This window comes from Dyella lipolytica, from assembly GCF_030160075.1.
Lineage (GTDB): Bacteria > Pseudomonadota > Gammaproteobacteria > Xanthomonadales > Rhodanobacteraceae > Dyella_B > Dyella_B lipolytica.
The window spans coordinates 1-57378 of sequence record NZ_BSNQ01000001.1 but is presented as its reverse complement, the minus strand read 5'-3'; the positions used below and the strand labels follow the sequence as shown (position 1 = coordinate 57378).

Sequence of the window (57378 nt, the reverse complement as noted above, 5' to 3'; positions counted from 1 at the left end):
GAACCACGTGCCCGCACCGAGATCGGCCAGCGCATGCTGCATGGGTTCCACCTTGGCGATCCGGTTGTAGTGATCGAGTCCTTCGCGACCCTGCTTCCACAATTCGCCGTGACGCGCTTCCAGCCAAGCCGGCGACAACGTCGGGCGAACGATATGCAGGTTGAGCGAGAGGCGCGCGGTCAGTTCGTCGATAAATCGATACGTCTCCGCAAACAGATAGCCGGTGTCCACCACCACCACGGGAATCGCCGGAACCCGCTGCGTCAGCAAGTGCAGGGATACCGCCGACTGCGCACCGAAGCTGGAGGACAGCACATAAGTGCCGGGAAGGTGCGTTAGCACCCAATCAACGCGCTCTTCGGCACTGAGTGCGAGCAGCCATGCATCGAGCTTGGCGAGAGCGAGCCGATCATGGGCTGCCGTTTCGGGCGTCGGCAGGTTCACGCGAAAACCTCCACGTCGATGGCATGGCGCGCCGTCGGCAAGACACCGCTGCGTACGAGAAAATCGCCGAAGCGTTCCTGCTCGGTGCGCTCCGCCGCATAGCGGTCGAATAGCGCATCCAACTCACGCAAAATTTCCGTCTCGTCGATGTTTTCCCGCAGCGAGCGGTTAAGCCGTTGCCCGGCGAAGTCAGCGCCTACCCGTAGGTCGTAGCGCCCGATAGCGCGGCCGACTAGGGCAATCTCACCGAGATACGGACGCGAGCATCCGTTGGGGCATCCGGACAGACGCAGCACGATGGGTTCGTCGCGCAATCCGTGACGATCGAGCAAGGCTTCCAACTTCGGCAATAGTTGCGGCAGGTAGCGTTCGCTTTCCGCCATCGCCAGCCCACAGGTGGGCAAGGCAACGCAGGCGATCGCATGCTTGCGGATGCCGCTGAGCCGGCGGTAACCATCGAGCTTGTATTCGGCCACCAACGCATCGATACGCGAGCGCTGTGCGGCTGGAACGTTGGCGATGATCAGGTTCTGGTTGCACGTCAGGCGAAAATCGCCCTGATGCTCTTCGGCGATCGCACGCAGGCCGCTCAGATGCGGCTGCTCCGGCAAGTCGGCGAGGCGCCCCGATTCGATCTGCAAGGTGAGGTGCCAGCGTCCATCATCACCCTCCGTCCAGCCGTAGCGGTCGCCGTTGTGATCGAAGCGATAAGCTCGCGATGGCTGTAGCACGAAGCCGATGCGACGCTCCAGCTCGGCCTTGAACGCCTGCAAGCCCATGCGATCGATGGTGTATTTCAATCGCGCATGCTTGCGCTCCTTGCGGTCGCCGTGATCGCGCTGTACTTCGATCACGCCTTCGGCGGTGCGCAGCAGTTGTTCGGGAACCACAAAGCCGATCACGCTGCCCAGTCGGGGATAGGTGCTTGGGTCGCCGTGACTCGCACCCATGCCGCCGCCGATAGCCACGTTAAAGCCGAGCAGTTCGCCATGTTCGATGATCGCAATCAGGCCGAGGTCATGCGCGAACACGTCCACATCGTTGGTCGGAGGAACGGCTACACCGATCTTGAATTTGCGCGGCAGATACGTGGGGCCATAGAGCGGCTCGCTCTCTTCCTCGCCGCCGGCCACGCGTTTTTCGTCAAGCCAGATCTCGTGGTACGCACGTGTCTTAGGCTTGAGATGCTCAGAAAGGCGTTCCGCCCAGCGGAAAGCCAGACGGTGCGCCGGCGTGGCAACCGGGTTGGCGCTGGCGACGACGTTACGATTCACATCGCCGCACGCCGCGATAGTGCTGACCAACGCGTCATTCATCGCGGCGATCGAGCGTTTCAGATCGCGCTTGAACACGCCGTGCAATTGAAACGTCTGCCGCGTGGTGATGCGCAGCGTGCCATTGGCCCAAGTGCGTGCGATATGGTCGAACGACAACCACTGGGAGGGACTCAGCACGCCACCGGCCAGGCGCGCGCGCACCATGAACTGATAGGCTGGTTCCAGTTTTTGCTTGCGACGCTCATCGCGCAGATCGCGATCGTCCTGCTGGTAGCTGCCGTGAAACTTCAGCAGCTTGTTGTCGTCATCGCTGATCGCCCCGGTGACGGGGTCGGCCAGGGTCTCGGCCAGCGTGCCGCGCAGAAAACGGCTGTTCGCCTTGATGCGCTCGAGTTCGGAAACGGTGGTGTCGCTCATCGCAGGTCTCAATACACGTCGCGGGCGTAGCGGCCCTGCTGGATCAACTGGTTCAACCAGGCCTCGGCATCTTCTGTTGTGCGATTGCCGTGTTCGGTGACGATCGCGATCAACGTTTTGTGCACATCTCTTGCCATGCGACTGGCGTCGCCGCAGACGTAAAGGTGTGCACCGCCTTCGAGCCAGTCGTAGACGCGCCTGCCTTGTTCGCGCAGACGATGCTGCACATAGATTTTGTCGGCTTGATCGCGCGAAAACGCGAGATCGAGACGGTGCAGTTGACCGCTCTTCAAAGCCTGCTGCCATTCGGCCTGGTACAGGAAGTCGGAATAGAAATGCGGATTGCCGAATAAGAGCCAATTGCGCCCGCTTGCACCGCGCTCTGCGCGTTCCTGCACAAAAGCGCGAAACGGTGCTACACCGGTACCTGGACCGATCATGATGATGTCGCGGTCGTTGTCGCTGGGCAGATGGAAGCGTTCGTTGGCTTCGATGAAAACGGATGCCGATTCACCTTCTGCACGCGCGGCAAGATAGCGACTGGCGGCGCCCCAGCGTGCTTCGCCGTCGAGCGAATAATCGACGTGGCTGACGGTGAGATGCACTTCCTCGCCGACTACGGATTGACTGGATGCAATCGAGTACAGGCGCGGTGCCAGCGGGCGCAAGGCGGCAACCAGGGAATCCGCGGTCCATGAAGCAGGGTGCCGTTGCAGGAGATCCAGCACCTGCCAGCGTGAAAACAGATGGGAAAGCGCGTCGCGTGAAGCGGGCGACAATAGTTCGCGCAAATGATCGTCGCCGCTGCGCTCGGCATGTGCTGCGAAGAATGGACGCGTTAGCTGCGTCAATTCGCGACGTTCGGATAGCCACATGCGTAGCGAGTGTTCTTCGCCATTCGCTTGCACTGGCGCATCGCCCTCGAGCTGCAGCGCTTTCAGCACTGCATCCACCAACGGGGGCGACTGCGTCGGCCAGATGCCGAGCGCATCGCCTGGCGCATAACGCAGGCCCGAACCTTCCAGGGACAGCTCCAGATGGCGTACGTCACGATCGCTGCCGCGACCGGTGATGCGCTGGTTGAGCAGCAGCGGCGCCGCAAACGGTTGCTCGCGATGCCAGATCGGACTGCTGCGTGCGGTGCGCAACGGTGTCACCTTCGCCGAAGGAGCCGATGTTTTCAGCTGTTCGCGCGCCTGTTGCAACGCGTGCTCCAGCCACGGTTGCGCCACCGTTTCGAGATCGACGTCCGCCTCGCCCGTCGCGAACAGGCGATGTGCACCGAGCGACGTCAGGCGTTCGTCGAGTTGGCGGCCGATGGCGCAGAACTGGGGATAGCTGGAATCGCCCAGGCCTAGCACGGCGTAACGCAGATCTTCCAGTTTTGGTGCGCGAGCACTGCCGAGGAATTCGACCAAGGCGCGAGCATCATCCGGGGGCTCCGCGTCACCCTGGGTGCTGATGACCACATACAGGAGGCGCTCTTGCTTCAGCTCGCGCACCGGATAGGCATCCGCACGCACGACGCGTACGGCAAGACCGGCTGCGGTGACGCGACGCCCAAGATCTTCGGCCAGGCGCTTGGCATTGCCGGTCTGGCTTCCGTAGACCACGGTGAGCCGCGCTTGGACTTCCGCCGCGGGCGCAATGGGCTCGACGGCCGCGCCTTTCACGCTTGTCTGGCGTTGGGCTGCCATGCCGGCGACATATCCGGAAAGCCAATGCAGGGCATCCACGTCCAACCCTTCGACCAGTCGTGCGACCAGGGGTTGCTTGTCTTCAGGCAGGGGCGATAGGGTGGCGGCCGTCATGGTTCTTCATCCTGGACGTATAGACGTCCATCTATTCGGAGATGTTAGAACTTCGTTTTTTTGCGAAGAAATGATGGCGCGGCATATCCCCATGCCATTCCCTCCTTTCCCCTGATCAAAAGCGACCGGGCAGCATGGATTCAGGAGCGTTATCCCCCACAGGCGTTCCACAGGGACTCTCCAATCAGCCAACGGGCACCGCGTCGCGCGGCGCCGGAGGAATCTATGCCGCGAAGATCGAAACCCGTGAAAACCCTGTCGGCGCTGGCCGCTTCCATCGCCCTTGCCACGCTCGTACCTGCCACCGCCAAGGCCGGCGACTACGATTGGCTCAATAACTGGCCGACCCACACGCAGCTCAGCGATGGCACCGACATCGGCCTGGTGTTGCGCTATCAGTACGACGTGAACGATTTTTCGCACGACGACGGGAAATTCACCGACGCGCATACCAATCGCCGCAAATACCTCGGTTTTTACGTTAAAAGGCCAGGTGTCTACGACGCCACGCTGTACTACGACTTTCAGTCCAAACAATGGCAGGACGCCTTTCTTCGCTTGCAGTCCAAAGCCGTGTTCGGCGATGACTACGGGGCGATCCGCTTTGGACAAAGCAAGACGCCGGTGAGCTTCGAGGGCGTTACCACGTCTACGCAGACCACGTTTATCGAGCTGGCCTTGCCCTCGCAGGCTGTGTACGAAAACCGTCGCATCGGCGTCGACTGGGCGATCCAGCGAACGCATTGGCTGGCTAGCCTCGGCTACTACGGGCAGAACATGCAGGGTAAATTTCCCGGACACACGTTGGCGGCACGCGCGGCGTGGGTGCCGATCCATCAATCGGACAACGTGCTGCATCTAGGCGTGGCGGCTTCGCAGGAGCGCCCGGAAGGCTTGGTGAATGCACTCGGTGTCGAACAGCCAGCGACGGCAAGTTTCAAGACGCCGCCGGAAGCCGGTCTCACCACGGTGACCCTGGTCAGTTCCGGCACGCTCACCGGTGTGGACCATATCAATCGACTCGGGCTGGAAGGCGTATGGATCGATGGCCCATGGTCGGTGCAGAGCGAATACCTGCAAGCGCAGACCACGTTCGCCAGCGCCAAGCCGAACTACGACCTCAACGGTTACTACGCCTTCGGAAGCTGGGTTGTCACCGGCGAGTCGCGCCAGTATCACGACGGCAATGTGAGCAATGTCATTCCCTCGCATCCCTGGGGTGCCGTGGAGCTTGCCCTCCGCTACAGCGAGCTGGATCTCAACGACGGAAAGGTGCTGGGCGGCAAGGAGCACGATTGGACGGCGGGTGCGAACTGGTACCTCGGAACCCATCTAAGGTTGCAGGCGAACTACATCCACGCTTTCAGCGACCGGCGCGGGCTGGTCATCAACCCGCATGTCTTCGAGCTGCGCGCCGAGATTTTCATATAGCCCGCATCGGGCATATGCATAGAACGATCCGCGCTTACGGGCGTATAGCCATCCAAATCTATAGTTGACGATGGGCGTTTTCGACTCGCCCAAAGGAGATTGTTCCGCATGAAACGGTCATTGCTCGTGTTTGCCGCTGTCATTACGCTGGGTGTTGGCCATGCCGCGGCCACCGATGCGCAGCTGCTGAACGTCTCCTACGACCCCACGCGTGAATACTTCCAGGAAGTGGATGCCACCTTCAAAGCGCAGTGGGCCAAGCAGACCGGCCAGAATCTAACGGTCACCACGTCCAACGGCGGCTCCGGCAAGCAGGCGCGGGCTGTGCTCGATGGCTTGCAGGCCGATGTGGTCACGCTGGCGTTGGCGTACGACATTGACGTGCTAGCCGATAAGGGCCTGTTGGCGAAGAACTGGCAATCGCGATTGCCGGATAACAGTTCGCCGTATACCTCCACCGTCGTGTTCCTGGTGCGCAAAGGCAACCCGAAAAAGATTCACGACTGGCCGGATCTGATCCGCTCCGACGTGCAGGTGATCACGCCCAATCCGAAAACCTCCGGCGGCGCACGCTGGAACTTCCTCGCGGCCTGGGGTTGGGCCGTGCGTCAGCCGGGTAGCAACGCGGACAAGGCGCGCGCATATGTCACGGCTTTGTACAAGAACGTGCCGGTGTTGGATACGGGGTCGCGCGGCGCAACCAACACCTTCGTCCAGCGCAGCATCGGCGATGTGCTCATTGCCTGGGAAAGCGAGGCGCTGCTGACGCAGCAGGAGTTCGGCAAGGACAACTACCAGATCGTCGTACCGTCAACGACGATTCTAGCCGAGCCACCCGTGGCGGTGGTCGACTCGGTGGTGGCCGCGCACGGCACTCAGAAAGAAGCACAAGCTTATCTGCAGTTTTTATACAGCCCGGAAGGGCAGGCCATCGCTGCGAAACATTTCTTCCGGCCGCGCTTGGCGTCGGTGGCAGCGAGCTATGCCACGCAGTTCCCCGCTGTGAAAACGTTCACGATCGCCGAGCAGTTCGGCGACTGGCGCAAGGTGCAGGCAACTTATTTTGCCGATGGCGGTGTGTTCGATCAGATGACCGAAGGGGAGCATTGAATACGTGACGCGTCATGTGCTCCCAGGCTTTCGTCTCAGCGCCGGCTACACGCTTGCCGTGCTCGGCAGCTGCGTGCTTCTGCCACTGGCGGCATTGTTGTGGACGGCCTGCGAACTGGGGCCGGCAGGATGGTGGGCACAGGTGGGTACGCGACGGGTGCTGGCGTCCTTGCGCTTGAGTTTTGGTGCGGCATTGCTAGCGGCAACCATCGATGTGCTGCTTGGTCTGCTGGTCGCGTGGGTACTCGTGCGCTACCGCTTCGCGTTTCGCCGGGTGTGCGATGCACTGGTCGATCTGCCGTTTGCACTGCCGACTGCGGTGGCCGGCATTGCATTGACGGCGCTGTATGCGCCGAACGGCTGGCTCGGCAGTCGTCTGGCGCCGTTGGGCATTGACGTGGCTTACACGCGACTGGGCGTGCTGCTGGCGATGGTGTTCGTCGGCCTGCCGTTTGTGGTGCGTACGCTGCAACCGGTACTGGAAAGCATGGAAAGCGATCTGGAAGAAGCGGCCTATACGCTAGGCGCTTCGCCCTTGCAGCGATTTTTCCGGGTAGTGCTGCCGCCGCTGTTGCCGACATTGCTTACCGGTTATGCATTGGCGCTGGCCAGAGCGATCGGCGAGTACGGATCGGTGGTCTTCATTTCCGGCAATCGTCTGTTTCGGACAGAAATCGCGCCGTACCTGATCGTGCAGAAGATCGATTCGCAATACGACTATCGCGGCGCCGCTGCGCTAGGCGCGGTCATGCTTGCGGCGTCCCTGATGTTGCTCGTCGCCATGGCATGGCTGCAACGCTGGACCCGTCGTTGGGCCGTGTTGCGATGATGTCCGCCGTCGCTGCCACGGTGTCCATCGGCGGACGGCCTTCGTGGTCGACCCGAGTGGCGCGCACCAGTTTGGTATTCGCCGCTCTGATGGTACTGGTGTGGTTGCTGGTGTTGCCATTGATCGCGATTTTCGCCGAGGCCTTTCGCCAAGGTGCCGCATTTTTTTGGGCGGCGATCCGTCAGCCCGACAGCATCGCAGCAGTGCGTCTGACGCTCACGGTGGCGGCGATCGCGGTCCCTTTGAATTTAGTGTTCGGCCTCGCCGCGGCCTGGGTGATGACGCATTTCGCCTTCCGCGGCAAAGCCTTGCTTGGCGCCCTGATCGATCTGCCGTTCTCGGTGTCGCCTGTGGTAGCGGGCATGATGTTGATCCTGGTCTATGGCAAGTACGGCTGGCTGGGCGCGTGGCTGGAGGCGCACGGAATGCAGGTGATTTTCGCGCTGCCGGGACTGGTGCTGGCTACCGTATTCGTCACGCTGCCGTTTGTGGCGCGCGAACTGATTCCGCTGATGCAGTCACAAGGCTCGGAACAGGAAGAGGCCGCGCTCACGCTCGGTGCGGGCGGTTGGCAGATCTTCTTTCGCGTCACCTTGCCACGTGTACGTTGGGCGTTGCTGTACGGCGTCCTGCTTTGCAATGCGCGTGCAATGGGCGAATTCGGTGCGGTCTATGTGGTGTCTGGTCATCTGCGCGGCTTGACCAATACCTTACCGTTACAGGTCGACCAGCTCTATGACGAAAATTTTTCCGCTGCCTTTGCGGTGGCTTCACTCCTTGCTCTGCTAACCGTGCTCACGCTCGGCATCAAGCGCTTGCTGGAATGGCGGCACGGCGGGGAGCTGCGTAGACAGTATTGAGGAACACGGCATCATGGGTATCGAGATCTCCCGCCTGCGTCGCCAATTCGGCCAGTTCGCCGCGTTGGATGACGTGAGTCTGAGCATCGCCGACGGTGAATTCGTCGCGGTGCTCGGCCCGTCGGGTTCGGGCAAAACCAGTTTGCTTCGCATTCTCGCGGGGCTGGACCAACCCGACGCGGGCAGCGTGCATCGCGATGGCGAAGATTTGCTGACGCTGGATGCGCGACGTCGCGGCGTGGGCTTGGTGTTTCAGCACTACGCATTGTTTCCGCATATGACCGTGGCGCAGAACGTGGCATTCGGGTTGCAAGTCCGCCCGTGGCGCTTGCGGCCGCGTGCGTCGGCCATCAAAGCCAGCGTGGACGAATTGCTGCGGCGGGTTGAGCTAGAAAGCTTCGCCGCGCGCTATCCCGCACAACTCTCCGGCGGACAACGCCAGCGCGTGGCCCTCGCGCGCGCGCTGGCCATTCAGCCGCGTCTGCTGTTGCTGGACGAACCGTTCGGTGCGCTCGATGCCCAGGTGCGTGTCAACTTGCGTCGTTGGCTGCGCGAATTCCACCGTTCACTCGGCATCACGACCTTGTTCGTGACGCACGATCAGGACGAAGCGCTGGAGATGGCCGATCGCGTGGTCGTGATGAATCGCGGCCGCATCGAGCAGATCGGCACGCCCGAACAGATCTATCGTCATCCCGCCACGCCCTTCGCTTCGCGCTTTATCGCGCGCGGTCAGCCACTGCCAGGAAACGTGGAGGGCGCGACTTTGCGCGTACTTGGTCAGGTATGGCGGCTTGACGGATTCGCGATGGACAACGTGCATGCGGTGGCGGTGCACGTGCGGCCGGAAGACATCGTTCCGGCGTTGCGGCAGGGCGAAGGTCTCTGCGCACGTCTGCTAAGCCTTCGACATGTCGCCGGCAGCGTGCGCGCCGGTCTGCAGGTGGATGGCGTGGAAGAACCGCTCGAGGCCGAGTGGAGCGAACGCGATTGGGGACGTCATGGTGCAGCGGTCGGCGATAGCATCGATATCCATTTCCAGGCGCTGACCATCTTCGGCACCGACAGGGAAGGTCGTGTGCATGCGCGTAGTGAATGTCATCCGCCACATGCAGCGTCGCCGGTGGCCGTGGGACCGTGGCGACGCCTGAGCGCCGAATGATCCGCTTCCGTCGGAAATAAATCACCGTCGGCGCGTATTCGAACAATGCGGTCATAATGGGCGCATGACCGTTACATCAGCTTCCATCGAATCGGCCTCGTTGCGCGCCCTGATCGACGATCGTTACGCGCAGCTGGTTGCCCGCTGCCGCGCGGCCGGCGTACCCCTGCACGACGATGCAGGCGTGGCGGAACGCATTCGCCGCACCTTGTTGGCCAGTGACTTCGCGTTCGAGACGTGGCGTAGCCAACCGCAACTGCTGTCGCCGCAGGGCTTGGAGCGTCTGCGCTCGGGCAGCGACGCGGCAGCGCGCATCGATGCGCTGAAGCTCGATACGGACGAAGCGGCCTGCATGACGTCGCTGCGTCGTTTCCGACACGCGGAAGCCTTGCGTCTGGTGTTCCGCGACGTCAACGGTCTGGACGATTTGCCGGAGATTCTCTCCGCGACCAGTGTGCTGTACGAAGCCTTGCTCGGCAGTGCGATGGAGTGGTCGGAACGCATGCTTGCCGGTCGCTACGGTCATGCACGTAGCAGCGATGGCGAGCTGCAGCGAATGCTGGTGATCGGTTTCGGCAAGCTCGGCGGTAGCGAGCTGAATTTCTCTTCTGACATCGACCTGGTGTTGGCATACCCGCATGGCGGTGAAAGCGACGGCGCTCGTACGCTGGATAACAGCGAGTATTTCGTGCGCTTGGCGCGCCAGCTGGTGCGTCTGCTCAATGAGCCCACCACGGAGGGCATTTGCGCGCGCGTGGACTTGCGCCTGCGTCCGTTCGGCAATGCCGGCCGGCTCGCGCTGCCGTTCAGTGCGATGGAGCAGTATTACCAGCGCGAAGGGCGCGACTGGGAGCGCTACGCCTGGATCAAGGCACGCACCGTGGCGGGCGATCGCAGTGCGGGCAAGCAATTGCAGGAGATGTTGCGGCCGTTCGTATATCGCAAATATCTCGATTACACCGCTTTTGCCGGATTGCGCGAGATGAAAGCGTTGATCGATGCCGAAGTGGCGCGCAAGGACCTGGCCGACAATCTCAAACTGGGACCAGGCGGCATCCGCGAAATCGAGTTCATCGTGCAGCTGGTGCAACTGATACGCGGCGGGCGCGAGCCAAGTCTGCGTGTACGTGGCCTGTTGCCTGCACTTACCGCATGCGAAGCGCGTGGACATATCCCGGCCACCCGTGCGCGTGCTTTGCGCGAAGCGTATGTGTTCCTGCGCCGTCTGGAAAATCGCGTGCAGATGCTGCGCGATGCGCAAACACACGACTTGCCAGAGGACGCGCTGACCCGCACACGTCTTGCGCTCGGCCTGGACTATCCCGCGTGGGAGCCGCTGGCCGACGAGTTGGCGAAACACCGCGAGATAGTCGCGACCGAGTTTGCCGCCGTGTTGATGCCCGAAGGCGGACCGAAAGCCAGCGTGCCGGCCGCCGATGCGATCCTGTGGCGGCGCGCCTGCGACGAATCGCTGAATGCAGGCGTTCTTGAAGCATCCGGCTTCGCGCCTGGCGCGGAGGCGGCCGAAGCGTTGCTCAAACTGCCGCAGGCCGCGCAGCTGCGTGCGATGTCGGCGCGCGCGCGCGAACAGCTCGATCATCTGATGCCGCAGTTGCTCGCCGCTGCGCGCGATACCGCAGCGCCGGTGCCCTGCCTGCTGCGCTTGTGCCGATTGGTGCAGACGGTGGCGCGGCGTCCTTCCTATCTGGCCTTGCTTGAAGAGCAGCCCGCCGCACGACGGCGTCTGGCGCAGCTGTTTGCGGACAGCGCCTTTCTCGCCGAGCGGGTGATCGCGCAGCCCCTCTTGCTCGATGATGTGCTCGATCCGCGCATCGATCATCTGCCGCTCAAGCGCGCCGATATCAGTGCGGAGATTGCGCACGTGCTCACCACGCTGGATGAGCGCGAAGCGGAAGCGGAACTGGAACGCATCAACGAATTCAAGGCGAGCATTGCGTTCCGGCTAGGGCTCGCTTTCAACGATGGTCGTGCCGATGCGGTCGCGACGGCGCGCCGGCTCTCCGCGCTGGCCGAGTCGGTGGTGAATGCCGTCGCCGCGCTGGCCGAACGTGAAGTGATTGCCCAGCATGGAAAGCTGCCCGGTGCGGGCTCGGGTTTTTCGATACTCGGCTACGGCAGTCTCGGCGGCGAGGAATTGGGTTTTGCGTCCGACCTGGATCTGGTCTTCGTTTTCGATGGCCAGCGCGCGCAGGCGATGAGCGACGGACCGCGTCCGCTGGATGGTTCGCGCTGGTATCAGCGATTGACGCAGCGTGTGATGAACTGGCTGACCGTGCTGACGCGCGCGGGTCGTCTCTATGAAGTGGATACGCGACTGCGGCCGGATGGTTCCAAAGGTTTGCTGGTCGGCAGTCTGGAAGCGTTCGTGGCGTATCAGGAAAGCCGTGCCTGGACCTGGGAGCATCAGGCGTTGCTGCGCGCCAGGCCGGTGGCCGGCGATGCGGCATTGAATGCCGAGTTGGTCGAGGTACGGCGTCGTACGCTCGGCGTATCGCGTGAGCGCAGTGCCGTGCTCAGGGAAGTCAGCAGCATGCGTCAGCGCTGGCGTGCCGAGCGCGATCGTTCGGATGTTGCACAGATCGATCTCAAGCAAGGGCATGGCGCCTTGCTCGATATCGAGTTCGCCTTGCAGGGGTTGGTGCTGGCCCATGCTGCAAGCTGGCCGGCGCTGTTGGGCGTGACAGCGAACGCGGGACTGATCGAAGCTTGCCGCGACGCCGGCTTGCTGGATACGGCGCAGGCGAATTGCTTCACCCGCGCTCATGCGGAGCTGTTGCGTCGCGCGCTGTTATGCACGCTCGATTTACGTTCGCGCATCGCGCCGCGCGATGCGGAGCTCGAAACCCTATGCAACGATGTAAGCGTCGTAACGCATGCGTTGGGTTTCGAATTCTGAGTGAGCTACACGGCTGCGATGCGTCGGCGCAAAGTCTCAGCAATGGCTTCGGTTTCACGTAACGGCGGCTGGCGCAATATCGACGCGTCGTCCAGATCGTGCAGCAAGTTGGCGTCGCGAAGATTTTGATGGAAGTGCGCGATTTTGGATGGCAAGGGCGCAGGCGCCCAGGTCTGCACGGCGCAACCCACCGCGCAGGCTTCGCTGAGCATGTTGACCGAATCGGGCGTGACCACCAGACGATCCGCCCAGCCAAGCACACCAGGATAAGGATTGCCGCCGTCGTCCGGGCCGGCCCAGATCAGGCCGGGGATGCCGCGCAAGCGGGGACGCATGATGTCCATGACAGCAGCCGGCGTGCGACGCGACGCCAGCACCAGCAAGCTTCCGCCCTCGGTACGCTGGCGGGCCAGCAACAGGTCGATCAGCTGCTGCGCATAGTTCGGGTCAATGCGAATGCCGGTGCGCGGACCACCCAGCAGCACGCCCACGCGCGGACTCGGCAGGTGACCCAGCGTAGGGGACGCTTCGCGAGCATCTTCCAGCCAGGCGTCGTCGATGGGGTTCAGTGAGCCTAGCGGCTGCAGCACGTTAGCGCCGGCGAGCCTATCGTGGCGAGGCGCAATGACCGTATCCCAGTGTGCCGGATCGATGCGCGGATCAAGAATCTGCACCGTGTAGCAGCGACCTTTCGCATAGTCGTGGAGCATCCGGGTGAAAAGCGCCGCACTCCGGCCGCATCCGACGGCGACGGCAGGCCACGGCGGCGCGAACGCCGCACGTTGCGAACCCGGCAGGGCGAGGCGGCCGCCGAGGACGACCCGCGGCGACAGCCACGACCACGGCGCGCGCGGCGACAGCACCAAATGGCGAACCGGCATCCCCAGTCGCTCGGCCAGGGCCAGCGCCTGGCGCTGGTTGCCGGCGGCATCGTCGGTGATCGCCCAGCATTCGCCCGGCAATGTGACGTGACTCATGGGATTGTCGTCGGATTCTGCACAGTACGTTTCGCCTTGTTCACTCCTGAAGAATCCGGCTTGCCCTTACACTCTGGTAGCTTGCGCCACCGACGGCGCGTCGTCATGCAGAGGATACCGATGAGCGAGAAGCTTGCCGAGGCGGCACTGGACCAACTGTTCCGTAGTGCCCGTACCTATAACGCCTTTCTCCCCAAGGATGTGAGCGACGAGCAATTGCACGCGCTCTACGAACTGGCCAAGTTCGGCCCGACCAGCGCCAATTGCTCACCGATGCGGTTGGTGTTCGTGAAGTCCCAGGCTGGCAAGGAAAAGCTCAAGCCGTTCCTCTCCGAGGGCAATCGCGCCAAGACGCTTGCGGCACCGGTGACGGCGATCGTGGCCAACGACTATGAGTTTTACGAGAAGCTGCCGCAGCTGTTCCCACACGCCGATGCCCGCAGCTGGTTCGTCGGCAACCAGGAATTGATCGACCGCACCGCCTTCCGCAACGCGACCCTGCAAGGCGCCTACGTGATCATGGCGGCGCGTGCGTTGGGGCTGGATTGCGGGCCGATGTCGGGCTTCGACAATGCCGGAGTGGACGGTGCGTTCTTTGCCGGCACCCCGGTCAAGTCGAACTTCCTGATCAATATCGGCTACGGCGATGCCAGCCGCGATTTGTTCCCACGTAGCCCGCGTTTGTCGTTCGGCGAAACGTGCCGCGTAGAGTAAGAAACCCCGCTACAACAACTTATTGAGGCAGGAGATTTTCGATGCGTACCCTTCGTTACGTGATGTTGGCCGGTTTGCTTGGCGCCGCGATGTCGGCCCAGGCCGCCCCGGTGACCTACAAGCTCGATCCCGGACACACCATGGTGCTGTTCAGCTGGAGCCACTTCGGCTTCTCCAACCCCACCGCTAACCTCGGTATCTCCGACGGTACGCTGGTGTTCGATGAGCAGAATCCGTCCAAGTCCTCGGTGGATGTGACCATGCCGCTGAGCAATCTCGACACGCACGTGCCGGCGCTCGACAAGCATCTGAAAGAGGCTGATTTCTTCGATGCCGACAAATATCCGACCGTGACCTTCAAGAGCACGGGCGTGCAATCGCTGGGCGGCAATCAGTACAAGATCACCGGCGACCTGACCGTGCACGGCGTCACCAAGCCGGTAGTGCTGGACGCCACGCTCAACAACGTCGGCAAGCATCCGATGACCGGCCAGCAGGCGATCGGCTTCAATGCGACCGGTACGCTCAAGCGTTCGGACTTCGGCCTCGGTGCATATACGCCGAAGGTGAGTGACGATATCAAGCTGGATATCACCACCGAAGGCGCTGTGCCGAAGGCTGGCGCGGCGCAGTAAGCACTACCTCTCCCTCTCCCCTCCGGGGAGAGGGTCGGGGTGAGGGGCGAATCTCGCGAAAATGTTGATTTGAAGCGTGCCCCAATGGGGTCAATCGCAAGATTGGCCCCTCATCCCAGCCTTCTCCTCGCTCCTCAAAGCCGAGCACATCCATGTGCTCTCCCCGCGTACCCCGGAGGGGAGAAGGAGCAGGGGCAAAAGAGCCAAGCTCATGCGGGCCTGCTAACATCCGCAGTCCCACGTCCCACCCGGAGCAACACCCCATGTCGGGTTCCCCTGCCGCGGCCGCGCCGATCCTGGCGAATGCCGAAAATCGTTACGAAGTGACGCGTTCGGACCTCCCCTTGTCCTGTCCGATGCCCGGCATGGCAGTGTGGAACTCTCATCCGAAGGTCTATCTGCCGGTCGTCGAAGACGGCGGCGAGTCCATTTGTCCTTACTGCGGCGCGCATTACGTGCTGCGCGACTGAACGCCAGCCATCGTGAAGCCTTGAACGGCACGATTGGTGCTTATTTTTTTGGATGAGAGTCGCGAGTGAGGGAACCATGTCTGTCGCCGCCACGCCGGCCAGGGTGCTGACTGTTGTGCAGCTGATCCCTGCGCTGCGGTCGGGCGGCGCGGAGCGTTCGGTGCTGGAGATGGGGCAGGCATTGGTGCAGGCCGGCCATCGCTCGGTGGTGATTTCGGCCGGCGGCCGCATGACTGCGCAGCTGCAGGCCGAAGGCAGCGAACACATCACGCTGGACATCGGCCGCAAGTCGCTGGGTACCCTGGCTCGCCTGGGTCGGTTGCGACGCATCCTGCGCGAGCTGAAGCCGGACGTCGTCCATGTCCGCTCGCGGCTGCCCGCCTGGATGGGCTGGTGGGCGCTGAAAGGCATGTCGCCCAAACCCCATTTCATCACCACCGTGCACGGGCTCAATTCGCCTGGGCACTACAGCGCCATCATGCTGCGTGGCGAGCGTGTCGTGGTCGTGTCGCAGACCGTGCGCGATTATCTGATCAGCCACTACCGCGACTTGGATACGGCACGCATCCGGATCATTCCGCGCGGAATCGACCCGGACGCCTTCCCTTATGGCCATCGGCCCGATGAGGCGTGGCAGAGGGCCTTTTTCGCTGAATTCCCCAGTCTGGCCGGTGCGCCGCTGCTCACCTTGCCCGGGCGCGGTACCCGCCTGAAGGGGCATCGCGATGCGATCGAACTGGTGGCCGAACTCAAGAAGCGCGGCATCGAAACGCGCCTGCTGCTGCTGGGTGTGATCGAACCCGGTCGCGAGGCCTATGCGCGCGAGTTGCAGGATCTGATCAACACCCGCGATCTCGCCTCGCAAGTGGTGATGACGCCGCCGCGCGAGGACGTGCGCGACATCTACGCCATGTCGTCGCTGATCCTGCAGCTGTCGAACAAGCCCGAAGCCTTTGGCCGCACGGTGGTGGAAGCGCTCGCGCTCTGCCGTCCCGTGCTTGGTTATGCGCACGGCGGTGTCGGCGAGCTGCTTGCCGAACTCTATCCGGCGGGAAGGGTGCCTCCGGGCGACCAGGAGCGTCTGATCGAACGCGCTGCCGAACTGCTGCGTGTGGCGCCGCCGATTTCGCCGTTGCAACGCTATCGCCTCGTCGACATGCAGCGCGCTGCGCTGGCCCTTTACGAGGAAGTGGCCGTCTAGGGAGCGGGACGAGGTAGGCAGCGACAGCTCGCCTACAATGCGAGGATCGTCGTTCCGGATCCGGCATGAACGCTTCCACCCCAGTCCTGAAGAATCTGCTGCGCTCGCCGCCGCTGCCGTTCTGGCTGGTGGTCGCGCTGCTGCCGTTCGGGCGTAGCGCCGAGCTGGGTACGCTTCTGTGCTTCATCGGCGCGGCGTTCGCGTTGCGCCGCGATAGCAAGGCATTCCTGCAAGGCTCGGGTGCGCGCCTACTGCTGATACTTTTGGCCTGCTATATCGGCGCAGCACTGCTTTCGGCACCGACCGCAATGGCGCCTCGTAAGAGCTGGACGACCGTGCTGGCGTTGTTGCGCTATATCCCATTGGGTCTCTATGCCTGCTACGCCATGCGTGGCGAGCAGCGCTTGCAGAGGTTCTATGCCGCCGCCGCGGTGGTGATCGCGATCTGGGTGTTCGATGCGTGGATGCAGATGCTTACCGGCTGGAGCCTGCGCGGCCATGCCGAACCGGAACGCATCTCCGGTTTGTTCGGTGCAGACGATCCGAAGCTGGGGCCCACCCTTGCCGTGCTTTCACCGTTGGCATTGTGGGTCGCTCGACAACGATGGGGACTGCGTGGGCTGATCGTCGCATCCGTGCTGGTGCTGGGCCCGGTGATGTTGAGTGGTTCGCGCGCTGCGTGGATTTGCTATGGATTGGTCGCGCTGCTGTTTGCCTGGCGCGAAACGGGCTCGCCATGGCGATTTATCGCAGCCTGCACGATAGGGGCGGTGCTGCTGCTCGCGGGCGGCGGCATTGCATGGAAGACCTCGACGCGCTTCGATGCGCGCATGCAGCGCACGCTCACAGCCTTGAGCGGCAACGAACAAGATCTCAATCAAGCGATGACCGGGCGACTCGACATCTGGCGCAACAGCGTGGCGATGATCGCAGCACACCCGCTCACTGGCGTGGGTGTACGCGATTTCCGCTATGCCTATTCGCAGTACGCGCCGTCGAACGACCATTTCGTGGTGGCGGAGAATTGCGGCGAGGGCGTCGGTGCCTGTCACGCGCATCAGATTGTGTTGGAGATTCTCACCGAGACGGGTTTCATCGGCTTGATGTTATGGCTGGCCGGTGTTGCGATGGCCTGGCGTGCGTGGCGCCGCGTGGGTGCCGTGGGGCGTACCAGCGCCTTTCCAGTGACCGTTTCGCTCGCAGTGATGCTGTTTCCGCTCAACACCCACCTGGCTTTCTATTCGGCATGGTGGGGTCTACTGTTCGCGTGGCTGCTGGGCTTGTGGAGCGCGGCGCTTTACGCATCCACGAAGGAGCCCGACGATGGCGCGTGAACCGCTTTCGGTCGTAGTGATTACCTACAACAACGCCGACACGCTTGACGCCTGCCTGCGCGAAGTGGACTGGGTTGACGAGATCGTCGTACTCGATTCCGGCTCGACCGACAGCACGGTGGCGATCGCACGCATGCACGGTGCGCGCGTGGAAGTGCATCCTTTCGACGATTATGGCCCGCAGAAACAGCGCGCCTACGACCTCGCCCGCAACGATTGGGTCTTGAACCTCGATGCGGATGAGATGCTCTCGCCCGGCACGCGCGCCATCATCGAGCGTGCACTGGACGACCCCCAACACGCTGGCTTCCGTTTACCGCGCCGCGAACGCATGTTCTGGACGGTGCAACATCGATGGAGCCATCGGAACGGTCATCTGCGCTTGTTCAATCGCAAACGTGGCGGCATGAACGATGTGGAAGTGCATGCCGCGGTAGAAGTGCGCGGCCCGGTCAAGACGCTGTGGGACGCCGACTTTGTCAACAAAGGCGACGGCGACATCGCCACGCGCGTGGAAAAGATCAACCGTTACAGCAGCGGTATGGTGGCGCACAAGTTGCGTCGCGGCCAGCGCTTTACCGGATTTCGCATGGTGATCTATCCGCCGCTGTTCTTCCTGCGGCAGTATCTGCTCAAGCGTTATTTTCTCAGCGGCTGGGCGGGTTTTATCGCCAGCGTGCTGGGTGCGTTCTATGTGTTCCTGAAGTACGCCAAGCTGTATGAGGCGCGCAGAACGAAGAGCGACGGTCGCTAACCGTCGCTAAGGATGCGTACAAACTCGTCCGCGATCACGCGCGTGCCGAAATGACGCTCGACAAAATCCCGCGCTGCAACGCCCATCGGCTCGCGCACCTCCGGATCGCACATGCGCAGAATCGCATTACGCCACGCCGCGACATTGCCCGGCGGCAACAGCAGACCGGTCACGTTGGACGAAAGCGTTTCCGGGATGCCGCCGATATTGCTGCCTAGTACCGGCGCGCCCGCCGCCTGTGCTTCCACCGAAACGCGGCCGAAGGTTTCGGTGGCGATCGACGGAAACGCTAGCATCGAGATAGCGCTGTAATAGGGATGTACATCGTCGATCCAGCCCAGCATGTGATGGCGGTGTGCGAAGGAGCCGGCTTCGATGCGTTCGCCAAGCGCTTGCGAATCTGGGCCGTGGCCCAGCCACATGCAATGCAGCCGTGGCTCCTGCGCCATCGCCGTATCAGCCGCTTCCAACAAGGTGTAGATGCCCTTGCTGCCATGCAGGCGGCCGAAGTAACCGATCACAATGGCATCCTGCGGCATGCCGAGCTTATGCAGGATCTCGCTGCGCTGCTGCGGATCGGGTCGGCACAAGGCCATGTTCACCGGGTTGTACAGCACGCGTACCAGTGGTGGCGGAACACCGCGATCGAGGTAAGCCTGGCGTGCGTGATTGGAGACGGCAAAAAAACGCTGCGCCAGTCGTGGCAGGAGATAGCCCGATACGCGGCCCATCGGCGGCGTGCGATGGCGGAATAGGGCAACCGGCACGTGCAGCAAACGGCTGACGAGGATCAGCGGCCAATATTCCTTGCCGAAGTTGCCGACCAGCCAATCCGGACGAAGATCGCGCGCGGCTTTGAACGTCGCGAAGTAACCACGCAGATCGAACACATTGCGAAACTTGGCCGGATAAAGACGCACGCCCGATGCAGCGAGGCTGTTGGCGATCAATCCACCCGGAAACACGACGGCGCTGACCTGATGACCGGCTTCGACCATCGCCTGTGCGAGAGCCACGAAGTGCGTGGCGGCACCGGTGTTTTCCGGATTGGTGCCGACAAAAAGAAATTTCATGCGTACCCGCTCTCGGAACGTTTGTTTTCGTAATGGGTGAAGGCGCGCATGGCGAACTGCGGCAGTACATGGTGCCGCGCCACTTGCACGCGCGGCAGGCGCCACAGGTCCATGCCGACGGTGGCGCGGCCGCGTTGCGTGGTGGTGGCGGCCGCATAGCCAGCGGTGCGCGTGGCTTCGGCGACGCGGTCGTCCATGTCGCCGTAGGGATAACAGAATTGGGTGACTGGCGTGCCGAGATGGTCTTCCAGATCTGCCTTGCTGCCGGCGATCTCATCGTGAAGCTGTGCATCGCTGCATTGGGTCAGGCGCGGATGGCTGCGCGTGTGCGCGCCGATGTCCATGCCACCGTCGCGCCAGGCGCGCATCTGCGCGGGGTTCATCAATGGTTTCTGGATGCCCAGCTTTTCCGCATCCCAGTTGTTGTAGCGCCCGATGCTGCCGCTGACTACGTAGCAGGTGGCGGTGAAGCCGTAGCGTTGCAGGATCGGCAGCGCCGATTCGAGGTTATCGACGTAGCCATCGTCCAGCGTGATCACGGCGATGCGCCCTTGCCGCTCGCCACGCAGATAGGGCATCGCATCGAACATGGACAGGCCGGTGTAGCCCATGCGCTTGAGCAGCCACATTTGCCGCGCGAAGGCACCCGGGCTCACATACAGGCTGCGCCAGCGGCGCAGGCCGCGCGGGGCCTGGGCGATGTTGTGATACATGAAAATCGGGCAGGCGCGGGCCTGCTGTCCTTCGCTTGCGGTCATGCGGGGCTCCGTCTTAGCCACACGCTGGAGCTTACGGCAAACGTTAGAGCCGGGCGGCATATCGACCGGTAGGGCGGACGGCGGTTGGGCATGGAAACAGATGCTGGGGAATAGCCAGCGTGCTTATCTACCGGGGCATCCTGTCGCTGGCCTGTCGTGCAGAGCCTGCAGGCTCTAATAAATGGGCGGAAGCCCTTCGGGACGCGTCTTGAAGCGCTTGTGCACCCACAGGTATTGCTCCGGCGCCTCTTTCACCATCTGCTCGATGCTGTGGTTGACCCGGGCGGTGTCGGCTTCGGCGTCCGCGCTGGGCATATCGTCAAGCGGCGCGCCCAGGCGCAGTGCGTAACCCTGATTGTCGGGCAGGCGACGATGAAAAAAGGGAATGACGACCGAGCGTGACATGCGGGCCAGATGATGCGTGGCCGTGATGGTGGCAGCGGGTACCCCGAAAAACGGCACGAAAACGTTGTCCTTGCTGCGCATGTCCTGATCGGGCGCATACCAGAGCGTGCCGCCGCCGCGCAGGTATTTCACCGTGCCGCGGATGTCGTCCTTGTCGAACATCGCGCGGGCATAGCCGAGGCGTGCACGCAGCACCGCCCATTCGAACACGAGGTTATCCATGCGCCGGTACATGCCCGCAATGCGTATGCGCTGCGAGACCAGCCGAGCGCACAGTTCCAGATGCGAGAAGTGGCCGCCGACCAGCAATACGCCGCGTCCTTCGGCATGCGCGGCTTCGAGATGCTCCAGTCCTTCGAAGGTCACCGGTATGCGTGCGATCGCGCGATCGGTGCCCATCCAGCCTAGCGCGAACTCCATCAGCATCACGCCGATGTCGCGCAAGTGCGCATCCACCAGCCGGGCCTGCGATGCAGCATCGAGTTCGGGGAAACACAGTGCAATATTGGTGGCGGCCACCTCGCGCCGTGGCGAGGGGAAACGTTCGACGATCGCCCCCAGTGCGCGCCCGATGGCCATGAGCACTTTCCACGGCAGCATGGCGATCAATTTCATCACGCCCACACCTATCCACGCCGGCCAAAAGCGTGGTGAAAGCAGGGAGCGGGTGAAAGCGGGATAAGGCGTACCGGGCATCGTGCGCATTGTAGCGGCGCCACGCGGCCTTAGCCTGCTTTCCGACCGTGCCCGGGTGCAGGCTGCGCGGAATATGAGGGCAGGCTCTTATACTGCCGCGTCACTGCCGGGAATGTCCGTTGCGCTACCTCTACACGATCCTCATGTACCTCGCGACGCCGATCATCGTGATGCGGCTGCTGACGCGCGGGATGCGCTATGGCAACTACCATCAGCGCTGGCCGGAGCGCTTCGGCATCTTCAAGGCGCCGGATCTGCGCGGCAGCATCTGGGTCCATGCCGTGTCCGTTGGCGAAGTGAATGCGGCCGAGCCGCTGATCAAAGCCCTGCGCGAGGACTACCCCAATGCGCCGCTGGTAGTGACGACCGTGACGCCGACCGGTTCGGCGCGCGTACACCAGCTGTTCGGCGACAGCGTGTTTCATGTGTATTTGCCGTACGACTTGCCTTTCTCCGTGCATCGCTTCCTGAAGCAAGTACGACCGAGGCTGGCGTTGATCGTGGAAACCGAGATCTGGCCGAACCTGTATTTCGGCTGCCATCGGCGTGGCATTCCGCTCATGATCGTCAACGCGCGCCTGTCCGGACGCTCGCTGCGTGGCTACGCGCCGATGCGTGCCTTGTTACGTTCGGCCCTGCGCTGCGTGCGGCAGATCGCCGCTCAGTCGCGCACCGATGCCGCGCGCTATCGACTATTAGGCGCCGATCCCGCGCTGGTCACGGTCAGCGGCAATCTCAAGTTCGATATGCCGGTGCCGGACGGTGCACTGGAAGGCGGCGCGATCTTCCGCCAGCAATGGGGACATTTGCGCCCCGTGTGGATTGCCGCCAGCACGCATGAAGGCGAAGAGCTGGCGGTGCTGGAAGCGCATCTGGAGGTGCTCAAACGCCTGCCCGATGCTTTGCTCCTGATCGCGCCGCGTCATCCGGAGCGTTTCCGGCTGGTCGAGCATTCCGTGCGCAGCCTCGGTTTCTCGATGGCGACACGCAGTACGGACCGAGTTCCCGGCGGTTCGCACCAGGTTTTCCTGATCGACACGATGGGTGAGCTGATGCCGTTCTTTGCGGCATCGGACATGGCCTTCGTGGGCGGCAGCCTGGTGCCGATTGGCGGCCACAACGTGCTCGAGCCGGCGGCGTTGTCCCGGCCGGTGCTGGTTGGGCCGCACACCTTCAACTTCGAGGAAATCACGCTGACGCTGATCCGCGGCGGCGGAGCGAAGCGCGTGCTGCAGAGCGACGCACTGGGCGCTGAGGTGCTCGAATTGTTGCAGGACGAAGCGCGGTGCAAACACATGGGCCAGCAGGCACGTGTCGTGTTCGATAGCGAGCGCGGTGCAGTGGGGCGGGTCATGAAACTGATCGATCGCATGTTGCAGGAATAAAAAAGGCCGGGATATCCCGGCCTTTTTTTACAACGATGTCGCATTGGATCACTGCAACAGTGAGTTGGCGTATTCCAGATCTTTGTAGTCGATCGTACCGGCCGACTGCTTGAGCAGGAGCCGGTTGAGCACCAGCTGATGGCGCGCTACCGAATAGCTGCTTTCGGACTGGGTCAGGGTCTGAATGGCTGTCAACACATTGAGGATGATCTGCGTGCCCACATTGAATCCGGCCTTGGTCGCATCGAGCGACTTCTGCGCCGCCTCGACAGCGGCCTTGCCCGATTCCACTTCGCTGATCCCGGCGAGCACCGAGTTGTAGTAGTTCATGGTGTTCTGCACGGTCAGCCGACGCGTGGATTCCAGCGAATCCTGCGCTTCATCGCGCTGGTAGGTCGTCTGGCGAACCTTCGATTGCGTCGCGCCGCCAGCAAAAATCGGCACCGACAGAGTGATGCCGATCGTGTTGCCGTAACGGCCGTTGCCGGCAACGTTGTAGCTGCCATTCTCCAACCAGCTGGTGCTCTTGGCGCGGCTCAGGCTGGCGGTGATCGTCGGCAGATGGCCGGCACGTGCGACATTGATTTCGTGGTTGGCTGCGTCGACCGATAGCTGCGCTGAGAGAAGGGTCGGGTTGTTCTTCATCGAACTGTCGACCCATGCCTGCGGGTCAGCGGGCAGAGGCGTATCCAACGGAAGCTCGGGCTGCAACTTCTTGAGTTCGCCGACGGGCTGCCCTGTGATGACGGTCAAGGCTTGGCGGTCGTTGGCGAGTGTGTTCTCAGCACTGATGGTCGTCGCTTTGGCCGACTCGTAAAAAGACTTCGCCTGATAGACGTTCGTGATGGCGGCGATGCCTACCTTGAACTGCTGATCGGCCTGGTCGTACGTGACCCGGAAGGCTTCTTCATTGGCTTTGGCGAAGGTCAGCTGATCTTCATCGCTGAGCACCGTGAAGTAAGCGGTGGCAACACGGACAAAAAGTTCCTGCGCAGCCGCCTCGTAGGTCTGTTCCTGCGCATCCGCGGTCGAGTGCGCGGCCTGCAGGTTCGCGATGTCGCCCAGATTGAGGATCGTCTGGTCGAGCTCTACGCCAACCGAGCGCGTACGCAGATGACCGGGAGCCCCGTTGGTTGATTGGAACTGACTGGAATTTCCGCCGGTGATGCTTTGCTGCTGCAGGCTCATCGAGCCGTTGATCTGCGGCAGCAGTAAGGCACGCGCCTGCGGAATACCTTCGTGAACGGCGAGACGGGTTGCATCGGCCTGGGCCAGTACCGGGTCGTTGGCACGCGCCTGACGGTATGCATCCAGCAAATCCTCGCCATAGCTGGGCAGAGAGACTGCGGCCAGGGTCAGGGCAAGGGTCAGAAGCTTCAAGCGCATGGTTCGCCTCTTGGGGTCGGGGTCGGTGGCGGAATCAGAAAACGAATTGGCGGGGTGGTTCGGCGTTAGCGAGATAGGGCAGGTCTGTTTCGAACAGGCTTTCTTCGCGATAACGGCCGTTGCCTTCGTGGGTAAGCAGTATGACCTGTTGCACCGGCGACTCGCCGCGAATGACGAGCAACCGACCGCCCGGCTTGAGCCAGCCGAGGAAGGGGTCAGGAATACGGTAGACAGCGCCCGTGACAACCAAGGCGTCGAACGTGCCCTGCGGCTGCCAGCCGTTCACCGCTTCACCGGTGACTAGCTGCACATTGTCGATACGGGCGGCCTGCAGGCGTTGGCCCGCGGCGGCAGTGAAATCGGCATGGAGGTCGACGCTGGTCACGTGTCCTGCAAGGCTGGCCAGGCAGGCGGTGAGGAAGCCCGAGCCCGTGCCGATTTCCAGCACATGGTCTTCCGGCTTCAGTTCCAATGCCTGCAGCACGCGGCCTTCCATGATCGGCTTCATCATCACTTCGCCGTGGCCGATGGGCAGGCACAGATCGGCGAAAGCCAACTGGCGGTGGGCGGGTGCCACGAAGTCTTCGCGGCGAATGCTGCCGAGCACGCTGAGTACGCGGCCATCCAGCACCTCCCAGGGGCGCACCTGGTTCTCCACCATGTTTTGACGCGCCTGATCGAAGTTCATCGCCATCTGGAAACAAGCCTTTGGGGATCGAAAAAAGGTCAAAAAGGATAAGCGTTTAGACCCTGTTTCGACAATGGTAGGGTGCGGGCTGCGCCATCTTGCACGAAGTGCCGGAAGTCATCGCGATGACCTGACGTAAGTCATGCAAAAGGGTTGTGTCCGCGGACACTTACGTGCTTTTCCGCGGGTGACATCCGGCCGAAAAACCAACCCTGGCCTGCCGTCGCGACAGCGCATTCATGGTGCTTGTCTCCAACGTATGATCCGGTCTCCGGCAGCGTCCAAAGATGCGCGCCTGGGGTAGGAAGCAATGATCGCCAATGCTGGGAAAATAGGGCACATCGGGCGATTATTCGGTATCATTCAGGAAATAATTAAACCGTCCCGTATAATAAATTGAGTTACCCGATTTGTGAAGGTGCAACCATGAACTCGATCCCGCTCACCAAGGCGCACGGGCCAGGCCGCCCGAAGGACATGGAAAAGCGCGCGGCGATCCTAGAGGCCGCCAAGGCCCTGTTCATTCGCAACGCCTTCGCCGGCACCAGCATGGATGCGATCGCCGCCGAAGCAGGCGTTTCCAAGCTGACCGTCTATAGTCACTTTGGCGATAAGGACAACCTCTTCCGCGAAGTCATCCGCGCGCGAATTCAGGACCTGTTGCCGGAAGAAACCTATAGCTTCGATCCCAACGCCGACATCAGCGACATCTTGAACCGCGTCGCCCAGATCCACGCTCATCTCGATTGCGATCCGGAAAATGTGGGCACGTTCCGCGCCATCCTCAGCGACTGCCGCCAGGGCAATCCCCGCTACGGCAAGCTGATGTGGGAAGAAGGCCCCATGCGCACCCGCGGTTTGATGGAGCGCTTGCTGCAGCAGGCGGTCGATGCCGGCAAGCTGGATATCCCCGACGTGTCGCGCGCAAGCATCCAGCTGATGTCGCTGATCAAGGGCGACATGATGATGCGCCGCATGTTCGGCTGCGCCGATTGCGTGCAGACCTACGCCAAGGAAATCGAGGAAAACGCTCGCGCCGGGGTGGTGATGTTCCTGCGGGCCTACGCACCGCGCTAGTCGTTTCGTGTTCAAATAGCACCTTGTTTGGAAGCGGGGGTGCCGACGGCAGTCGGCTGAGAGACACCCTTCGAACCTGATCCGGTTAGCACCGGTGTAGGGAGCTTCGCCGCACAGACCACCGTGCGTTGGCGCCGTCGCTTCGATCCTGTGCGGATGTTCCGCACGAACTCCGCGCAAGCGTGTGCGGATCCCATTAAGGACGAATACCGATGAATGCCTTGCCCTCCGATCTCGTGCGCGCCGCGCAAGCCCTTTCCGAAGCCGTGACACGACCCATCCCGGGATCGCGCAAGATCCACGTGCAGGGCGGACGCCCGGACCTCAAGGTGCCCATGCGCGAAGTCACGCAGGCGCAGACACCGACCCTGTTCGGCGGCGAGACCAATCCGCCGGTCACCGTTTACGACACCTCCGGCCCCTACACCGATCCCGCTTACACCGCCGATCTCGCGGCCGGACTGCCTGCGCTGCGCGCCGGGTGGATCGCAGAACGCGGTGATGTGGAACAGCTTTCCGGCCTCAGCTCTGCCTTCGGCCGCCAGCGCGCCGCAGATGCCCAGCTCAACGATGTGCGCTTCAGCCATCTGCGCGCGCCGCTGCGTGCCAAGGCCGGCGCCAACGTCACGCAAATGCACTACGCGCGCCGGGGCATCGTGACGCCGGAAATGGAATACATCGCCATCCGCGAAAACCAGCGCATCGAAGCGCTGCAGAGCAGTGCACTGCGCAACCAGCATCCCGGCGAGTCGTTCGGCGCCGCGTTGCCGAGGTTGATCACGCCGGAATTCGTGCGCGACGAAGTGGCGCGGGGTCGCGCCATCATTCCCGCCAACATCAATCACCCGGAAAGCGAGCCGATGATCATCGGCCGCAACTTCCTCACCAAGATCAACGCAAATATCGGCAACAGTGCCGTGTCGTCCGGTATTGCCGAAGAGGTGGAAAAACTGGTGTGGTCGATTCGCTGGGGCGGCGACACCGTGATGGATCTGTCCACCGGCAAGAACATCCACGAAACGCGCGAGTGGATCATCCGCAACTCGCCGGTGCCGATCGGTACCGTGCCGATTTACCAGGCGCTGGAGAAAGTCGGTGGCGTCGCCGAGGATCTCACTTGGGAGCTGTTCCGCGACACGCTGATCGAACAGGCCGAGCAGGGCGTGGACTACTTCACCATCCACGCGGGTGTGCTGCTGCGCTTCGTGCCGCTCACGGCCAAACGCGTGACCGGCATCGTCTCGCGCGGCGGTTCCATCATGGCCAAGTGGTGTCTTGCGCATCACAAGGAAAATTTCCTCTACACGCACTTCGAGGAAATCTGCGACATCATGAAGGCGTACGACGTCTCCTTCAGCCTCGGCGACGGACTGCGCCCAGGTTGCATTGCGGATGCGAACGATGCCGCGCAGTTCGGGGAACTCGATACGCTCGGCGAACTGACCCAGATCGCCTGGAAGCACGATGTGCAAACCATGATCGAAGGCCCCGGCCATGTGCCGATGCAGCTGATCAAGGAAAACATGGATCGCCAGCTGGAAAAGTGCGGCGAGGCTCCGTTCTACACGCTGGGGCCGCTCACGACGGACATCGCGCCCGGCTACGACCACATCACCAGCGCCATCGGTGCTGCGATGATCGGCTGGTTCGGCACGGCCATGCTTTGCTACGTGACGCCGAAGGAACATCTCGGCTTGCCGAACAAGCAAGACGTGCGCGACGGCATCATCGCCTACAAGATCGCGGCGCACGCCGCCGATCTCGCCAAAGGCCATCCCGGTGCGCAGGTGCGTGATAACGCACTCAGCAAGGCGCGCTTCGAATTTCGTTGGGACGATCAGTTCAATCTCGGCCTCGATCCGGAAAAGGCCAAGGAATTCCACGACGAGACGCTGCCGAAGGATGCGCACAAGTCAGCACACTTCTGCTCCATGTGCGGCCCGAAATTCTGCTCGATGAAGATCACGCAAGATGTGCGCGATTACGCCGCCGAGCACGGCGTGGATGAAGTCGCTGCGCTGGACGAGGGCATGGCCGAGAAGGCTGCCGAGTTTCGTGCGCAGGGTGCCGAGGTTTATCGCAAAGCCTAAGCGCAGCGGTTAAGCAGCAGCCGGTAGATATCGACGAAGAAAAGCAGGTCGATATCGCCGGCTCAGTTTCTGGATCGGCCTTCGTTTCGCGCATATTCGGCCGGTGAGCGCCCGACCAGTCTGCGAAAATCGCGAATGAAGTGAGCCTGGTCGAAGTAGCCGAGCTGCAGTGCCAGCTCCGTCCACACTATCGGTGCGCCAGCTTGCAGCTGGGCGATGGCTTCGTGAAGTCGGTAGCGATTGATCACCCATTTGGGGCTTATGCCGACGTAGTGGTTGAACAGTCGTTGCAAGCTGCGTTTGGTGAGTCCGGACTGCACGGCAAGTTGTTCGACCGAGGTCAGGCTGCGATCTGCGGCAATGCCTGCAACGAGTGTGCTGACGCGTACCACGTTGGCATCATCGGGTGGCCGGTGGGCCAGGAGTAGCCGTTCAGCGGCGCTGGACATCGCGTCGATGCTATCGCTAGCGGACACTTCCATGTCGAAGCGCGCTGCGTCGGCACCGAAAATTTTCGCCGGGTCCAGCGATCGATCCATCAAGCTGGAAACCGACGTGCGCAAGAACGGATAAAAGCCGCCCGCCTTGAACTTGATGCCGAAAACCTGCCCCGCTCCTTCGAGCGGGCGAATAAAGCGGCGGGTGTGCACGCCATAGATCGCCGTCGATCCTGGTTCGACCACGAACTGCACATTCGGATGCGGCAAGGTCTCCTGTTGCTGTGCGGGCAGGTCACGCAAATCCCACGACACGTACCAATAGTGTTCGATCAGATCGGCAAGAGCAGGCGAGGGTGGCCGGCGGACATGCTGGAATTCGCCTTCTGCCAAGCGTTGATGCAGTACCCCGCGTGGTGCATCCGTGTCGGTGTTCATCGTGAACTTGCCCGGGTATTGATACGTTGTCGCGTTTTTCCAATCGGCATGGGTGCGCGCTGTATTAATGTCATGGCGACAAGGCAACTCGCCGCGCCAGGTATTTTGCCGACCCCGATGGTTTCACGGATAGTCCGCGCGGTCACGCCTGTTCGCCCCTTTCAAGGAGAAAACCATCATGCACGCAAGCGGACCCTTTGAAGTAAAACTCACGCCGCAACCCGCCGCGCCAGGCATCGAGCCGGCCAACCTGGGTCGGCAGACTATCGACAAACAGTTCTGCGGCGATCTGGAAGCGACCAGCCTCGGCGAAATGCTATCGGTCATGGGCGGCGAGCAAGGCTCGGCCGGCTATGTCGCGATCGAGCGCGTCACGGGAGCGCTGCATGGCAAGCGCGGAAGCTTCGTGTTGCAACATACCGGCACGATGAATCGCGGTGCACCGCAACTGTCGATCACGGTGGTGCCGGATTCAGGCACGGACGAGCTGACCGGCCTGAGCGGATCCATGCAGATCCAGATCGAGCAGGGCCGGCACACCTACACATTCGATTACAGCCTGTCTTGATAAAGCGGCATAGCTAAGTCGCCGCGCGTCTTCCTCTCCCCGCTATGCATAGCGGGGAGAGGATTTATCGTTACCAGCCAGATACCACCAGCTTGCCGATGGTGCTGCCCGATTCGAGGCGGCGATGCGCTTCACGCACGTTCGCCGCGTTGATGGGACTGAGCGCTTCGCGCTGAATGCCACGCAGTGCTCCTTCATCGATCAGAGCGGCCACGCGCGCGAGAATGCGTCCCTGCTCGGCCATATCGGCCGTTTGGAAACGCGCCCGCGCAAACATCATCTCCCAATGGATGCCGATGCATTTGGCTTTGTAGGGATCGCCGATATTCAGCGGCGTCTTCGGTTCCACGATCAATCCAACATGACCTTGAGGTGCAAGCAGTTCACCCAGCTCATCCCAGTACTGTTCGGTGGCAGCCAGGTTGATGGCCGCATCGATTTGCGCGAAGCCCAGCGCCGACAGTTGCGGCGTCAGCGGTTCACGATGATCGATCACATGCTGCGCGCCCATCGCGCGACACCATGCCTGCGTTTCCGGTCGCGATGCCGTGGCGATGACGGTGAAGCCGGCGCGACGCGCGAGCTGTATCGCGATCGAGCCCACACCGCCCGCACCCGCAATCACCAGCAGCGACTTACCTTCGCCGCCATGCTCGCAGTTGTAGGGCATGCGCTGGAATAGCAGTTCCCAGGCGGTAATGGCGGTGAGCGGCAATGCCGCTGCGCCCGCCGCGTCCAAGCGGCGAGGGCGATGCGCGACTACTCGCGCATCTACTGCTTGATATTGCGCGTTGCTGCCGGCACGGGTGATGTCGCCGGCGTAGTACACCCCGTCTCCAGGCTTGAATCCGGTCACTTCGACGCCGACGGCTTCGACGGTGCCGGCTGCGTCGTAGCCCAGCACGCGCGGTTGCGGTTCCACTTGCGGTTTCGGCGAACGCACTTTCGTGTCGACCGGATTGACCGAAACCGCCTCGACGCGCACCAGCAGATCGTGTGCACCGATTTCTGGCTTGGGCAGCTCTACATCGATCAGCGATTGTGGATCGTCGATGGGAAGGTAACGGGTCAGGGCGACGGCTTTCATCGTGAGATCTCCTTACGTGTTTGGATCACGGCGCGTAAACGACAGGGGGAGTTTCCAGTACATGGAATGAACTTGACGTTGCGCGGCATGCTGCGACTACGATGCGTCGCCGGGGCAGACGCCGATGGGCAGGCGTTCCTCGCGGTTCTCGCGTTGCCGGCCCCACAGTGCCACTAGCAGGCCGGTCAGCGTCACCAGCGCAGCGATCCAAGTCAGCGCGCCGAGGCCCGGTCCGCGAGCAACCACCACGCCACCCAGCCACGCTCCCAGGGCATTGCCGAGATTGAACGCGCCGATGTTGAGGCTCGACGCCAAACTCTGCGCATTATTGGCTTTGTGAAGCACCCACAACTGCAGCGGAGGCACAGTAGCAAACGCGGCCACGCCGAGCAGTCCGACAAAAATCACCGCTGACACTTTGCTGTGCAGCGCGAAAGTCATCACGCTCAGTACCGCGATCAATACGACTAAAGTCAGCAACAAGGTAGGCATCAAGCTGCGATCGGCTAGCTTTCCCCCTAAAAGGTTTCCCGCGATCATGCCGACGCCGAAGACCAGCAAGATGGGCGACACCGCACTTTCGGAAAAGCCGGTGACCTCGGTGAGGATCGGCTGGACGTAAGTGAACACCGTGAATACGCCCGCAAAGCCAAGTACGGTCATCAGCAGGCCAAGCAATACGGCCGGGTTGCCGATCGCGCGCAACTCGTCGCGCACGGCAATGCCCGTGCTGTTATCGCGGCTGGCCGGTACGAGAGCGGCGATCACGATCATCGCGACCACACCGATCGCCGCCACCGCCCAGAACGTCGAACGCCAACCGAAGTGCAGCCCCAGCCACGCACCGGCCGGTACGCCGAGCAAAGTCGCCATGGTCAGGCCGGTAAACATGATCGAGATAGCCGAGGCCCGGCGATCGGCGGCGACCAGTCCGGTCGCGACGACCGCGCCGACGCCGAAGAAGGTGCCGTGCGCCAGCGCAGTAATCACGCGTGCAAGCAGCAGCACGGTGTAATTCGGCGCCAGCGCGCAACACAGATTGCCGATGGTGAAGATCGCCATCAACGCGATCAGCACCGTTTTGCGTGGCAGGCGACTGGTCGCCACGGTCAGCACCGGCGCACCCACAAAGACACCCAGCGCATAGCCGGAAATCAGCAGGCCGGCCGAGGCGATGCTCACCTTCAGATCCGCGGCCACCTGCATCAGCAGGCCCATGATCACGAACTCGGTGGTACCGATGCCGAACGCGCCGGCGGCTAGCGCGTACAAGGCCACCGGCATGGATCGAGAGGGGGGTGCGGTCGTCACGCGGCGACTCCTACGGAAAGTGAAGCTGCAGCGTAGGTGCTTGCATATTCTTCAAAAACCACCAATATGGCTAATCAATTTCAATGAAATATTGAAAATCATGGACCGCGTCGGCGATCTCATCCTGTTTATGCGGGTACTCGACCAGGGTTCGATCAGTGCCGCCGCGCGCGGCCTGGACCTTTCCGTCGCCGTGGCAAGCCAGCGCCTGAAGCGGCTTGAGCAGGACCTCGGTGTGCGGTTGCTGCACCGGACCACTCGCCGCCTGCATCCCACGCCGGAAGGCATCGCCTTGGCGGAGCAGGGGCGCACCCTGGTGGAAGATCTGGAAGCATTGACCTCCGGTCTGCGCCAGGGCGCGACGGATGTCGTCGGGACCTTGCGCCTTACCGCATCGGCATCGTTTGGACGTCAATACGTTTCGCCGTTGCTTCCGGCCTTCATGGCGCGTTATCCGCGCGTGCGGCTGAGCGTGAATCTCACCGACGAACTGCAAGACCTGATCAGTGCCGGCTTCGATCTGGCGATTCGCATCGGCGCGTTGCACGACTCCGGACTGGTTGCACGCAAGCTGGCGGTCAACCGGCGCGTGTTGTGCGCATCACCGGATTATCTGCGCCGCTTCGGCATGCCGCGCACACCGGAGGAGCTGGCCCAACACGAGTGCCTGATACTCGTCGGCAGCGCTGGTCGACAGGATGTTTGGCGGTTGCACGATGCGCAGGACCAACTGCATACGGTGCGAGTCAGCGGGCGTCTGGAGTCGACGCTTGGCGAGCTATTGCGGGACGCCGCACTGGCGGGGCTGGGTATCGCGCATCATTCCACGTGGCATGTGTGCGACGACTTGCGCGCAGGTCGCCTCAAGGTGGTATTGCCGGAGTATTCGATGGCAGACACGGGCATCTATGCGGTGATGCCGCAGCGACGATTGGTGCCGCTGCGCGTGCGAGCGTTTGTGGATTTTCTGGCGGAGCAATTTGGCGATCCGCCACCGTGGGAGCGGCGCTTGTAGGTTGCGCACACGAAAACGGCGCGCCGCATGGGTGCGGCGCGCCGTCAGCACAAGCTCGCGATTCAGTCTTTGTGCTGCTTATGACGTTCGATGCCCGCCAGAATCTCGGCCTTGGCTTCATCGGCGCCGACCCAGCCTTCGATCTTCACCCACTTGCCCTTCTCCAGATCCTTGTAGTGCTCGAAGAAGTGGCCGATGCGCTCCAACCAGTGCGGCGATACGCCCTTGATGTCGCTGATGTGCGCGTAGCCGGGGAAGATCTTCGACGAAGGAATCACCACCAGCTTCTCGTCGCTGCCGGCCTCGTCGGTCATCTTCAGCATGCCGACCGGATGGCAGCGGATCACCGAGCCGGGAATCAGCGGCAGGGGCAGGATCACCAGTGCGTCGAGCGGGTCGCCGTCGCCGCCCAGGGTGCCCGGCACGTAGCCGTAGTTGCAGGGGTAGCGCATAGGGGTGGAGAGAATGCGGTCGACGAAGATCGCGCCGCTGGCCTTGTCCACCTCGTATTTGACAGGTTCCGCATCCTTGGGAATCTCGATGACGACGTTGATTTCGTTCGGCACGTCGCGGCCGGCGCTCACCAGATCCAGTCCCATTGGGTACTCCTTACGTCTAGCCAAAAGCGGGGAAAGCCGCTCAGGATACGGCAAACCTTGTCGCAGTGCACCAAGGCGATGTTCCCCGTCCCCGCCCGCAGCGGGGTTGCCGGTTTTGAGGAGGGTCAGTGGCGCTCGAAGTGATCCAGACAATGCCCGAACAGTTGCATGGCTTCGCGCAGTTCCATCACGGACAGCCCGCAATAACCGAGTAGCAAACCCTGCCGTTTAGGCGCATGGATATAGAGCGGCGCCATGGGATGCAAGCCAAGTCCGCGTTCGTGGGCGTACTCGATCAAAGCCTGGCAGCGAGCGAGATCATAGCCTCGCAGCCAGGCGACCAAATGCATGCCGGCCGCCGTATCGCTGATTTCCACGCGATCGCGCGCGTGCTCTTTTAACCCTTCGATCAGCGCTTCGCGACGTACCTTCAATTCCTTGCGCACCAGGCGCAGATGACGCTCGAAGCCGCCATCCTCCATGAAATGCGCCAGGGCCGCCTGCTCGATCGCAGGGCAGGCGATGTCGCTGAAGTATTTGGCGTTGAGAAAATCCCCGCGCAGTGCCGCCGGCATCACCATATAGGCCAGACGCAAACCGCCGAACATCACCTTGGAAAAGGTGCCGACGTAGATAACGCGGTCGCGTTCGTCTAGCGATCGCAGTGCAGCCAGTGGATGCGCGTCATAACGGAACTCACCGTCGTAATCGTCTTCCAATACCCAGCACGCGTGTTCACTGGCGTAACGCAACAGTTCGAGTCGTCGTTGCAGCGACAGCACTGCGCCGGTGGGGAAGTGATGCGAGGGTGTCACGTAAATCAATCGAGGCGATTGCGCCGGGAGTTCGCCGCAAACCAGGCCTTGTTCGTCGGTACGCACTGCCGTCAGGTTCGCGCCATGTGCAACCAGGGCCTGGTGCGCGCTGAAATAGTGCGGTTCCTCCAGCACCACCCGGTCGCCTTCGTTCAACAACACGCGGGTCGTCAATTCGATGGCCTGCTGGGTGCCGCTGACGATTAGGACATCGTCCGGCTCGGCTTGCACACCGCGACGGCGTGCCAAGTAATCGCACGTCTGTTTACGCAGCGCAGCCAATCCGGCGACGTCGCTGATACGCAGCTGGGTATAAGCAGCTGCGCGAGCCAATTCGCGGCCCCATGCATTGTTGAGCGCAGGGTTGATCAATGGGATGCCATATTGCAGGTTGTAACGCAGGCCGCGATGCATGCGCGGGATATCCCAGTTGCGCACTTCGCGGGCACGCTGCGCATAACGAGAAGGTGCGGGAATCGTCGTGTCGTCGTGATGCATCGCCGGCCTGGCTTGTAGATCGCTGACGTAGCTGCCCGAGCCGACGCGACCGTCGATATAGCCTTCTGCGCGCAGCTGCTCGTAAGCGGCCAACACGGTGGTGCGTGAAAGCTCCAGCTCCTGCGCCAATGCGCGCGTTGGCGGCAGCTGAGTGCCGGCGATGATGCGGCCATCCAGAACCGCCGCCTTGAGGGCGCGGGTTAGTTGGTCGTAAAGCGGTCCTTTGCCATCGAGTTCTAGATACACGCGACCCCTCCAATTGGCTCTAAAAAATACTGGCAAATTGGTTATGGAGGGAATGTGCCTACATACCTAGTCTGAAATCCGTCGCTGGATCCAGAAGACTGCCGGCCTCTCCCCGGGCAGGCAGCCCGGCCGCGATGTCTCCCCCACACTTCCCGCACCCGCGAAACGGCTCCTCTCACGGCCGTTTCGCGGGATCTTCTTGGGACGAGGCAAAGGGGTGTGTCAGTTTCTCGTAAGTCAGATGAGTGAGTAACAGCCGATGTCGATGTCACAGACCATGCCGTCTCCGCGAGGTACCGGTCAGTGGAACCGGTACATGATCTCAGTCGCAGCGATCACCTTTCTGCTCGCAACGGCGGATCTTATTTTTGCTTGCACATACTGGCATCAGTTGTATGGCGTGCCGCCATCGCGGCTGCTGCAGAACATTGCTTCGGGACTGCTCGGCAAACCCGCTTTCGCAGGCGGCAATCAGACCATGTTGTTGGGCGTGTTGTTGCAATACGTGATGATGTTCATGATGGTCGGCGCGTATTACATCGCGAGTCGGCGAATTGACACGTTGAACCGCCATCCCTGGATAGTCGGCCTGCTCTACGGTGTGGTGCTGTATGTGGTGATGAATCACATTGTGTTGCCGCTGTCGGCAGCGCCGAAAACGCCGTTCGTACCCAGCTGGATCATCAGTAGCATCGTCGCGCACTTGGTGATCGGAGTATCGATCGCCTATGGCGCTCGCTGGGCTGCGCGATAACGCCAGATAGCTTGTGGGCTATCCGCGCGACGATGTCTGAAACGGCCGCTCGCGTAGCCATTTGGTGGCAATCCACTTCTCGCCTTTCAACACCGGTAGGCCAGCATGCAGCGATGCGGTATCGCCCGTGTCGTAGGCGAAATAGACGGCCGAACCACGCAGCGCCGATACGGTCAGGCCGATTTCCGGGAATGCGGTGCCGCCGCCCGACTCTGGTGTGTTGAGGTACATCACCAGGCTAGCAATGCGCTGGCCGCCTTTGGCAGTGATGGCGGCGAAGCCGGGCTGTTCCGGATCGAACCAGTCGTGATGCGGTTCGTATTGTTGACCGGGAAGGTAATGCAACACCTGCAAGCCCTCACCGTGATCGACGGGGATGCTCAACAGCGTGGCAATTCGCTGCTCGATACGTTTGATCAGCGGCGATTCGCCGATGCCGAAAAACATGCCCTCACTGGTGCGGCGCGCATCGATTTGCTGCTTGCCGCCGCTGTCGACGGTCAAGGCGCGTTGCAGGCGCGGCTTGGCTTCTTTGACCAGCGCTACGCATTCGTCGTGCGAGAGTAGATCGTTGAGCACACGCAGGGTCGGCGATTCAACGCTCAAGGCGACGTGAATGGTACGACCGTCGATGGTCATTTGTGGTGCTTCGGGATGGCGCGTGCGGCGCCCTTGCACTTTCGGTGCCTGCGCATGAGCATCGAGCGCGCTGATCGGCATGTTCAGCACCGTAGCGACGATGCTGCGGCTTTGCCGCGGGTCGTAACCGGTGTCCTGCATCAGTTTGAGAACGGCTTCGACGCTATGCCCGGCGCGGGTGGTGGAAAGAATCCAGTCGCGCAATTCGGGGCGGATCGGGAGGTGCGATTTCATCGGTAAAGCATGCCACAGAGAGTGAATCTGGATGGCTGGCCGCGGCAGCGCGACCAGCCATCCGATCGAACTATTGCAGGCGATCCCACAGGAAATCGTAGGCAAGCGCATGCATATAGGCAGACTGTTTGTTGTCGGCGCCCGCGCCGTGTCCACCTTCGAGGTTCTCGTAGAACCACACGTTCTTGTATCCCATGCCTTCCATCTTCGCTGCCATCTTGCGTGCCTGCACCGGGCCCACGCGATCGTCGCTGGTAGTGGTGTAGAACAAGACGGAAGGATAGGTCGCACCTTTCTTAACGTTCTCGTACGGCGAGAATTTCTGGATGAACGCCCACTGCTTGGGATCATCCGGGTTGCCGTATTCCGCAATCCACGACGCGCCGGCAGAGAGATGGATGTAACGCTTCATATCGAGCAGCGGCACTTCGCAGGCGATGGCACCGAACAACTGCGGATAAAGCGTAAGCATATTGCCCATCAGCAGACCGCCATTGCTGCCACCTTCGGCGCCCAGATGCGAGGGCGACGTCACGCCTCGCTTGATCAGATCCTCCGCCACCGCGGCGAAATCTTCATAAGCGCGAAGACGATTTGCTTGCAATGCCGCCTGATGCCAGCGCGGACCGTATTCGCCGCCGCCGCGGATATTGGCGATGACGTACACGCCGCCACGTTCCAGCCATGCGCGACCGATGCTGCCGCTATAGAACGGCTGCAGCGACACTTCGAAGCCGCCGTAGCCGTACAGCAGGGTGCGATTGCCGCCGTCGAGCATGATGCCTTTCGGCGCGATCTCGAAGTAGGGCACCTGGGTGCCATCTTGTGATGTGACGAAGTGCTGACTGACTTCGAATTTCGACGCATCGAAGAACGTTGGGCCTTGCTTGATGGTCTGCGCCTGACCTTCGCCGAGCACGCCGCGTTCCAGTGACGAGGGGTTGAGGAAACCGGTCACGCTGAGCCAGTACTCATCGCTGTGATCCTGATCGGTATCGATCACTTCTACCGTGCTGAACTGCGGTGCACCAGCCATGTCTTCGCGTTTCCACGGGCCATCGGCTTGTGGAGTCAGCACATCGAGACGGCTTTTCACATCGTCCATGATGTTGAGGATGACGTGATGCCGTGTCCATGCGTAGTTGGACAGCGCGGTGTGCGCGTCCGGTGCAAACAGCGTAGTGAACTGGCGTTTACCCGCCATGAAGTCGTCGAACTTCGTTGCGATCAGTGCACCGGAAGGATACGTGGTGCCGCCGACCGTCCACGCGGAACGAAGCTGCACCAGTAACCACTCGCGGTGTGCATCCACATTCGCGGCGTCTACCGGCACATCGAGATGAATCAATTTGCCGTCTTTGAGCTGATACATGTCGCTGTGGAAGAAATCGTGCGCCACGGAAATGAAATCGCGTTCGAAGCCGGGCGTGCGATCGTGTGCGGCGCTGACGGCGAGATCGCTCGTCTTGCCTTCGTACACCGTCGTGGCGGCGCTCAGCGGCGTGCCGCGTGTCCACATCTTTGCGATGCGCGGATAACTCGATGTGGTCATCGAGCCGGGGCCGAAATCGGTGCCGACATAGAGATGGTTCTCATCGATCCAGCTGGCCTGAGTCTTCGCGACCGACAGCTCAAAGCCACCCTTCACGAACGATTTGCTGGGAATGTCGAACTCTCGTACTTCAATCGCATCGCCACCGTCGGGCGACAAGCTGATCAGGCAGCGAGTGTAGGCGGGCTTGAGACAGTCGCTGCCTTTGTATACCCAGCGCTTGCCCTCGGCCTTGTTCAAAGCGTCGATATCCAGCAGCAACTCCCACTGGGGTTGAGCCTTGCGGTACTCGGCGAGCGTGGTGCGACGCCAAATGCCGCGCGGATGGGCCTTGTCCTGCCAGAAGTTGTAGAGATAGTCGCCGCGGCGTTCGACGTAGGGAATGCGCGCGTTGGAGTCGAGCACTTCCAGGATGCGATCGCGCGTGGTGGTGAACTCGGGGCTGCCGGCAAACTGCTGTTGCGTGACGGCGTTCTGGGCCTTCACCCAATCCATCGCGCGGTCGCCGTGAATGTCTTCCAGCCACAGATAAGGATCGTCGCTGGGGGCCGCCGTGGCGGGGGTCAGATTATTGTCGTGGGCGTAGGTCATGCCGCCCATTATGACGGTGAGCGCCAGGGCGAACCGGGCTGATGTCTTGAAACGCATGCTTCCGCTCCATGGTGGGCGCGAGGCTGGGTCGTCGCGCGGAACAGTCAGCATGCACCTCCCGACCGAAAAAGCCAGTGAGGGAAGTCAGTGACGCGCCGTGGGGGCGACCCTGGGCAGTTTGACGGCAGAGTGCGGCCCAGTCCGGGTCAATGCACGCGCCATGCGCCGCACGGCTTCATCGAGTTCGGTTTCATTGAGATAACTGAAACCGAGGCGTACGTAAGGTTGCTGCCGCTGGTGGAAGTCATAGCGGGTGGCGCTGAAAAACAGCACGCCTTCGCGTTCGCTTTCTCGCGCCCAGGCGGAGATGTCGATGCTTTCATCGACGTGCGCCCAAAGTCCCATGCCGCCGTCCGGAACGCGGAACCGTAAAGCGCTGCCCAGGTGATGGTTCAGTGCAGCAGCCAATGCGTCGCGTCGCGTCGCGTAGATGCGTCGCATGCGGCGTACATGCCGTAGCAACTCACCGTCTTCGAACAACTCGGCGATCGCGCACTCCATCGCCACATCGCTGCGCGCGTCGCTGGCGGCGCGCAACGCCGCGAGATGTTCAAACACCGCCGGTGGCGCCAAGACGAAGCCGGTACCGATGCCCGGGGCGAGCAGGTTGGACAGCGATCCGACATAGATGACATTGGCACGGCCAGGCCCTGCAGCGATGGGCAGCACCGGTTTTCCGGCGTAGTGGAACTCGTGGTCGTAGTCGTCTTCGATGATGGCGAAGCCATGCGAAAGCGCCAGCTGAGCCAGGCGTGCGCGCCGCGATGGCGACATGACGACCGTCGTCGGAAATTGATGATGCGGAGTGAGGAATACGGCGCGGATGCGTTGCCTGGCGAGCAGGGCTTCCAGCGCATCGATATCGAGCCCGTCTTCGTCAAGCGGCAGCGGCACGAGTTGCGCGCCGGCAAGACGCAGCACGCTCCATGCCGGCGGATAACCGAACGCCTCGACGGCCACCACATCGCCGGGCTGCAGCAACATGCGCGCGACGAGATCGATACCTTGTTCGAGACTACGAGTAACCATCAAGCAATCGGCCGTGGCGGGAAGACCGCGTGTACTGCCAAGCATGTTGGCCAACTCCTCGCGCAGACGCCGATGACCGCAGGGATCGGCATAGCCGATCAGCGAATGCCCGCGTTGCGCGATGGCGCGTCGAAAGGCGCGCGCCAGAACCGTAGCGGGAAACAGGCGGGTATCCGGCAAACCGTTGGCAATGACGAGCGTGCCAGGCGTAGGTGCTTTCGTGAGTGAATCGCTGTGTGGAGGAGGCGCAAACGCGTAGGTGGGGATGTCGGTGGTAGGCGCCACGGCGTGAGCTACGGTCGGCATCGGTTCGGCGACAAAGGTGCCGCCGCCCATGCGTGTGCTGACCAGGCCTTCGGCAGCGAGTTCTTCGTATCCCGCGACCACGGTATTTCGGTTCAACGCCAGTTGTTCGGCGAGTTCGCGCGTGCCAGGCAACGGTTCGCCGGCTTTTAGACGTCCAGAACGGATATCGTCGGCAATCGCATTCGCGAGCTGCAGAAAGATCGGCAGTTCGCGTTTGGGATCGAGCGCAATGGTCAATTCCCAGCGACGCATGGTCGGAACTATAGCGCGGACTGGACTAGCCGACATCGCAAAAGTGGCGCTTTTCCAGCTGGTCCGCAGAGTTCAAGCTCCAAATGTTCGTCCCCACGGCTGATTCCAGCCCTACAACTGAATGAAGGAGCATCCCATGCGTCGGATCACGAGCGTGATGGTAGCGGCTGCGTGTGCAACGGGCCTGTTGGTAGGGCCGGCTTCAGTACTCGCCGCACCCGCCCAATATCGGGTTAGCAATCTCGGTTCGCTGGGCGGCACGTCCAGCGCAGGCATCAGCATCAACAACTTCGGACTGGTTAGCGGTTTTTCCAATCTGGCGGGCAATCAGAGCATGCACGCGGCGCTTTGGCTGAATGGCTCGGCGTTTGATCTGGGAACCCTCGGCGGCGCCAACAGCGGCATTACGTGGCCGGTGAAGAACAATTACGGCGTACTGGTCGGTATTGCGGAAACGAGTCAGGTCGATCCGCTCGGCGAGAACTGGAGTTGCTCCGCGTTCTTTCCCACCATCACCGGTCACACCTGCCTCGGTTTCGTGTGGCGATGGGGTCATATGCATGCCTTGCCGACACTCGGCGGCAATAACGGCTTTGCAACCGCTGCCAACGATCTTGGCTTGATTGTGGGGTGGGCGGAAAACACGGTGCATGACTCCACCTGCGATCCCACGTCCACGCAGGTGCTGCAATTCAAGCCGGTGGTGTGGGGGCCAGACGACAACGACATCCAGGCCTTGCCATTGATCAGCGGCGATACCTCCGGTGCTGCCACGGCCATCAACGATCTAGGCCAGATCGTGGGTATCTCGGGTATTTGCGATCAGGCGGTCGGTCGTTATTCGGCCATCCATGCCGTGCTGTGGCAGAACAACAAGGTGACCGATCTCGGCAACCTCGGTGTGTTGGCGTGGAATACGCCGATGGCAATCAACCAGCGAGGTGTCGTGGTGGGCTTTGCGAATGTGCCGGGTGGCGGCAGTGCAGGGAATTTCAATGCGCACGCCTTTATTTGGACGGCTGCCGGCGGCATGCGCGATCTGGGTACGCTGCCTGGCGATTCGATCAGCGAGGCGCTTGGTATCAACGATCAGGGTCTGGTGGTAGGCGAGTCGTGCGGTGCGAGCGGATGTCGCGCGGTGCTGTGGCAGAACGGCAACATCGTCGATCTCAATACGCGAGTCGCGCCCGGTTACAGCGATCAACTGGTTTACGCGAACGACATCAATGATGCGGGCAAGATCACCGGGCAATCATTCAATGCGACATCGGGTGTCAGCTCGACGTTCCTTGCGGTACCCGACGGCCACTAGATGGGCCGGATCGACATTCCCCTCGCCCGATGTGGGCGAGGGGTGTCGTGAAACAGAGCGATGATCGTCAGAGCAACGGAATCAACAACAGCGCCACGATGTTGATGATCTTGATCAGCGGATTCACCGCCGGACCGGCCGTGTCCTTGTAGGGGTCGCCTACCGTATCGCCGGTTACCGCTGCCTTGTGCGCATCGGAACCCTTGCCGCCGAAGTTGCCATCCTCGATGTACTTCTTGGCGTTGTCCCACGCGCCGCCGCCGGTGGTCATCGAAATCGCCACGAACAGGCCGGTGACGATGGTGCCGATCAGCAGGCCGCCCAGTGCGACCGGTCCCAGCAGGAAGCCAACGAGGATCGGAATCAGCACCGGCAACAATGACGGAATCATCATCTCCTTGATCGCCGACTTGGTCAGCATGTCCACGGCGCGCGAGTAATCCGGCTTAGCCGTGCCCAGCATGATGCCGGGGATGTCGCGGAACTGGCGGCGTACTTCTTCCACCACCGCACCGGCCGCACGGCCGACCGCTTCCATCGCCATTGCACCAAACAGATAAGGAATCATGCCGCCGATCAACAGACCGACGATCACGCGATGGTCGGAAAGATCGAACGTCAGCACTTGGCCTGGATGATTTAGACCTAGCTTGTGGGTGTAATCGGCGAACAGCACGAGCGCGGCTAGGCCGGCGGAGCCGATCGCGTAACCCTTGGTCACGGCCTTGGTGGTGTTGCCCACCGCATCCAGCGGGTCGGTGACCCCGCGTACTTCGGGCGGTAGATCTGCCATTTCGGCAATGCCGCCGGCGTTGTCGGTAATCGGGCCGTAGGCATCCAGTGCCACCACCATGCCGGTCATCGACAGCATGGCCGTAGCAGCAATCGCGATGCCGTAAAGGCCAGCAAGGAAGGATGCACCCCAGATCGCCGCACATACGGCGAGCACAGGCAACGCGGTCGACTTCATCGATACGCCAAGGCCAGCGATGATGTTGGTGGCGTGTCCTGTGGTGGATGCGCTGGCGACATGTCTCACCGGGCCATATTCGGTGGCGGTGTAATACTCGGTGATCACCACGATGATGCCGGTAAGCACCAGACCGATGAGCGCGCAGCCGAAGATACGGTTTACGCCAAGCGGTGCGTCAGCCATCAACATCTTCGTGATTGGCCAGAAGGCAATCGCCGCCAGCACGGCAGAGACGAAGACGCCCATGTAAAGCGCATTCATGATCTTGCTGCCGGCCCGTGCGCGCACGAAGAAGGTGCCGATCACAGACGCGATAATCGAAACGCCACCCAACAGCAGTGGATACAGCACCGCGTTCGGGCCCGCCTGATCGATCAGTACGCTACCCAGCAACATGCTGGCGATCAGCGTTACGGCGTAGGTTTCGAACAAGTCAGCCGCCATGCCCGCGCAGTCGCCCACGTTGTCGCCGACGTTGTCGGCGATCACTGCCGGATTGCGCGGATCGTCTTCCGGAATGCCGGCTTCGACTTTGCCGACCAGGTCCGCGCCCACGTCCGCACCTTTGGTGAAGATGCCGCCGCCCAGACGCGCAAAGATCGAAATCAGCGAAGAACCGAAGGCCAGGCCCACCATCGCATGCAGCGCATGGTCCGTGTCATAGCCATGGTGGATGAGCAGGCCGTAATAGCCGGCCACGCCCAGCAAGGCCAGGCCCACGACCAGCATGCCGGTGATCGCACCGCCGCGGAACGCCACGTTCAACGCGGAAGCGAGGCCGCCGCGCGCCGCCTCGGCGGTGCGCACGTTGGCCCGCACCGACACGTTCATACCGATATAACCCGTCGCGCCGGACAGAATGGCGCCGATCGCAAAGCCGATTGCCGTACCCCAGTCCAATGCAAAGCCGATGATCACCAGCAGCACCACGCCCACGAGCGCGATCGTGCGGTACTGGCGGTTGAGGTAGGCGCGTGCGCCTTCCTGGATAGCCGAGGCAATCTCTTGCATACGTTCGTTGCCCGGCGACTTCGCCAGCACCCAACGTACCGAAATCGCCCCGTACAAAATCGCCACGACCGCGCAAGCCAACGCGATCCACAAGCCATACTGCTGCAGCATCGGTGCCTCCCCTCATGTAGTGTCGACCGCCCAAAATGGACGGTTCCTGTCGAGTATAGGCAGAGGATGTGTGACGGAATGTTGTGCGGCGCAGCGGATCGAGGGGAATATCGATCCGCTGCGAACTTACGATGCGTCCGTCTGGCGCGGTATCACGGCCCGAACTTAGGCAAGCGCTTTGGCACCGCGGCGTTTTTCAGTTGCACGTATTTCGGCAAGCCGTCCCGACCATAGGGCAACGGCGCTTCGCCCTGGATCAGCGGGCTGAGATAGCGGCGTGCGGCGGCGGTGATACCGAATCCGTCGCGGGTAAGAAAGCCGGCCGGCATTTTTTTCTCGCGATTGGCGATCTTGTCCAACGCGGCCGGCTCGATCTTCCAACGATAGGGCGCATCGGCCGTGCGTACGACGACCGGCATCACGGCGTTCATGCCCGCCAGTGCGTAATCGACCGCGGCCTTGCCGACGGCGTAGGCCTGCTCCGCATCGGTCTTCGAGGCCATGTGGCGTGCCGAGCGCTGCAGGTAATCGGGCAGCGCCCAGTGATATTTGTAGCCGAGCTTGTCTTTCACCAGCGCGGCAAGCACGGGCGCGACGCCGCCCAGCTGGGTATGACCGAAGGCGTCGCGGGTGCCCGCTTCGGCGAGGAACTGGCCTTCGGCATTGCGGATACCTTCGGAGGCCACCACCGTGCACCAGCCCACGCGCTCCACAGTTGCCTTCACCTTGGCGATAAAGGCAGTCTCGTCGAACACGCGCTCCGGGAACAGAATGATGTGCGGTGGCGCATCGGCGCCTTCACCGGCGAGTCCCGCGGCGGCGGCAATCCAGCCCGCATGACGTCCCATCACTTCCAGAATGAATACCTTGGTCGACGTATCGGCCATCGAAGCGACATCCAGGCTCGCCTCCAGCGTGGACACGGCCGTGTATTTCGCCACCGAGCCAAAACCGGGGCAGCAGTCGGTGACAGCGAGGTCGTTGTCTACCGTCTTGGGTACGCCGATACAGCGAATGTCGTAGCCCATCGCCTTGCCGAGCTGCGAGATTTTCAGTGCGGTGTCGGCCGAATCATTGCCGCCGTTGTAGAGAAACCAGCGGATGTCGTGGGCGCGCAGCACGTCGATCAGGCGCTCGTACTCCGCACGGTTGGTCTCCAGCGATTTCAGCTTGTAGCGACAGGAGCCGAAGGCGCCGCCTGGTGTATGGCGTAGCGCCTCGACGGCCGCGGCGGATTCCTTGCCGGTATCGATCAGCTCCTCGCGCAGGGCGCCCAGGATGCCGTTGCGCGCCGCATACACTTCAATGCCGTGCGCGCGGGCGGTCTGGATCACGCCAGCGGCGGTAGCGTTGATCACGGCGGTCACCCCGCCGGACTGGGCGTAGAGCAGGCGGCCGGTGGCGGGGCGAGCTTTGGACTTCATGGAGCACTCTCCGGGCGATTGAAGGGGCGCGTGTGACAATAAGACTTCCGTCGCGGAACACATACGCATCAGTAACTTGGCGGCGATTCGGGCGAGGCGCGGTTTGACGGCACCCCCTACAGACGCTACCTTGACCCGTATTCATCTAGGTATCCGCGGAACTGCCGCAGTGTGCGGCAGAATGCGGGTCTTGTGGAGTTCTATGCGACTTGTCCTCCTTGGCGCGCCCGGTTCGGGCAAGGGTACCCAGGCCGCCCGGCTCAAGGCCGAACTCGGCGTGCCGCACATCTCGACCGGCGACATGCTGCGTGCGGCGGTGAAAGCGGGTACTCCGCTGGGCCTCAAGGCCAAGGCGGTGATGGACGCCGGACAGCTGGTGTCCGATGACATCCTGCTCGGCATGCTGGAAGAACGCCTCGCCGAACCCGACGCCAAATCCGGTTTCATCCTCGACGGCTATCCGCGCAACCTCGCGCAGGCCGACGCGCTCGATCATCTGCTGACCAAGATCGGTCAGCCGTTGGATGCGGTGGTGAAGCTCGACGTGCCGAACGAAGTGATCATCGGCCGCTGCGAAATCCGCTTCGCCGCCGAGCATCGCCGCGATGACGATCCGGCCGTGGTGCGCGACCGGCTTAAGGTGTATGCCGAACAGACCGCACCGGTCGCCGATTTCTACGCCCGCCGCGGCAAGCTGCAAGTGGTGGACGGTGTGGGCGAACTGGACGAAGTCACCGCACGCGTGAAGCGCGCACTCGCCAACGAAACGGCCGCCGCCAACGGCTGATCACACGGGCCGCTGCCAGCGGCCCGTTTGTCATGCGCGCTTCCCGCGCCTCGATACATTCAACAGGTCCAACATGCGTCTGCACATCCTCGGCATCTGCGGCACCTTCATGGGCGGCGTCGCCGCGTTGGCGCGCGAGCTGGGCGAAACGGTGGAAGGCTCCGATGCCAACGTCTATCCGCCGATGAGCACGCAGCTCGAAGCGCTCGGCATCGACCTGATGCAAGGCTATAAGGCCGAGTACCTTCAGCCTGCGCCCGATCTTGTCGTGGTCGGCAATGCGATGGTGCGCGGTAATCCCGCCGTCGAACACATGTTGGACCAACAGTTGCGTTACATCTCTGGCCCGCAATGGCTGGGCGAGCGCTTGCTGGTCGAACGCGAAGTGCTGGCAGTCGCTGGCACGCATGGCAAAACCACTACCACGAGTCTGCTGGCGCATCTGCTGGAAAGCGCAGGGCTCGCACCGGGATTCCTGATCGGCGGCGTGCCTGGCAATTTCGGCATTTCCGCGCGGTTGGGGCAGGGCAAGCATTTCGTGATCGAGGCGGATGAGTACGACAGCGCGTTCTTCGACAAGCGTTCGAAGTTCGTGCACTACCGTCCGCGCATCGCGATCCTCAACAACCTCGAATACGATCATGCCGACATCTTTCCCGATGTCGCCGCCATCCAGCGTCAGTTCCATCATCTGGTGCGCACGGTGCCTGGCAATGGGCGGTTGATCGTCAATGCGCACGATGCGTATCTTGCTGAGGTGCTCGCGATGGGTTGCTGGACGCCGGTGGAAACCTTCGGCATCGGCAAAGGCGACTGGCAGGCGACGCTGATTGCAGCGGATGGTTCTGCGTTCTCCGTGCAATACAAAGGCAAGTCGATCGGCGAAGTGCATTGGTCCCTGCTCGGCGATCACAGTGTGATGAACGCGCTGGCTGCATTGGCCGCCGCGACGGCAGCGGGCGCCGATCCGCGTGCACTGCTTCCGGCCTTCGGCAGCTTTGAAAGTGTGAAGCGCCGCATGGAGGTTGTAGGTGACATCGACGGTGTGCGCGTCTATGACGATTTCGCGCATCACCCGACAGCCATCGCAACCACGCTGGCCGGCCTGCGCGCGAAAGTGGGCAAGGCGCGAATTCTTGTCGCGCTGGAACCTCGCTCCAATTCGATGCGTCTGGGCGCGCATGCCGATGGCCTCGCGCCGTCGTTGACCGACGCCGATGCGGTGGTGTTTCTGCACCGTCCCGAATTGCCGTGGGATGCGAAGCGCGTGACCGATGCGTTGAAGGGCCGCGCAAGCACCGCGCCAACCGTCGATGCCTTGCTGGCCGCACTGCGAGAACAAACCCGGCCCGGCGACCATGTCGTATTTATGTCCAACGGCGGCTTCGAGAACGCACCGCGCCGTTTCGTCGCGGCGTTGGGTAATTCGCCGCACTAACCGATAGTGCGTCGAAACGTGGCGGCTGGTCTGGCTAAAATTGCCCCATGGCTGCCCAGCTTCCCTTCATCGAAGTGCCGTTGTTCCCGCTCAACACCGTGCTTTTTCCGGGTGGGCAATTGCAGCTGCGCATCTTCGAGCCGCGCTATCTCGACCTGGTTCGCGAATGCACCCGCACCGGATCGGCCTTCGGCGTCTGCCTGATCCTCGACGGAAGCGAAGTGGGCATGCCGGCCCGGCCAGCCGCGGTGGGTACGCTGGCGCGCATCACGGATTTCAATAACCGCGAAGATGGTTTGCTCGGCATCGTCACCAAGGGCGGCGAGCGCTTTCGCGTGCTGCGCACACGTGTGCGTTCGGACGGATTGCTGCGCGGTGAAGTGGAGCTGTGGCCGGACGAGGCTGCCGAGCAGGTGCCGGTGGAATTCGCTTTGCTGCAGACGATTGTGGAGCGGTTGATAGAAACCATGGGGCCGCATTGGCGTCACGCGCCACGCTCGTCTTACGACGACGCCGGATGGCTTGGTTTCCGCCTCGCCGAATTATTGCCGCTGGCGGGCGAAGAACAGCAGCAGCTGCTGGAAATGACCGATCCCTTGCAGCGGTTGGCCGCTCTGCGCGATATCCTGCCTCGTTTCCAAAAAGCCTGAGAGGCACCGAATATGAGCAACCTTGCCGGCAAGACCTTGTTCATCACCGGCGCCTCGCGCGGTATCGGGCTAGCCATTGCGCTGCGCGCTGCGCGCGACGGTGCCAACGTGGTCATCGCGGCCAAGAGCGGTGTACCGAACCCCAAGTTGCCGGGCACGATTCATACCGCCGCGGCGGAAGTCGAGGCGGCTGGCGGCAAGGCACTCGCGCTGCAAGTCGACATTCGCGAAGAAGCCGAGGTGCATGCCGCGGTCGCACAAGCGGTGGAGCGTTTCGGCGGTATCGATATCGTGGTGAACAATGCCAGTGCGATCTGGCTGGCCGGTACCGAAGGCACGCCGATGAAGCGCTATGACCTGATGCACCAGGTCAATACCCGCGGCACGTTTATGGTCACCCAGGCCTGCTTGCCGCACCTCAAGAAGGCGGGCAATCCGCACGTGCTGATGATGGCGCCGCCGCCGAACCTGGACCCGAAGTGGTTCGCACCGCATACCGCCTACACCATCGCCAAGTACGGCATGAGCCTTTGCGTACTGGGCATGAGCGCGGAGTTCGCGCCGCTGGGGATCGCGGTGAATGCGTTATGGCCGCGCACGGTGATTGCTACGGCGGCCATCGCCATGATCGATGGCGTCAAGCCCGAGCAGTGTCGTCGCCCGGAGATCGTCGCCGACGCGGCCCATGCCTTGCTGGTTCAGTCGGCCCGCCAATGCACCGGGCGGTTCGCGATCGACGAAGAGGTCCTGCGCGAAGCGGGGATACACAATTTCGACGCCTATGCCTACCAGATCGGTGCCCCGTTGTTGCCCGATTTGTTCCTGAACTAAATCGTTCAAGAAATTCCCCAGGGTTGTCATCAGGCCGCCGTCATTCGGCGCGTAAGATCCGTCCACTCGTCGCCTCCGACCGGGGCGGCAGACGGGAAGGGCGGCTGGCTAAAAAGTGATCACCCGAAGAGAAACGGGTGTATATTCTGTGAACTGCACCACATATCTGTAGTGCAAGCTGGCTTTTGGGGTAGCGCGGGATACCTGCCGACTCGGATGTGGCAGGGCTGTAGGTCAGCAATCCTGGAGGGAGGCGTTGCGATGACTAGCGATACATCGATCCGTTGTGTCGTGTGGTTTGGTGAGCCCACGAGCGCTGAAAGAATGCGGTTGGCGCAGGCTGGATGGCACACGCGTGTGGCCGATCCGAGTGCGCAGGGTGGCGGCGTCGGTATCCGGCGTGGTGACACTGTGGTTGCGATGGCCGATCTACGTAATGCAGATGTTGATGCGTTGCGTGAGATGGCCCGATTGATGGCCGATCATCCACGACTTCCCTGGTTGGCGCTGCTCTCAGCCGATACGGTTGTGCAGACACCCGAAGTCGAACTTGTTCTTCGCGCGAGCATCGATTTCTTTACTGCACCGATCGACGTGCAGCGCTTGGTCGAAACGCTTGGCACGCTCGCGGGTAACACACCGCCACCGATTGCCTATGCCGATGTGCCGGGTATCACCGGCACGAGTCCGGCGATGATGGCTGTCGTGGCGAGCCTACGCAAATATGCACCGGTGGATTTGCCAGTGTTGATCACGGGTGAAACCGGCACCGGTAAGGAAATTGCCGCGCGCGCGTTGCATAAGCTGTCCGCGCGGCGGGATCATCCCTTCGCGGCGATCAATTGCGGAGCATTGCCTCCGAACTTAGTGCAGTCGGAACTGTTTGGACACGAACGCGGTTCGTTCACCGGCGCCAATGCGCGTCGCATCGGCCACTTCGAGGCCGCCGCTGGTGGCACGGTTTTCCTCGATGAAATCGGTGATCTGCCGCCGGATGCGCAGATCAGTCTGTTGCGATTGCTGCAGGAAGGCACGCTGGAACGTGTCGGTTCGACGCAATCGATCAAACTCGACGTGCGTGTGCTGGCAGCGACCCACGTGGATCTGGAAAAAGCGGTGGCGCAAGGTCGCTTCCGCGAGGACCTCTATTACCGGCTGAACGTGTTGCGCTTGCGCATGCCTGGTTTGCGCGAACGCGGAGACGATGTGTTGCAGCTGGCTCAGCTCTTCCTCGATGCATTTCGCAAACAGCATGAATGCAATGCCACTACGTTCAGTGTGCTGGCGCGGAAGGCACTACGCGATTTCAGCTGGCCGGGCAATGTGCGAGAGCTGCTCAATCGCGTACAACGCGCGGCCGTGGTGGCGGAAAACGCACAGATCAGCGTCAGCGATCTGGATTTGCAGGACGTCGTGGCGACGCGTGCAGGCCATTCCAGTCTAGGCCTCACCCGGACGTCCGCCGAGCGCGATGCGGTGGTGGCTTGCCTGCGCGAAACCCGTTTCAACATCAGCGAGTGCGCACGCCGTTTGAAAGTATCGCGTGTGACCATCTACCGGCTATGCAAGAAGCATCAGCTGGTGCTGGAAGATATGCACTGAACTCCTGGTACGTATGCGTGCAGCGCGTGTACCGCGCTGCACGCGATTGGACAGCGCGCGGGCAAAACTCACGTCGCCCGCGTACGCTGACCTGTTCACGCAGACTCGGCTAGCCCGAGCAAGCCGGTTTATCTAAACCGGCAAGTCGCAAGTCCCTTTCCCCCTCGTCCTTGCAATGGGAAGACCCCCGGCCCGCAGGGGACGGGCCGGGGGCTTCCACATGGTGCCCGGCGGCATGTCGCCGGGTTACCGCCCTCATCGCCGTCTTGCGACGGCACATTCTTTGACTGCTTTCCCACTCGGGCTGGGGACTGCCATCGACAGGCTGTTGCTCGGCATGTTGTCGGTGCCCGCCGCCTGGTTAAGACCGCGGCGGCCGCTGAAACCGGAAGCAACGTTGTGTCGTGAACTGTCCGTGGGCAAGCCTCCCCTACATTTCCCTGAAGAATGGATGGCAAACACCGTGCCAGCACTGGAAAACCCAGTAAAACCGGGGCTCAGCGTGAATAGTTCGTCTAGATGGCGTGCAGCGGTTGTGACAGCTTGTTACAGGCTGCGGATGTCTCGGACGGCCGCAGATGCAGCTGCTGCAGCGTTTTCTACAGGTGTAACATCATTGATACAGTGCGCGTTGCGATGGACAACGCTGGCGTATGTTCGACAGGCTGGCGTCATCAGCGAGCGCTGACTAGGATGTGTTTCACTCCATTCCCATGGCTCCGGCTCGGTCATTGCGATCGCGCCGAGCTAGTACTTGTATCAAGCGCAGGAGCTCTCCGTGTCATCTCTCGTCGACCTCGGCAAACGCTATTGGCTGCCGATCTATAAACCGCGCGAACTGGTGCTCGATCACGGCATGGGTGCGCGCGTCTGGGATACGGAACAACGCGATTACGTCGACTTCGGCGCAGGCATTGCCGTTAATGCGCTCGGTCATCAGGATCCGGATCTGCTTGCTGCGCTGACGACGCAGGCGGGCAAGTTGTGGCACAGCAGCAACGTGTTCTATACGGAACCGCCATTGCGCTTGGCGCAGGAGTTGGTGACAGCGTCGGGTTTTGCCGAGCGTGTTTTCCTATGCAACTCCGGTGCTGAAGCCAACGAGGCGGCGATCAAACTGGTGCGCAAATGGGCCACGGCACAAGGCAGGTCGCCGGAGCAACGCGTGATCGTGACGTTCCGCGGCTCGTTCCACGGACGCACACTGGCAACGGTCACCGCCACAGCACAACCAAAATACCAGGAAGGTTACGAACCGCTTCCCGGCGGCTTTCGTTATCTTGATTTCAATGACGTAGCTGCGCTTGAAACTGCGTTCGCCGCCGGCGATGTTGCCGCCGTGATGCTGGAGCCGGTGCAAGGCGAAGGCGGTGTATTGCCCGCCGCCCCAGGCTTTCTGAAACGTGTGCGGGAACTGTGCGACACGCACGGCGCGTTGTTGGTGCTGGATGAAATCCAGAGCGGCATGGGGCGCACTGGCACGCTGTTCGCCCACGTGCAGGATGGTGTCACGCCGGACATCGTCACATTGGCGAAGGCATTGGGTTGCGGCTTCCCGATCGGCGCCATGCTGGCGGGTCCGAAAGTCGCCCAGATCATGCAGTTCGGCGCGCACGGCACCACCTTCGGCGGCAATCCGATGGCGGCCGCTGTCGCGCGCGTTGCGTTGCGTAAGCTCGCGTCGACCGAATTGCTGGCGCACGTGCAACGTCAATCCGCCAAGTTGCGCGAGGCGTTGGCATTGCTCGGCACGGAATTGGGTGTGTTTTCCGAAGTGCGCGGACGTGGCCTGATGCTCGGCGCCGTGCTTGCCGAACCTTATCGTGGCAAAGCGGGCGAGATACTCGATTTCGCCGCGGCACATGGTCTGCTGGTGTTGCAGGCGGGTCCGGATGTGTTGCGCTTCGTGCCGCCGTTGAATATCACCGATGAAGAGTTGGTCGATGGCCTGGCGCGTCTTCGCGTCGCATTGAACGCGTTCGTAGGGCGATAATGCATTCGTCTAAGTGACAACGATCAGGAACAACACGATGAAATACCTGCACAGCATGGTCCGTGTGCATGACCTCGATGCATCGCTGCGTTTCTACTGCGAAGGCCTGGGTCTCAAGCAGGTGCGCCGCAAGGACGTACCGGAAGGCAAGTTCACCTTGGTTTTTCTTGCGGCGCCGAATAGCCCGGAAGCAGAGATCGAGCTCACCTATAACTGGGGCTCGGACGAGGATTACGGTTCGGCGCGCAATTTCGGCCATCTGGCCTTTTGCGTCGAGGACATCTACGCAACCTGCGATCGGTTGCAGTCGATGGGTTACACCATTCATCGCCCGCCGCGCGACGGTCACATGGCCTTCGTACGCTCACCGGATCATATTTCCATTGAGCTGCTACAAGACGGTCATCTGCCAGCGCGCGAGCCTTGGGCTTCGATGCCCAATACGGGTAGCTGGTGATCCTAAGTGTTGGCGCGGCTTACAAGTCCGGTAGGACAGGGAGGCCACGAAAGTCAGGTTAGCTTCAAAAGTTCAACCTGCCCTCTGTTTCCGTGAGCAGCCTGTTGCTTGCTTGTACGCCACGTTGCGTGGAGCGAGAAACGGTTGAGAAGGTCGAGCCAACATCCATTAGTCAAGAGGATATTTCCGCCAAACCAACGGCGGGAATATCTCGCCGCATCGACTCAGGGCGCGCTCCAGCCATCGTCTTGCAGCGCCGCCAACGAGCAACGGTGCATCGAACTGTCCGCTAGTTAAAGATGCGCTTGTTCCGTTCTGGACACGGCAGGCTATCGTGCTTTAGCTTGCTCTCAGCCACGAACATTGATGTTCATGGCATTCACAAATTTGGAGATTCGCCCCGATGCGTAAGACAATGCTTGCCGCTTTCATCGTTGTCGCTTCCGTGCTGACTGTTCCTGCCTTTGCGCAGGATGCAGCCAAGACTGCCAGCACCGACGCGGCCGCACCGGCTGCCGCCATGCAGCAGGATGCCGCTAATACCGCAGATCACGCTGCCACCAAGGCTGACACTGTAGTCGAGCACAGCAGCCACAAGGCCAAGCATGCCGCACACAAGTCCGCTGCTGCGGCGCATAAGTCGGCTGCCGAAGCACACAAGTCCGCTGCCGATGCGCATGAAGCAGCAGCTGCAGCGCATGAATCCGCCGCCGCTACCGGCGGCAACTAAGCACACACGGTTTCAATAGTACGTAGAAACCAAGCTCCAGCAGGTGACCGCTGGGGCTTTTTTTGTGCACCCGGCAGCGGGCGGCACATTAGTCAAAAAGGCCGAAGCCGAAGATGTCAGTCGTTCTTAGATGGTAGTGCGGTGCCGCAGATCCTGCAGTGACGCGCATCGCCCTCATGATCGGCCTGACCGCAGTGCGTGCAAGACACACGCTTGCGTTTAGCCCGCATGCCTGCGGCCAGCTCCGCCGTGAAGATGCCGGTAGGAACTGCGATGATGCTGTAGCCGATCAGGATGATCAGCGAAGTAAGCAGTTTTCCCAGTGTGGTTTTCGGCGTGATATCGCCGAAGCCCACCGTCGTCATGGTGACGATGGCCCAGTACATCGAGGTTGGAATCGAGGTGAAACCATCCTCTGGTCCTTCGATGAGATACATCAGCGCGCCGAAGATCAACACCAGCGTAAGGATGGTGCTGAAGAAGATCAGCACCTTGCGGCGCGCACGAACTAGCGTGAACCACAGCAGATCAGCTTCACCCACGTAGCGGGTCAACTTGAGTATTCGGAAGATGCGCAGGATGCGCAGTGCACGCACCACCAGCAGATACTGGCTGCCTGCCGCAACGAGACTGATCCAGGTCGGCAGCACCGCAAGTATGTCGACGATGCCGAAGAAGCTCCGCATGTAGCGCCATGGACGATCGACCACGGTAATGCGCATCACGTATTCAACCGTGAACGCCAACGTGAAAAACCACTCGAGCGCGTAAAAAATGGAGCCGTACAGAATATGGGCTTGGGCAACGGTGTCGAATACCGCCACCGCGATGCTGGCCAGGATGGCGACAATCAGTATGACGTCGAATAATCGCCCCGCCGCGTCTTCGTGTCCGAAAATAATGTGAAACCACCGCACTCGCCACGCTGCACCCGATGCGGGCCGAAGGGTGCTGTCGAACGGCGAGTGCTCGGACATGGCGATTAGCCGGAGCGTGCCAAGCGCATTGCTATGCGTGCCGCTTCAAGCGTCGCGGCGATATCGTCATCGCTGTGCGCAGAGGACAAGAATCCGGCCTCGAAGGCGCTGGGTGCCAGGTAAACACCGCGTTCGAGCATGCCGTGGAAGAACCGATTGAACATCGTTACGTCGGCAGCGGTGGCCTGCGCGTAGCTGTCCACTTTTTCGCGCGTGAAGAACAGACCGAACATGCCGCCCACCCGGTTGGTACTGAACGGAATACCTTCGCCATCGGCCACCGCTTGCAACCCATCGGTGAGCAAGCGCGTGCGTGCGGCCAGTGTGTCATAGAAGCCTGGCGCCTGTATCAGTTCGAGCATGGCGAGACCTGCCGCCATCGCCACGGGATTGCCGCTCAATGTGCCGGCCTGGTAGATCGGGCCCGCTGGTGCAATCTGCTCCATCAAATTGCGGCGACCGCCGTAAGCGCCCACCGGCATGCCGCCGCCAATGATTTTACCGAAGGTGGTGAGATCGGGTTTTACACCGTAGTGCGCCTGGGCACCGCCGAGCGCAACGCGAAAGCCCGTCATCACTTCGTCGAAGATCAACAGTGCGCCGTAACGTGTGCACAATTCGCGCAGGCCTTGCAGATAACCGTCCTTCGGCGGGATGCAGTTCATGTTGCCGGCGACTGGTTCGATGATCAGGCCCGCGATGTCTGCACCGTGTTCGGCGAATAGCACCTGTGCTGCGGCGAGATCGTTGTAAGGCAGTGTCAGCGTGAGATCGGCATTCGCCTTGGGCACGCCTGGCGAGGTTGGTACGCCGAAGGTCAGCGCACCCGAGCCGGCTTTCACTAGAAAGCTGTCGCCGTGACCGTGATAGCAGCCCTCGAATTTCACAATCTTGCTGCGACCTGTTGCGCCACGGGCAAGGCGGATCGCCGACATGGTCGCCTCTGTGCCGGAGTTCACCATGCGCACCATGTCCACGGATGGCACCAGTCGCACGATAGTCTCGGCCATGGTGACCTCGGCCGGGCAGGGCGTGCCGAACGACAAGCCATCGCGTACTGCGCGTTCTACCGCTTCGCGCACTTTCGGATGATTGTGTCCGACGATCATCGGTCCCCACGAACCGACATAGTCGATATAACGCTTGCCTTCCACGTCCCACAAATAAGCGCCGTCGGCGCGCGCAGTGAAGAACGGTTCGCCGCCGACCGATTTGAATGCGCGGACCGGAGAATTCACGCCGCCGGGCATCAGTTGTAGGGCGCGTTGGAACAGTTCGTGGTTCGTCATGAGGAAACGGCTCGGTCAAAGGAATAAAGTTGGCTGAAGCGATGTGCGGCGGCGCGGATATCCGGTGCACCGAATACGGCCGAGATCACGGCCAGATAGTCGGCGCCTGCCTCCACCAGAAGGGCGCCATTGTCCGGTGTGATTCCGCCGATCGCTACCCGTGGAATGCCAAGCGTGGCGCTCTGTCGCAGCAGTTCGATTCCCGCGCGTCGCGCCAATGGCTTGGTTGGCGAGGCGAAGAACGCTCCGAAGGCGACATAGCTTGCACCTTGTCGCGCCGCCTCTTGTGCACGTTCTAAGGAGTCGTAGCAGGACATGCCAATGATGGCGTTTGGACCCAATACCTCGCGGGCGTTGGCGACGCTGTCATCCGCTTCGCCCAGGTGCACGCCGTCTGCACCGATGATGCGCGCAAGGTCGATATCGTCGTTGACGATCAACGGTACGGCGTATTCGCGACAAAGCGCGAGTAGAGTGTTGGCCTCCTTTTGCCTGCGCATCGGTTCGTGCGTCTTGTCGCGGTACTGCACCAATCGCGCGCCGCCGATAAGCGCCTGCTCTACGGTTTCCGCTAGGTCCGCGCGAGGACCATCGGTGATGACATAAAGGCCGCGACCCGGGAAGGGTGAGGAAGTCATAGATACGCTTGCAAAGGTGGGTACGGCCGACTTTCGCATCGGCGGAGGAGTTGCGAGAATGCACCATTCACTTCGATCTGGCGACGTACTCATGAACCAAGTTTCCACCGACACCACCCTACGCAAATGGATGTGCGTGGTCTGCGGCTTCATCTATGACGAGGCCCTTGGATTGCCGGAGGAGGGCATCGAGCCCGGTACGCGCTGGAGCGATGTGCCCGATACCTGGACTTGCCCGGATTGTGGCGCGACCAAGGATGATTTCGAAATGATCGAAATCGACTGATCCGCCGCTCACTGCCGGCAAATCGCCCGATTTCGCCTGCGCCCAGGCCGTTTCTCCTGTTGGAATGATCCTCGTCGACTCCTATCCCCGAGGAACGGTCATGCAGCAATTCATTCCCTTCGAAGACGACTGGGACGCGCTGGAACAGCTGCGTCCTGAAGCGTTGATTCCATACCGCGTCGGCCTCGTTCCAGCGCACCCGCCGACTTCTGCGTCAGCGCCGCTTGTCGAGGCACCCGAAGCATCCCTGCCGAACGTGCCGTCCACATAGCGCGCGGTGTCGTTGGACAGCTTCAACACATAGCGCGGATTTGGCGTCGGGCGTGTTTAGCCCCTTCCCCTAGCCCATGGCTGGCGCTATGATCTCACCCCCTCCGACGAGCAGCCCTTGCTCGAAGGCCCCCATCAAACCCAGATGACTTTTCAAATTTTGGGTGTTGACGGAAGGTGAAAGGGATGTAGAATGGGCGGCTCACCCGGGACGAAAGGTCTTCGGGGCGGTTCGAGAAACGGACTGCAAGTGGTTGATCTTTGACA

At 61.8% G+C, this 57378-nt stretch carries 51 protein-coding genes and 1 riboswitch (1 of these 52 only partly in view); of the genes, 29 read left to right on the top strand and 22 right to left on the bottom strand.

Features of this window, described 5'->3' with window-relative positions:
* The 3 genes in view from QQL64_RS00255 to QQL64_RS00245 are tightly spaced (at most 8 nt apart) and all read right to left on the bottom strand, a layout consistent with a single transcriptional unit that may run on beyond the window.
* A protein-coding gene (locus QQL64_RS00255; protein WP_284394914.1) for a phosphoadenylyl-sulfate reductase crosses the window boundary here: on the bottom strand, positions 1–444 show its 5' portion. The gene continues 279 nt to the left of window position 1, outside the view; only the first 444 of its 723 coding nucleotides appear in the window; the start codon lies at positions 442–444; its stop codon lies off the left edge, out of view.
* The gene (cysI, locus tag QQL64_RS00250; RefSeq protein WP_284394912.1) at positions 441–2138 is read right to left on the bottom strand and encodes an assimilatory sulfite reductase (NADPH) hemoprotein subunit; all 1698 of its coding nucleotides are present in this window, start codon (positions 2136–2138) and stop codon (positions 441–443) included. Before cysI ends, QQL64_RS00255 begins: the two co-directional genes overlap by 4 nt.
* A gap of 8 nt (positions 2139–2146) precedes the next feature.
* Positions 2147–3949, bottom strand: a complete 1803-nt coding sequence (locus QQL64_RS00245; RefSeq protein WP_284394911.1) for an assimilatory sulfite reductase (NADPH) flavoprotein subunit — start codon at positions 3947–3949, stop codon at positions 2147–2149.
* 225 nt (positions 3950–4174) lie between these two features.
* Between QQL64_RS00245 and QQL64_RS00240 the strand changes: the two genes are divergently transcribed.
* From QQL64_RS00240 to glnE, 6 genes are all read left to right on the top strand, one after another.
* A complete protein-coding gene (locus tag QQL64_RS00240; RefSeq protein WP_284394910.1) occupies positions 4175–5380 on the top strand; it encodes an OprO/OprP family phosphate-selective porin in 1206 nt (401 codons plus the stop codon).
* Between the two features lie 108 nt (positions 5381–5488).
* Positions 5489–6490 carry a sulfate ABC transporter substrate-binding protein gene (locus QQL64_RS00235; protein WP_284394908.1) on the top strand — a complete coding sequence of 334 codons (1002 nt, stop codon included), beginning with the start codon at positions 5489–5491 and terminating at the stop codon, positions 6488–6490.
* Positions 6491–6494: 4 nt separating this feature from the next.
* Positions 6495–7319, top strand: coding sequence for a sulfate ABC transporter permease subunit CysT (gene cysT, locus QQL64_RS00230; RefSeq protein ID WP_284394907.1), 825 nt, complete (start codon positions 6495–6497; stop codon positions 7317–7319).
* Positions 7277–8179, top strand: a complete 903-nt coding sequence (gene cysW, locus QQL64_RS00225; RefSeq protein ID WP_284394905.1) for a sulfate ABC transporter permease subunit CysW — start codon at positions 7277–7279, stop codon at positions 8177–8179. Before cysT ends, cysW begins: the two co-directional genes overlap by 43 nt.
* 13 nt (positions 8180–8192) lie before the next feature.
* Positions 8193–9341 carry a sulfate/molybdate ABC transporter ATP-binding protein gene (locus QQL64_RS00220; RefSeq protein ID WP_404600994.1) on the top strand — a complete coding sequence of 383 codons (1149 nt, stop codon included), beginning with the start codon at positions 8193–8195 and terminating at the stop codon, positions 9339–9341.
* A gap of 64 nt (positions 9342–9405) precedes the next feature.
* On the top strand, positions 9406–12258 hold the full coding sequence (glnE, locus tag QQL64_RS00215; protein ID WP_284394903.1) for a bifunctional [glutamate--ammonia ligase]-adenylyl-L-tyrosine phosphorylase/[glutamate--ammonia-ligase] adenylyltransferase: 2853 nt from the start codon (positions 9406–9408) through the stop codon (positions 12256–12258).
* Between the two features lie 5 nt (positions 12259–12263).
* On the opposite strand, the gene QQL64_RS00210 is transcribed toward glnE, so the two are convergent.
* Positions 12264–13235 (bottom strand): mitochondrial fission ELM1 family protein, encoded by a 972-nt coding sequence (locus QQL64_RS00210; RefSeq protein ID WP_284394901.1) that lies wholly within the window; start codon positions 13233–13235, stop codon positions 12264–12266.
* Positions 13236–13355: 120 nt separating this feature from the next.
* Here QQL64_RS00210 and QQL64_RS00205 point away from each other — a divergent pair, with 120 nt between their 5' ends.
* The 6 genes from QQL64_RS00205 to QQL64_RS00180 all read left to right on the top strand — a co-directional run bounded on the left by QQL64_RS00205 (position 13356) and on the right by QQL64_RS00180 (position 18343).
* A complete protein-coding gene (locus tag QQL64_RS00205) occupies positions 13356–13949 on the top strand; it encodes a malonic semialdehyde reductase (protein WP_284394899.1) in 594 nt (197 codons plus the stop codon).
* 41 nt (positions 13950–13990) lie between these two features.
* Entirely contained in the window at positions 13991–14584 is a 594-nt protein-coding gene (locus QQL64_RS00200) for a YceI family protein (RefSeq protein ID WP_284394898.1), read from the top strand.
* Between the two features lie 263 nt (positions 14585–14847).
* Positions 14848–15054, top strand: coding sequence for a zinc-finger domain-containing protein (locus tag QQL64_RS00195; protein WP_284394896.1), 207 nt, complete (start codon positions 14848–14850; stop codon positions 15052–15054).
* A 76-nt stretch (positions 15055–15130) separates the two neighbouring features.
* On the top strand, positions 15131–16255 hold the full coding sequence (locus QQL64_RS00190) for a glycosyltransferase (protein ID WP_284394895.1): 1125 nt from the start codon (positions 15131–15133) through the stop codon (positions 16253–16255).
* 65 nt (positions 16256–16320) lie between these two features.
* On the top strand, positions 16321–17589 hold the full coding sequence (locus QQL64_RS00185) for an O-antigen ligase family protein (RefSeq protein WP_284394893.1): 1269 nt from the start codon (positions 16321–16323) through the stop codon (positions 17587–17589).
* On the top strand, positions 17579–18343 hold the full coding sequence (locus tag QQL64_RS00180; protein WP_284394892.1) for a glycosyltransferase family 2 protein: 765 nt from the start codon (positions 17579–17581) through the stop codon (positions 18341–18343). Before QQL64_RS00185 ends, QQL64_RS00180 begins: the two co-directional genes overlap by 11 nt.
* On the opposite strand, the gene QQL64_RS00175 is transcribed toward QQL64_RS00180, so the two are convergent.
* From QQL64_RS00175 to lpxL, 3 genes are all read right to left on the bottom strand, one after another.
* A complete protein-coding gene (locus QQL64_RS00175; RefSeq protein ID WP_284394891.1) occupies positions 18340–19416 on the bottom strand; it encodes a glycosyltransferase in 1077 nt (358 codons plus the stop codon). The genes QQL64_RS00180 and QQL64_RS00175 overlap by 4 nt on opposite strands.
* A complete protein-coding gene (locus tag QQL64_RS00170) occupies positions 19413–20174 on the bottom strand; it encodes a polysaccharide deacetylase family protein (RefSeq protein WP_284394889.1) in 762 nt (253 codons plus the stop codon). The genes QQL64_RS00175 and QQL64_RS00170 overlap by 4 nt, the downstream gene beginning before the upstream one ends.
* A gap of 174 nt (positions 20175–20348) precedes the next feature.
* Positions 20349–21284, bottom strand: a complete 936-nt coding sequence (gene lpxL / locus QQL64_RS00165; protein ID WP_284394887.1) for an LpxL/LpxP family Kdo(2)-lipid IV(A) lauroyl/palmitoleoyl acyltransferase — start codon at positions 21282–21284, stop codon at positions 20349–20351.
* A gap of 110 nt (positions 21285–21394) precedes the next feature.
* Here lpxL and waaA point away from each other — a divergent pair, with 110 nt between their 5' ends.
* A complete protein-coding gene (waaA, locus tag QQL64_RS00160; RefSeq protein WP_284394885.1) occupies positions 21395–22660 on the top strand; it encodes a lipid IV(A) 3-deoxy-D-manno-octulosonic acid transferase in 1266 nt (421 codons plus the stop codon).
* Between the two features lie 48 nt (positions 22661–22708).
* Here the strand turns inward: waaA and QQL64_RS00155 are convergent, their stop codons facing one another.
* Complete coding sequence (locus tag QQL64_RS00155) at positions 22709–24046, bottom strand: TolC family outer membrane protein (RefSeq protein WP_284394883.1); 1338 nt, start codon at positions 24044–24046, stop codon at positions 22709–22711.
* A 34-nt stretch (positions 24047–24080) separates the two neighbouring features.
* The gene (locus QQL64_RS00150) at positions 24081–24740 is read right to left on the bottom strand and encodes a protein-L-isoaspartate O-methyltransferase family protein (RefSeq protein WP_284394881.1); all 660 of its coding nucleotides are present in this window, start codon (positions 24738–24740) and stop codon (positions 24081–24083) included.
* 420 nt (positions 24741–25160) lie between these two features.
* On the opposite strand from QQL64_RS00150, the gene QQL64_RS00145 reads away from it, so the two are divergent.
* Together QQL64_RS00145 and thiC are read left to right on the top strand one after the other, a co-directional pair.
* Positions 25161–25811: a TetR/AcrR family transcriptional regulator gene (locus QQL64_RS00145; protein WP_284394880.1), complete on the top strand. Its 651-nt coding sequence runs from the start codon at positions 25161–25163 to the stop codon at positions 25809–25811.
* 25 nt (positions 25812–25836) lie between these two features.
* Positions 25837–25931, top strand: a riboswitch (TPP riboswitch).
* A gap of 92 nt (positions 25932–26023) precedes the next feature.
* Positions 26024–27901: a phosphomethylpyrimidine synthase ThiC gene (gene thiC / locus QQL64_RS00140; protein WP_284394879.1), complete on the top strand. Its 1878-nt coding sequence runs from the start codon at positions 26024–26026 to the stop codon at positions 27899–27901.
* Positions 27902–27963: 62 nt separating this feature from the next.
* Here thiC and QQL64_RS00135 read toward each other — a convergent pair whose 3' ends face one another.
* Positions 27964–28776, bottom strand: a complete 813-nt coding sequence (locus tag QQL64_RS00135; protein ID WP_284394878.1) for a helix-turn-helix domain-containing protein — start codon at positions 28774–28776, stop codon at positions 27964–27966.
* A gap of 178 nt (positions 28777–28954) precedes the next feature.
* On the opposite strand from QQL64_RS00135, the gene QQL64_RS00130 reads away from it, so the two are divergent.
* Positions 28955–29344 carry a DUF3224 domain-containing protein gene (locus QQL64_RS00130; protein WP_284394877.1) on the top strand — a complete coding sequence of 130 codons (390 nt, stop codon included), beginning with the start codon at positions 28955–28957 and terminating at the stop codon, positions 29342–29344.
* A 70-nt stretch (positions 29345–29414) separates the two neighbouring features.
* Here the strand turns inward: QQL64_RS00130 and QQL64_RS00125 are convergent, their stop codons facing one another.
* Positions 29415–30431 carry a zinc-binding alcohol dehydrogenase family protein gene (locus QQL64_RS00125; RefSeq protein ID WP_284394876.1) on the bottom strand — a complete coding sequence of 339 codons (1017 nt, stop codon included), beginning with the start codon at positions 30429–30431 and terminating at the stop codon, positions 29415–29417.
* Between the two features lie 96 nt (positions 30432–30527).
* Entirely contained in the window at positions 30528–31715 is a 1188-nt protein-coding gene (locus QQL64_RS00120) for an MFS transporter (RefSeq protein ID WP_284395046.1), read from the bottom strand.
* Between the two features lie 127 nt (positions 31716–31842).
* Here QQL64_RS00120 and QQL64_RS00115 point away from each other — a divergent pair, with 127 nt between their 5' ends.
* The gene (locus QQL64_RS00115; RefSeq protein ID WP_284394875.1) at positions 31843–32757 is read left to right on the top strand and encodes a LysR family transcriptional regulator; all 915 of its coding nucleotides are present in this window, start codon (positions 31843–31845) and stop codon (positions 32755–32757) included.
* Between the two features lie 62 nt (positions 32758–32819).
* Here QQL64_RS00115 and ppa read toward each other — a convergent pair whose 3' ends face one another.
* Positions 32820–33356 carry an inorganic diphosphatase gene (gene ppa / locus QQL64_RS00110; RefSeq protein ID WP_284394874.1) on the bottom strand — a complete coding sequence of 179 codons (537 nt, stop codon included), beginning with the start codon at positions 33354–33356 and terminating at the stop codon, positions 32820–32822.
* 125 nt (positions 33357–33481) lie between these two features.
* Entirely contained in the window at positions 33482–34915 is a 1434-nt protein-coding gene (gene pdxR / locus QQL64_RS00105; protein WP_284394873.1) for a MocR-like pyridoxine biosynthesis transcription factor PdxR, read from the bottom strand.
* A 316-nt stretch (positions 34916–35231) separates the two neighbouring features.
* Here pdxR (QQL64_RS00105) and QQL64_RS00100 point away from each other — a divergent pair, with 316 nt between their 5' ends.
* Positions 35232–35669 carry a hypothetical protein gene (locus tag QQL64_RS00100; RefSeq protein ID WP_284394872.1) on the top strand — a complete coding sequence of 146 codons (438 nt, stop codon included), beginning with the start codon at positions 35232–35234 and terminating at the stop codon, positions 35667–35669.
* Between the two features lie 18 nt (positions 35670–35687).
* Here the strand turns inward: QQL64_RS00100 and QQL64_RS00095 are convergent, their stop codons facing one another.
* The 3 genes from QQL64_RS00095 to pdxR (QQL64_RS00085) form a co-directional block, all read right to left on the bottom strand.
* Positions 35688–36542 (bottom strand): 2OG-Fe(II) oxygenase, encoded by an 855-nt coding sequence (locus QQL64_RS00095; protein ID WP_284394871.1) that lies wholly within the window; start codon positions 36540–36542, stop codon positions 35688–35690.
* Positions 36543–36612: 70 nt separating this feature from the next.
* The gene (locus tag QQL64_RS00090; protein ID WP_284394870.1) at positions 36613–38742 is read right to left on the bottom strand and encodes a prolyl oligopeptidase family serine peptidase; all 2130 of its coding nucleotides are present in this window, start codon (positions 38740–38742) and stop codon (positions 36613–36615) included.
* Between the two features lie 87 nt (positions 38743–38829).
* The gene (gene pdxR, locus QQL64_RS00085) at positions 38830–40332 is read right to left on the bottom strand and encodes a MocR-like pyridoxine biosynthesis transcription factor PdxR (RefSeq protein WP_284394868.1); all 1503 of its coding nucleotides are present in this window, start codon (positions 40330–40332) and stop codon (positions 38830–38832) included.
* A gap of 136 nt (positions 40333–40468) precedes the next feature.
* On the opposite strand from pdxR (QQL64_RS00085), the gene QQL64_RS00080 reads away from it, so the two are divergent.
* Positions 40469–41644: a hypothetical protein gene (locus tag QQL64_RS00080; RefSeq protein WP_284394867.1), complete on the top strand. Its 1176-nt coding sequence runs from the start codon at positions 40469–40471 to the stop codon at positions 41642–41644.
* Positions 41645–41711: 67 nt separating this feature from the next.
* On the opposite strand, the gene QQL64_RS00075 is transcribed toward QQL64_RS00080, so the two are convergent.
* Complete coding sequence (locus tag QQL64_RS00075; RefSeq protein WP_284394866.1) at positions 41712–43739, bottom strand: sodium-translocating pyrophosphatase; 2028 nt, start codon at positions 43737–43739, stop codon at positions 41712–41714.
* Between the two features lie 152 nt (positions 43740–43891).
* Positions 43892–45163 (bottom strand): 6-phosphofructokinase, encoded by a 1272-nt coding sequence (locus tag QQL64_RS00070; RefSeq protein WP_284394864.1) that lies wholly within the window; start codon positions 45161–45163, stop codon positions 43892–43894.
* Between the two features lie 202 nt (positions 45164–45365).
* On the opposite strand from QQL64_RS00070, the gene QQL64_RS00065 reads away from it, so the two are divergent.
* The 8 genes from QQL64_RS00065 to QQL64_RS00030 all read left to right on the top strand — a co-directional run bounded on the left by QQL64_RS00065 (position 45366) and on the right by QQL64_RS00030 (position 53651).
* Complete coding sequence (locus tag QQL64_RS00065; protein WP_284394863.1) at positions 45366–45950, top strand: adenylate kinase; 585 nt, start codon at positions 45366–45368, stop codon at positions 45948–45950.
* Between the two features lie 73 nt (positions 45951–46023).
* Entirely contained in the window at positions 46024–47388 is a 1365-nt protein-coding gene (gene mpl, locus QQL64_RS00060; protein WP_284394861.1) for a UDP-N-acetylmuramate:L-alanyl-gamma-D-glutamyl-meso-diaminopimelate ligase, read from the top strand.
* A 47-nt stretch (positions 47389–47435) separates the two neighbouring features.
* Positions 47436–48038, top strand: a complete 603-nt coding sequence (locus QQL64_RS00055) for an LON peptidase substrate-binding domain-containing protein (protein ID WP_284394859.1) — start codon at positions 47436–47438, stop codon at positions 48036–48038.
* Between the two features lie 12 nt (positions 48039–48050).
* The gene (locus QQL64_RS00050) at positions 48051–48869 is read left to right on the top strand and encodes an SDR family oxidoreductase (RefSeq protein WP_284394857.1); all 819 of its coding nucleotides are present in this window, start codon (positions 48051–48053) and stop codon (positions 48867–48869) included.
* A 261-nt stretch (positions 48870–49130) separates the two neighbouring features.
* Positions 49131–50471, top strand: a complete 1341-nt coding sequence (locus tag QQL64_RS00045; RefSeq protein ID WP_284394855.1) for a sigma-54 dependent transcriptional regulator — start codon at positions 49131–49133, stop codon at positions 50469–50471.
* A gap of 778 nt (positions 50472–51249) precedes the next feature.
* Positions 51250–52464, top strand: a complete 1215-nt coding sequence (locus QQL64_RS00040) for an acetylornithine transaminase (RefSeq protein WP_284394853.1) — start codon at positions 51250–51252, stop codon at positions 52462–52464.
* A gap of 37 nt (positions 52465–52501) precedes the next feature.
* Positions 52502–52921, top strand: coding sequence for a VOC family protein (locus QQL64_RS00035; RefSeq protein WP_284394851.1), 420 nt, complete (start codon positions 52502–52504; stop codon positions 52919–52921).
* Positions 52922–53324: 403 nt separating this feature from the next.
* Positions 53325–53651, top strand: a complete 327-nt coding sequence (locus QQL64_RS00030; protein WP_284394849.1) for a hypothetical protein — start codon at positions 53325–53327, stop codon at positions 53649–53651.
* A 116-nt stretch (positions 53652–53767) separates the two neighbouring features.
* On the opposite strand, the gene QQL64_RS00025 is transcribed toward QQL64_RS00030, so the two are convergent.
* From QQL64_RS00025 to thiE, 3 genes are read right to left on the bottom strand one after another with little or no spacing between them, the layout of a single operon-like run.
* A complete protein-coding gene (locus QQL64_RS00025) occupies positions 53768–54628 on the bottom strand; it encodes an ion transporter (RefSeq protein ID WP_284394846.1) in 861 nt (286 codons plus the stop codon).
* Positions 54629–54633: 5 nt separating this feature from the next.
* Complete coding sequence (gene hemL, locus QQL64_RS00020) at positions 54634–55917, bottom strand: glutamate-1-semialdehyde 2,1-aminomutase (RefSeq protein ID WP_284394844.1); 1284 nt, start codon at positions 55915–55917, stop codon at positions 54634–54636.
* A complete protein-coding gene (gene thiE / locus QQL64_RS00015; protein ID WP_284394842.1) occupies positions 55914–56555 on the bottom strand; it encodes a thiamine phosphate synthase in 642 nt (213 codons plus the stop codon). Before thiE ends, hemL begins: the two co-directional genes overlap by 4 nt.
* A 91-nt stretch (positions 56556–56646) precedes the next feature.
* Between thiE and QQL64_RS00010 the strand changes: the two genes are divergently transcribed.
* Together QQL64_RS00010 and QQL64_RS00005 are read left to right on the top strand one after the other, a co-directional pair.
* Complete coding sequence (locus QQL64_RS00010; protein ID WP_284394837.1) at positions 56647–56841, top strand: rubredoxin; 195 nt, start codon at positions 56647–56649, stop codon at positions 56839–56841.
* A gap of 100 nt (positions 56842–56941) precedes the next feature.
* Complete coding sequence (locus QQL64_RS00005) at positions 56942–57112, top strand: hypothetical protein (RefSeq protein WP_284394835.1); 171 nt, start codon at positions 56942–56944, stop codon at positions 57110–57112.
* The last annotated feature ends 266 nt before the right edge of the window (positions 57113–57378 follow it).

Coding starts and splice junctions, on each gene's coding strand:
- thiE (WP_284394842.1), bottom strand. CDS start 56,555: ATGACTTCCTCACCCTTCCCGGGTCGCGGCCTTTATGTCATCACCGAT.
- QQL64_RS00115 (WP_284394875.1), top strand. CDS start 31,843: ATGGACCGCGTCGGCGATCTCATCCTGTTTATGCGGGTACTCGACCAG.
- QQL64_RS00005 (WP_284394835.1), top strand. CDS start 56,942: ATGCAGCAATTCATTCCCTTCGAAGACGACTGGGACGCGCTGGAACAG.
- QQL64_RS00245 (WP_284394911.1), bottom strand. CDS start 3,949: ATGACGGCCGCCACCCTATCGCCCCTGCCTGAAGACAAGCAACCCCTG.
- QQL64_RS00205 (WP_284394899.1), top strand. CDS start 13,356: ATGAGCGAGAAGCTTGCCGAGGCGGCACTGGACCAACTGTTCCGTAGT.
- QQL64_RS00185 (WP_284394893.1), top strand. CDS start 16,321: ATGAACGCTTCCACCCCAGTCCTGAAGAATCTGCTGCGCTCGCCGCCG.
- QQL64_RS00130 (WP_284394877.1), top strand. CDS start 28,955: ATGCACGCAAGCGGACCCTTTGAAGTAAAACTCACGCCGCAACCCGCC.
- QQL64_RS00145 (WP_284394880.1), top strand. CDS start 25,161: ATGAACTCGATCCCGCTCACCAAGGCGCACGGGCCAGGCCGCCCGAAG.
- QQL64_RS00030 (WP_284394849.1), top strand. CDS start 53,325: ATGCGTAAGACAATGCTTGCCGCTTTCATCGTTGTCGCTTCCGTGCTG.
- mpl (WP_284394861.1), top strand. CDS start 46,024: ATGCGTCTGCACATCCTCGGCATCTGCGGCACCTTCATGGGCGGCGTC.
- QQL64_RS00195 (WP_284394896.1), top strand. CDS start 14,848: ATGTCGGGTTCCCCTGCCGCGGCCGCGCCGATCCTGGCGAATGCCGAA.
- QQL64_RS00240 (WP_284394910.1), top strand. CDS start 4,175: ATGCCGCGAAGATCGAAACCCGTGAAAACCCTGTCGGCGCTGGCCGCT.
- QQL64_RS00090 (WP_284394870.1), bottom strand. CDS start 38,742: ATGCGTTTCAAGACATCAGCCCGGTTCGCCCTGGCGCTCACCGTCATA.
- glnE (WP_284394903.1), top strand. CDS start 9,406: ATGACCGTTACATCAGCTTCCATCGAATCGGCCTCGTTGCGCGCCCTG.
- QQL64_RS00235 (WP_284394908.1), top strand. CDS start 5,489: ATGAAACGGTCATTGCTCGTGTTTGCCGCTGTCATTACGCTGGGTGTT.
- QQL64_RS00010 (WP_284394837.1), top strand. CDS start 56,647: ATGAACCAAGTTTCCACCGACACCACCCTACGCAAATGGATGTGCGTG.
- QQL64_RS00045 (WP_284394855.1), top strand. CDS start 49,131: ATGACTAGCGATACATCGATCCGTTGTGTCGTGTGGTTTGGTGAGCCC.
- cysI (WP_284394912.1), bottom strand. CDS start 2,138: ATGAGCGACACCACCGTTTCCGAACTCGAGCGCATCAAGGCGAACAGC.
- QQL64_RS00050 (WP_284394857.1), top strand. CDS start 48,051: ATGAGCAACCTTGCCGGCAAGACCTTGTTCATCACCGGCGCCTCGCGC.
- QQL64_RS00175 (WP_284394891.1), bottom strand. CDS start 19,416: ATGAAATTTCTTTTTGTCGGCACCAATCCGGAAAACACCGGTGCCGCC.
- QQL64_RS00220 (WP_404600994.1), top strand. CDS start 8,193: ATGGGTATCGAGATCTCCCGCCTGCGTCGCCAATTCGGCCAGTTCGCC.
- QQL64_RS00120 (WP_284395046.1), bottom strand. CDS start 31,715: ATGCCGGTGGCCTTGTACGCGCTAGCCGCCGGCGCGTTCGGCATCGGT.
- QQL64_RS00065 (WP_284394863.1), top strand. CDS start 45,366: ATGCGACTTGTCCTCCTTGGCGCGCCCGGTTCGGGCAAGGGTACCCAG.
- ppa (WP_284394874.1), bottom strand. CDS start 33,356: ATGGGACTGGATCTGGTGAGCGCCGGCCGCGACGTGCCGAACGAAATC.
- QQL64_RS00190 (WP_284394895.1), top strand. CDS start 15,131: ATGTCTGTCGCCGCCACGCCGGCCAGGGTGCTGACTGTTGTGCAGCTG.
- QQL64_RS00100 (WP_284394872.1), top strand. CDS start 35,232: ATGATCTCAGTCGCAGCGATCACCTTTCTGCTCGCAACGGCGGATCTT.
- QQL64_RS00210 (WP_284394901.1), bottom strand. CDS start 13,235: ATGAGTCACGTCACATTGCCGGGCGAATGCTGGGCGATCACCGACGAT.
- QQL64_RS00080 (WP_284394867.1), top strand. CDS start 40,469: ATGCGTCGGATCACGAGCGTGATGGTAGCGGCTGCGTGTGCAACGGGC.
- lpxL (WP_284394887.1), bottom strand. CDS start 21,284: ATGCGCACGATGCCCGGTACGCCTTATCCCGCTTTCACCCGCTCCCTG.
- QQL64_RS00155 (WP_284394883.1), bottom strand. CDS start 24,046: ATGCGCTTGAAGCTTCTGACCCTTGCCCTGACCCTGGCCGCAGTCTCT.
- QQL64_RS00070 (WP_284394864.1), bottom strand. CDS start 45,163: ATGAAGTCCAAAGCTCGCCCCGCCACCGGCCGCCTGCTCTACGCCCAG.
- QQL64_RS00125 (WP_284394876.1), bottom strand. CDS start 30,431: ATGAAAGCCGTCGCCCTGACCCGTTACCTTCCCATCGACGATCCACAA.
- QQL64_RS00025 (WP_284394846.1), bottom strand. CDS start 54,628: ATGTCCGAGCACTCGCCGTTCGACAGCACCCTTCGGCCCGCATCGGGT.
- QQL64_RS00075 (WP_284394866.1), bottom strand. CDS start 43,739: ATGCTGCAGCAGTATGGCTTGTGGATCGCGTTGGCTTGCGCGGTCGTG.
- QQL64_RS00200 (WP_284394898.1), top strand. CDS start 13,991: ATGCGTACCCTTCGTTACGTGATGTTGGCCGGTTTGCTTGGCGCCGCG.
- QQL64_RS00150 (WP_284394881.1), bottom strand. CDS start 24,740: ATGGCGATGAACTTCGATCAGGCGCGTCAAAACATGGTGGAGAACCAG.
- QQL64_RS00035 (WP_284394851.1), top strand. CDS start 52,502: ATGAAATACCTGCACAGCATGGTCCGTGTGCATGACCTCGATGCATCG.
- QQL64_RS00170 (WP_284394889.1), bottom strand. CDS start 20,174: ATGACCGCAAGCGAAGGACAGCAGGCCCGCGCCTGCCCGATTTTCATG.
- thiC (WP_284394879.1), top strand. CDS start 26,024: ATGAATGCCTTGCCCTCCGATCTCGTGCGCGCCGCGCAAGCCCTTTCC.
- hemL (WP_284394844.1), bottom strand. CDS start 55,917: ATGACGAACCACGAACTGTTCCAACGCGCCCTACAACTGATGCCCGGC.
- pdxR (WP_284394868.1), bottom strand. CDS start 40,332: ATGCGTCGCTGGGAATTGACCATTGCGCTCGATCCCAAACGCGAACTG.
- QQL64_RS00180 (WP_284394892.1), top strand. CDS start 17,579: ATGGCGCGTGAACCGCTTTCGGTCGTAGTGATTACCTACAACAACGCC.
- QQL64_RS00095 (WP_284394871.1), bottom strand. CDS start 36,542: ATGAAATCGCACCTCCCGATCCGCCCCGAATTGCGCGACTGGATTCTT.
- cysW (WP_284394905.1), top strand. CDS start 7,277: ATGGCTGCAACGCTGGACCCGTCGTTGGGCCGTGTTGCGATGATGTCC.
- QQL64_RS00135 (WP_284394878.1), bottom strand. CDS start 28,776: ATGAACACCGACACGGATGCACCACGCGGGGTACTGCATCAACGCTTG.
- QQL64_RS00055 (WP_284394859.1), top strand. CDS start 47,436: ATGGCTGCCCAGCTTCCCTTCATCGAAGTGCCGTTGTTCCCGCTCAAC.